The organism is Runella limosa DSM 17973, assembly GCF_000482465.1.
In the GTDB taxonomy this organism is placed as follows: Bacteria; Bacteroidota; Bacteroidia; order Cytophagales; family Spirosomataceae; genus Runella; species Runella limosa.
The window spans coordinates 809,357-867,027 of record NZ_KI519420.1; the positions used below are offsets into that span (position 1 = coordinate 809,357).

The 57,671-nt window shown below is 45.9% G+C and carries 48 protein-coding genes (2 of these 48 running past the window's edge); 17 read left to right on the plus strand and 31 right to left on the minus strand.

Annotation, left to right across the window (positions count from 1 at the left end; genetic code table 11):
- The 5 genes from K339_RS0113360 to K339_RS33610 form a co-directional block, all read right to left on the minus strand.
- Positions 1-653, minus strand: partial view of a ribulokinase gene (locus tag K339_RS0113360; protein ID WP_028524039.1) — the 5' end (the start) only. It extends 994 nt beyond the left edge of the window; the window shows 653 of its 1,647 coding nt (coding positions 1-653); the start codon lies at positions 651-653; its stop codon lies beyond the left edge, outside the window.
- Positions 654-689: 36 nt separating this feature from the next.
- Positions 690-1,388: an NUDIX hydrolase gene (locus K339_RS0113365; RefSeq protein ID WP_028524040.1), complete on the minus strand. Its 699-nt coding sequence runs from the start codon at positions 1,386-1,388 to the stop codon at positions 690-692.
- 155 nt (positions 1,389-1,543) lie between these two features.
- Positions 1,544-2,449, minus strand: a complete 906-nt coding sequence (locus tag K339_RS0113370; RefSeq protein WP_028524041.1) for a patatin-like phospholipase family protein — start codon at positions 2,447-2,449, stop codon at positions 1,544-1,546.
- A 17-nt stretch (positions 2,450-2,466) separates the two neighbouring features.
- Positions 2,467-3,234: a hypothetical protein gene (locus tag K339_RS0113375; protein ID WP_028524042.1), complete on the minus strand. Its 768-nt coding sequence runs from the start codon at positions 3,232-3,234 to the stop codon at positions 2,467-2,469.
- 128 nt (positions 3,235-3,362) lie between these two features.
- Positions 3,363-4,058 (minus strand): hypothetical protein, encoded by a 696-nt coding sequence (locus tag K339_RS33610; RefSeq protein ID WP_037300316.1) that lies wholly within the window; start codon positions 4,056-4,058, stop codon positions 3,363-3,365.
- 167 nt (positions 4,059-4,225) lie between these two features.
- Between K339_RS33610 and gcvT the strand changes: the two genes are divergently transcribed.
- Positions 4,226-5,326, plus strand: coding sequence for a glycine cleavage system aminomethyltransferase GcvT (gene gcvT / locus K339_RS0113385; protein ID WP_028524043.1), 1,101 nt, complete (start codon positions 4,226-4,228; stop codon positions 5,324-5,326).
- 10 nt (positions 5,327-5,336) lie between these two features.
- A complete protein-coding gene (locus K339_RS0113390; RefSeq protein WP_028524044.1) occupies positions 5,337-6,044 on the plus strand; it encodes a 2-phosphosulfolactate phosphatase in 708 nt (235 codons plus the stop codon).
- A gap of 79 nt (positions 6,045-6,123) precedes the next feature.
- On the opposite strand, the gene thiL is transcribed toward K339_RS0113390, so the two are convergent.
- Positions 6,124-7,155 carry a thiamine-phosphate kinase gene (thiL, locus tag K339_RS0113395; protein WP_028524045.1) on the minus strand — a complete coding sequence of 344 codons (1,032 nt, stop codon included), beginning with the start codon at positions 7,153-7,155 and terminating at the stop codon, positions 6,124-6,126.
- Positions 7,156-7,320: 165 nt separating this feature from the next.
- Here thiL and msrA point away from each other — a divergent pair, with 165 nt between their 5' ends.
- A complete protein-coding gene (gene msrA, locus K339_RS0113400) occupies positions 7,321-7,974 on the plus strand; it encodes a peptide-methionine (S)-S-oxide reductase MsrA (protein ID WP_211243799.1) in 654 nt (217 codons plus the stop codon).
- 88 nt (positions 7,975-8,062) lie between these two features.
- Here the strand turns inward: msrA and K339_RS0113405 are convergent, their stop codons facing one another.
- Positions 8,063-10,462, minus strand: coding sequence for an ABC transporter permease (locus K339_RS0113405; RefSeq protein ID WP_028524047.1), 2,400 nt, complete (start codon positions 10,460-10,462; stop codon positions 8,063-8,065).
- A 222-nt stretch (positions 10,463-10,684) separates the two neighbouring features.
- Here K339_RS0113405 and K339_RS0113410 point away from each other — a divergent pair, with 222 nt between their 5' ends.
- Complete coding sequence (locus K339_RS0113410) at positions 10,685-12,295, plus strand: hypothetical protein (protein ID WP_028524048.1); 1,611 nt, start codon at positions 10,685-10,687, stop codon at positions 12,293-12,295.
- A gap of 12 nt (positions 12,296-12,307) precedes the next feature.
- Complete coding sequence (locus K339_RS0113415) at positions 12,308-14,050, plus strand: lipid A-modifier LpxR family protein (protein ID WP_028524049.1); 1,743 nt, start codon at positions 12,308-12,310, stop codon at positions 14,048-14,050.
- Positions 14,051-14,069: 19 nt separating this feature from the next.
- Here K339_RS0113415 and K339_RS0113420 read toward each other — a convergent pair whose 3' ends face one another.
- From K339_RS0113420 to K339_RS0113430, 3 genes are all read right to left on the minus strand, one after another.
- Positions 14,070-14,804 (minus strand): transglutaminase-like domain-containing protein, encoded by a 735-nt coding sequence (locus K339_RS0113420; protein WP_229598738.1) that lies wholly within the window; start codon positions 14,802-14,804, stop codon positions 14,070-14,072.
- 210 nt (positions 14,805-15,014) lie between these two features.
- A complete protein-coding gene (locus K339_RS0113425) occupies positions 15,015-15,776 on the minus strand; it encodes a ThuA domain-containing protein (RefSeq protein WP_037300318.1) in 762 nt (253 codons plus the stop codon).
- A gap of 79 nt (positions 15,777-15,855) precedes the next feature.
- Positions 15,856-16,314: a sterol desaturase family protein gene (locus tag K339_RS0113430; protein WP_028524052.1), complete on the minus strand. Its 459-nt coding sequence runs from the start codon at positions 16,312-16,314 to the stop codon at positions 15,856-15,858.
- An 88-nt stretch (positions 16,315-16,402) separates the two neighbouring features.
- On the opposite strand from K339_RS0113430, the gene K339_RS0113435 reads away from it, so the two are divergent.
- Both K339_RS0113435 and K339_RS0113440 read left to right on the plus strand, forming a co-directional pair.
- Positions 16,403-18,124, plus strand: coding sequence for a M3 family oligoendopeptidase (locus K339_RS0113435; protein ID WP_028524053.1), 1,722 nt, complete (start codon positions 16,403-16,405; stop codon positions 18,122-18,124).
- Between the two features lie 202 nt (positions 18,125-18,326).
- Positions 18,327-20,747, plus strand: coding sequence for an ABC transporter permease (locus K339_RS0113440; RefSeq protein ID WP_028524054.1), 2,421 nt, complete (start codon positions 18,327-18,329; stop codon positions 20,745-20,747).
- A 96-nt stretch (positions 20,748-20,843) separates the two neighbouring features.
- On the opposite strand, the gene K339_RS0113445 is transcribed toward K339_RS0113440, so the two are convergent.
- Positions 20,844-21,836, minus strand: a complete 993-nt coding sequence (locus K339_RS0113445; protein WP_157607588.1) for a hypothetical protein — start codon at positions 21,834-21,836, stop codon at positions 20,844-20,846.
- A gap of 33 nt (positions 21,837-21,869) precedes the next feature.
- Positions 21,870-24,809, minus strand: coding sequence for an FAD-binding and (Fe-S)-binding domain-containing protein (locus K339_RS0113450; protein ID WP_028524056.1), 2,940 nt, complete (start codon positions 24,807-24,809; stop codon positions 21,870-21,872).
- An 80-nt stretch (positions 24,810-24,889) separates the two neighbouring features.
- Here K339_RS0113450 and prmA point away from each other — a divergent pair, with 80 nt between their 5' ends.
- The 3 genes from prmA (at position 24,890) to K339_RS0113470 (ending at position 27,449) form a co-directional block, all read left to right on the plus strand.
- The gene (gene prmA / locus K339_RS0113455; protein WP_028524057.1) at positions 24,890-25,723 is read left to right on the plus strand and encodes a 50S ribosomal protein L11 methyltransferase; all 834 of its coding nucleotides are present in this window, start codon (positions 24,890-24,892) and stop codon (positions 25,721-25,723) included.
- Positions 25,720-26,541 (plus strand): NAD(P)H-binding protein, encoded by an 822-nt coding sequence (locus K339_RS0113460; protein ID WP_037300321.1) that lies wholly within the window; start codon positions 25,720-25,722, stop codon positions 26,539-26,541. Before prmA ends, K339_RS0113460 begins: the two co-directional genes overlap by 4 nt.
- A 395-nt stretch (positions 26,542-26,936) precedes the next feature.
- Positions 26,937-27,449, plus strand: coding sequence for an RNA polymerase sigma factor (locus tag K339_RS0113470; protein ID WP_028524059.1), 513 nt, complete (start codon positions 26,937-26,939; stop codon positions 27,447-27,449).
- Positions 27,450-27,731: 282 nt separating this feature from the next.
- Here K339_RS0113470 and murB read toward each other — a convergent pair whose 3' ends face one another.
- The 6 genes from murB to K339_RS0113500 all read right to left on the minus strand — a co-directional run bounded on the left by murB (position 27,732) and on the right by K339_RS0113500 (position 34,149).
- A complete protein-coding gene (gene murB / locus K339_RS0113475) occupies positions 27,732-28,751 on the minus strand; it encodes a UDP-N-acetylmuramate dehydrogenase (protein ID WP_028524060.1) in 1,020 nt (339 codons plus the stop codon).
- 46 nt (positions 28,752-28,797) lie between these two features.
- Positions 28,798-29,991 carry an RsmB/NOP family class I SAM-dependent RNA methyltransferase gene (locus tag K339_RS0113480; RefSeq protein ID WP_028524061.1) on the minus strand — a complete coding sequence of 398 codons (1,194 nt, stop codon included), beginning with the start codon at positions 29,989-29,991 and terminating at the stop codon, positions 28,798-28,800.
- Positions 29,992-30,170: 179 nt separating this feature from the next.
- Positions 30,171-31,508 (minus strand): GntP family permease, encoded by a 1,338-nt coding sequence (locus tag K339_RS0113485; RefSeq protein WP_028524062.1) that lies wholly within the window; start codon positions 31,506-31,508, stop codon positions 30,171-30,173.
- 46 nt (positions 31,509-31,554) lie between these two features.
- Positions 31,555-31,950 (minus strand): hypothetical protein, encoded by a 396-nt coding sequence (locus tag K339_RS0113490; protein ID WP_037300324.1) that lies wholly within the window; start codon positions 31,948-31,950, stop codon positions 31,555-31,557.
- Positions 31,951-31,962: 12 nt separating this feature from the next.
- Positions 31,963-33,195 carry a sulfite oxidase gene (locus K339_RS0113495; RefSeq protein WP_028524064.1) on the minus strand — a complete coding sequence of 411 codons (1,233 nt, stop codon included), beginning with the start codon at positions 33,193-33,195 and terminating at the stop codon, positions 31,963-31,965.
- Positions 33,196-33,228: 33 nt separating this feature from the next.
- Positions 33,229-34,149, minus strand: a complete 921-nt coding sequence (locus tag K339_RS0113500; protein ID WP_310586625.1) for a LysR substrate-binding domain-containing protein — start codon at positions 34,147-34,149, stop codon at positions 33,229-33,231.
- Between the two features lie 83 nt (positions 34,150-34,232).
- On the opposite strand from K339_RS0113500, the gene K339_RS0113505 reads away from it, so the two are divergent.
- Complete coding sequence (locus tag K339_RS0113505; protein ID WP_028524066.1) at positions 34,233-35,189, plus strand: AAA family ATPase; 957 nt, start codon at positions 34,233-34,235, stop codon at positions 35,187-35,189.
- Here K339_RS0113505 and K339_RS33615 read toward each other — a convergent pair.
- From K339_RS33615 to K339_RS0113525, 4 genes are all read right to left on the minus strand, one after another.
- Entirely contained in the window at positions 35,158-36,057 is a 900-nt protein-coding gene (locus tag K339_RS33615; RefSeq protein ID WP_037300329.1) for a lysophospholipid acyltransferase family protein, read from the minus strand. The two genes, K339_RS0113505 and K339_RS33615, sit on opposite strands and share 32 nt — an antisense overlap.
- A 70-nt stretch (positions 36,058-36,127) precedes the next feature.
- Positions 36,128-38,989 carry an alpha/beta hydrolase family protein gene (locus tag K339_RS33620; protein WP_051397997.1) on the minus strand — a complete coding sequence of 954 codons (2,862 nt, stop codon included), beginning with the start codon at positions 38,987-38,989 and terminating at the stop codon, positions 36,128-36,130.
- Between the two features lie 111 nt (positions 38,990-39,100).
- Positions 39,101-39,853: an HNH endonuclease family protein gene (locus tag K339_RS0113520; protein ID WP_028524067.1), complete on the minus strand. Its 753-nt coding sequence runs from the start codon at positions 39,851-39,853 to the stop codon at positions 39,101-39,103.
- Complete coding sequence (locus K339_RS0113525; protein WP_028524068.1) at positions 39,850-41,148, minus strand: AAA family ATPase; 1,299 nt, start codon at positions 41,146-41,148, stop codon at positions 39,850-39,852. The genes K339_RS0113520 and K339_RS0113525 overlap by 4 nt, the downstream gene beginning before the upstream one ends.
- Positions 41,149-41,246: 98 nt before the next feature.
- Between K339_RS0113525 and proC the strand changes: the two genes are divergently transcribed.
- Complete coding sequence (gene proC / locus K339_RS0113530; RefSeq protein ID WP_028524069.1) at positions 41,247-42,050, plus strand: pyrroline-5-carboxylate reductase; 804 nt, start codon at positions 41,247-41,249, stop codon at positions 42,048-42,050.
- 122 nt (positions 42,051-42,172) lie between these two features.
- Complete coding sequence (locus K339_RS0113535) at positions 42,173-45,841, plus strand: DUF7948 domain-containing protein (RefSeq protein ID WP_028524070.1); 3,669 nt, start codon at positions 42,173-42,175, stop codon at positions 45,839-45,841.
- 133 nt (positions 45,842-45,974) lie between these two features.
- On the opposite strand, the gene K339_RS0113545 is transcribed toward K339_RS0113535, so the two are convergent.
- The 7 genes from K339_RS0113545 to K339_RS0113575 form a co-directional block, all read right to left on the minus strand.
- On the minus strand, positions 45,975-46,685 hold the full coding sequence (locus tag K339_RS0113545; RefSeq protein WP_028524071.1) for a zinc metallopeptidase: 711 nt from the start codon (positions 46,683-46,685) through the stop codon (positions 45,975-45,977).
- A gap of 21 nt (positions 46,686-46,706) precedes the next feature.
- A complete protein-coding gene (gene rfaE2, locus K339_RS0113550; protein WP_028524072.1) occupies positions 46,707-47,192 on the minus strand; it encodes a D-glycero-beta-D-manno-heptose 1-phosphate adenylyltransferase in 486 nt (161 codons plus the stop codon).
- Positions 47,193-47,257: 65 nt separating this feature from the next.
- Positions 47,258-48,277 (minus strand): lysylphosphatidylglycerol synthase transmembrane domain-containing protein, encoded by a 1,020-nt coding sequence (locus tag K339_RS0113555; protein WP_028524073.1) that lies wholly within the window; start codon positions 48,275-48,277, stop codon positions 47,258-47,260.
- Positions 48,277-48,627 carry an aspartate 1-decarboxylase gene (gene panD / locus K339_RS0113560; RefSeq protein WP_028524074.1) on the minus strand — a complete coding sequence of 117 codons (351 nt, stop codon included), beginning with the start codon at positions 48,625-48,627 and terminating at the stop codon, positions 48,277-48,279. The genes K339_RS0113555 and panD overlap by 1 nt, the downstream gene beginning before the upstream one ends.
- A gap of 34 nt (positions 48,628-48,661) precedes the next feature.
- Positions 48,662-49,504, minus strand: a complete 843-nt coding sequence (gene panC, locus K339_RS0113565) for a pantoate--beta-alanine ligase (RefSeq protein WP_028524075.1) — start codon at positions 49,502-49,504, stop codon at positions 48,662-48,664.
- Between the two features lie 9 nt (positions 49,505-49,513).
- Complete coding sequence (locus tag K339_RS0113570) at positions 49,514-49,873, minus strand: DoxX family protein (RefSeq protein WP_028524076.1); 360 nt, start codon at positions 49,871-49,873, stop codon at positions 49,514-49,516.
- Positions 49,874-50,086: 213 nt separating this feature from the next.
- The gene (locus tag K339_RS0113575) at positions 50,087-51,442 is read right to left on the minus strand and encodes a M14 family zinc carboxypeptidase (RefSeq protein WP_310586626.1); all 1,356 of its coding nucleotides are present in this window, start codon (positions 51,440-51,442) and stop codon (positions 50,087-50,089) included.
- A gap of 12 nt (positions 51,443-51,454) precedes the next feature.
- Here K339_RS0113575 and K339_RS0113580 point away from each other — a divergent pair, with 12 nt between their 5' ends.
- From K339_RS0113580 to K339_RS0113595, 4 genes are all read left to right on the plus strand, one after another.
- A complete protein-coding gene (locus K339_RS0113580; protein ID WP_157607589.1) occupies positions 51,455-52,843 on the plus strand; it encodes a hypothetical protein in 1,389 nt (462 codons plus the stop codon).
- Positions 52,844-52,863: 20 nt separating this feature from the next.
- Positions 52,864-53,295, plus strand: a complete 432-nt coding sequence (locus tag K339_RS0113585; RefSeq protein WP_028524079.1) for a hypothetical protein — start codon at positions 52,864-52,866, stop codon at positions 53,293-53,295.
- Positions 53,296-53,391: 96 nt separating this feature from the next.
- The gene (locus K339_RS0113590; RefSeq protein ID WP_028524080.1) at positions 53,392-53,631 is read left to right on the plus strand and encodes a hypothetical protein; all 240 of its coding nucleotides are present in this window, start codon (positions 53,392-53,394) and stop codon (positions 53,629-53,631) included.
- Positions 53,609-54,034, plus strand: a complete 426-nt coding sequence (locus tag K339_RS0113595) for a hypothetical protein (RefSeq protein ID WP_157607590.1) — start codon at positions 53,609-53,611, stop codon at positions 54,032-54,034. The genes K339_RS0113590 and K339_RS0113595 overlap by 23 nt, the downstream gene beginning before the upstream one ends.
- 46 nt (positions 54,035-54,080) lie before the next feature.
- Here the strand turns inward: K339_RS0113595 and K339_RS0113600 are convergent, their stop codons facing one another.
- Complete coding sequence (locus K339_RS0113600; protein ID WP_028524082.1) at positions 54,081-55,334, minus strand: glutamate-5-semialdehyde dehydrogenase; 1,254 nt, start codon at positions 55,332-55,334, stop codon at positions 54,081-54,083.
- Positions 55,335-55,374: 40 nt separating this feature from the next.
- Positions 55,375-57,671, minus strand: the 3' portion of a protein-coding gene (locus K339_RS0113605; RefSeq protein ID WP_028524083.1) for a DUF5686 family protein. It continues 139 nt past the right edge of the window; the window shows 2,297 of its 2,436 coding nt (coding positions 140-2,436); the start codon falls outside the window, past its right edge; the stop codon is at positions 55,375-55,377.

The window sequence follows — 57,671 nt, forward strand, 5'->3', positions numbered from 1 at the left end:
AAGCCATCAAACTCATTGTGCCACATCGCTTTATGTCCTGCTGCGCAGCGTGAGCGTTTCATTTCTAACGGATGGGTATTGCCCGTTAGTACGGCCGAAATCCAGTCGCAGTGTTCTACCCACGAAAAAGCACGAGCACGTACTTGCTCATCGACGCGGAGGGTACGTAAAATCTTTGCCCAAAACCATTCAGAAGAATAAATACCCCCGACGTATTTGGTGTAATCAATGGGCCAGCGATGCGCTACTTCGTTGATTTCCTCGGCTTCGGCGTTGGCCGTATGGTCTTTCCAAAGAATAAACATGCCGTGGGGATTTTCGGCAAATTCGGGAAGGAGTGAAAGCGGGGTGCCTTGTTCATCGACAGCCACGGGCGTAGAGCCTGTCGTGTCAATCGAAATTCCTACAATATTGGCCGCCACTTCGCTTGGAAGTCCTTGTAATGCCCCTTTGATAGACGCCTCAAGCCCTTCAACGTAGTCGAGCGGGTGTTGGCGGAATTGAGATAATTCAGGTTGGCAGTAGAGCCCTTTTTTCCAACGCTCGTAGTAATGTACGGCTGTACCCACCGCTTCACCCGTTTGGGTATCCACAACCAAGGCCCGAACCGAATCAGTACCGTAGTCGAGCCCAATAGTGTATTGATGTTGCATGATATGTTTTGTTCTATTTCGTTGAATATTACCTATTTAGGCGGAAGGTTCTGGCATAAAATACCAAAAAGAGTGAAACTTGTCTTCGTATTTTTCTTTGTCTAGGCGATACAAAATGGCTTTTTTCGTCGCCGAGTTTTCATTTTTTTCACCCGTATCTACCAGCAAGCCCGTGGACAAAATCTTACGACTGAAGTTGCGTCTGTCCAACTGCATACCGTAAATGGCTTCGTAAAGTTTATGTAATTGGGGAATGGTGAATGTTTCGGGCAGGAGCTCAAAACCAATGGGGTGGAGGGCGGCTTTATAGCGCAGGCGCTCAAGGGCATTTTGAACCATTTTTTCGTGGTCAAAAATGAGTTGAGGCATATTTTTTAAACTTACCCAATGGGCATTGTGTGCCCGAACAGACTCTTCGTCGTGGCTGTGGATGTTGATAAGCGCAAAGAAAACAACCGAAATGGTGCGCTCTACAGGATCACGATTTACCTTGCCAAACGTCAGTAATTGTTCGACATAAATATTATTTAGTCCTGTCAGTTCATGCAAAATTCGTTCAGCTCCTACTTCTAGGTCTTCTTCTTGGTTTACAAACCCGCCCATCAATGACCACTTGCCGCGTTCTGGTTCAAAATTACGTTTGATAACTAGCAGTTTTATCTCGTCTCCGTCAAATCCGAAGATGATACAGTCGATGGCAACCAGTAAGCGGGTTGAATGAGGGTATTGGTTCATTCTTCTTAATGTGTCGTTTGGACACAATATTACCCTCTTTTCTATTATTTTTCAAATTATTTTTTTGAATTTATTGATTTAAAAATGCCTAACCTTTTTGGGAATACTTTCCAAAAAGGTTAGGCCAAAAAAGAGGAGCTAAGTTAGGGGTAAAATCAGCCTAGAAAAGCTTGTAAAAATGTTTTGGTGGAGGTATATCCCGAATGGTACAAAGCTTGTACTTGCTGCGGTGTAATGCTAAAATCAGTAGCCGAAATTCCTAAATCGTCGATTTGGATGGTGCGTTCGCTTTCGTATAAATTCTTTTCAATCATCCAATTTTGAGAGTTTAGCAAGGCTTCAAACAGCGACTTGATGTAGGTCTCTAATTGGTCAACGCCGTAGGTTAATTGGTTAGGCGGGGCGGCTTTTTGTAAGTCGGCCAAGAAGAAGCCCAAAGTAGCATCAGCGGGGCTGTTTGTGTTATCAAACGTATCAATGGGATAGTTATACATCACGCCGCCATCCACATAAAGGTGGCTGCTGGGGTTAGCGTCAGGAAATTGCCATGCTTTGAAAAACATAGGAATTGACATGGAGGCCCTCACCGCCATCGCGATTTGAACATTGGGGGTTTTTGCCACTGAAAACTCCTGAATTTTTTGCGTGTTCAAGTCCGTTGAAAATACCTTTAACGTAGTTCCAAACTGGGCATATACTTCTTCAAAAGTAATGGCGGGATTAATGTTTTGTTGTTGGAGAAAAACTTTGAACCAACTGTTCAAAAAATAATCGCCTTCATAAGGGCCAAATTTGCTGGCAAGGTCTTCCACAAAATTGAAGATACCTCCTTTGTCTTTGAAGTTTTCGTAATTGGTGGAGGCCAAAAATGTATTGAGCGTGTCGGAAGAAATGCGGCAAGCGCCCAGCGCAGCTACAATGGAGCCTGCCGACGTACCAGCAAAGCCGTTGATTTGGGAACTGATGTTGGCTTCTTCGAGTGCTTTCATAGCACCTACGTAAGCGATGCCTTTGACGCCGCCGCCTTTGAAAACAAGGTGTTGGAATGGAAAAATAGACATAAGGTTGAGTTGTTGAGTTATTGATTCACAGTGTTTACAACGTAATTTTTGAAATCGAAGAGTTGGGGGTAAGGAACGAGCTTTTTGGTGTTTTTATCGTAGCTGAAAAACAATGCTTTAAAAAATACCCCCGTTTTTTTGCCTTCGACGTTGATTAAATCATTGCAGTTAGAAGTCAATTGAAACGTGATGCCTTCAATTTTGAGGGTTTGAATCCCGCTCTGGTTTGTGCTATTGTTTTTGGTTTCGAGCGATAGAGAATCGGAATAGACGACGCTCGTAATCACCATAAATAAAACGTTGTCTTGGTTCAACTTCGCAAACGTCTCGTTTTGTTCGGTTTCGATTTTCTGGAGAAAAAAATACGGTCGATTAAGCCGCACACGAGTGGCATTTTTGAGTTTGAGTTGGGTATTTCGCTCCAGACTTTCTTCAACTTTAGCCGAGAGTAGTTTGATTTTTGGCGTCTCCGAATCGAGCGAGGTCGATAAATTAATGTCGGCTGAAATCATCAAAGAATTGATGGAATTATCCACCAAAATATGGCTCGAATCGGGCTGTTCGTGGAATATATACCCCACAAACTTGTCTTTTTGATTGATGTAATACACGTCACCGACGGTCGCTTGAATGGAGTTTAACAGGCCGTAGGGGGATGTGTAAGTGGCGATGTCCTTGCAATTAATCGTTCCTGTTACAATGCGCCGACATGAATAGAAGGGTAGGGTAATAAAAATGCCTAAGGCATACCCTAAGAGTGTTTTGGGGGAAATAATACGATGCACGATTGAAAAGTGTTTGACTTACGTTGAGTAATAAAGAAAACGGCGCAAGAGCGTATCAATGAGGGAGATGACACGGGTAACTCGCGAAAACAAATCTACAAAAATCAGGGATAGATGTCAAGAGGAAATTACCCCCATTGTTCATCTGCATATTCACTTTCACTTGATTTGGAAACAAACAGGGGCCGTGCTTTGACGGGGCGTTCTGGCTTGACGGTTCGGAAGTTACGGTATTGCTCGTCCGAAATGATTTCGAGTAAAAGAGCACGTTTTAAAATAACCGTAAAAGGCATTTGGAAAAAATCAGCAATGTCCATCGCCAATGACGGTGAAAGCTTGGAGATACCTCGGTGAAAAAAGCTGCGCACGTCTGTTTCGGGAAGGAAGGTTTCAAACACCAACTGTTCGGCGCGGGTGCTAAGTTCAGCCGCAGGGTAGTTCATGTATAACCCCAAAGAAGTGACCAAAAAACAGGTGTAGTAGTGGCGTTCGTAATCAGACGCTTTGGCATTGATAAAAACCCATCCTTTGTTTTGATACAAGGCTGAAAAGCCTACAAAATCGTTTTCGACGTGGTGAAGTTGGGCCACTTTTACGTCTTCGGGGTAAGCAAGTCGGCGCCCAATTTGCCGAATAATCTCCTGCCCCGACGACACATCGGCGGCTTCGCCAGCGGGTTCGAGCAGCCACTCTTCCGTCAAGAGCGTTTGGAAAAGATGCTCTCCTTCCCGTTGAGCCGCGATTTGCCCCAAATGCAGCACCGTGCGGTTGGGCAAATGAAAATCGATGGCTACTTGGTTGATAGGTGGCTTTTTCTTTCCCATGGCTTTCTTAAAAGCTTGATTCCTAGACAAAAGTACGCGGAATTTATAAATGCCGCTAGAGCGTCTTGTTCATTTTTTTGAAATAACTCGTTTTTCAAAACCTGCACTTTTCTGATTGTCAATTTAGAAAGGTAGCTTTGCACCCAAAATTTCAACAAGCCAAGAACATGACTGAGCAACTAAAAACAGTTCCTCTTAACGACCTACACCAACAGTTGGGGGCAAAAATGGTACCATTTGCGGGCTACGTAATGCCTGTTCGCTATTCGTCTGACCTCGAAGAACACCACTGCGTTCGCAACGGCGTGGGCGTGTTTGATGTGTCGCACATGGGTGAGTTTATTGTCAAAGGCCCAAAAGCTTTGGACTTGATTCAGCGTGTGTCGGCCAACGACGCTTCGGTGCTTTTTGACGGAAAAATTCAATACAGCTACTTGCCCAACGGAAAAGGCGGGGTAGTGGATGATTTGTTGGTGTATCGAGTGAGTGCGGATGAATACTTTTTGGTCGTCAATGCTTCTAACATCGAAAAAGATTGGAATTGGATTCAGGGCCAAAATACCGAAGGTGTCGAAATGCAAAACATCTCGGACGACCTTTGTTTGTTTGCCGTTCAAGGCCCCAAAGCTGCCGAAGCGCTGCAATCACTCACTGAGGTTAATTTGTCAGAAATGGACTATTACACCTTTGTGAAAGGTACGTTTGCGGGCTTGCCTGACATCATCATCTCTGCCACTGGATATACGGGTGCGGGTGGTTTTGAGTTATACATACCAAAAGAATACGCTGTAGCAGTATGGAATGCTATTTTTGAGGCAGGCAAAGAGCTGGTTATCAAACCAATTGGCCTTGGCGCACGCGATACGCTTCGTTTAGAAATGGGCTATTGCCTTTATGGAAACGATATTGATGATACCACTTCGCCGTTGGAGGCGGGACTGGGTTGGGTGACTAAGTTTACCAAAAACTTTATTGATTCTGACGTTCTTTTTGCCCAAAAACAAGCGGGTCTTGCCAATAAATTGGTAGGTTTTGAAATGATTGACCGTGGTATTCCGCGCGGGCATTATGAACTATGCGATGCAGAAGGTGCGGTGATTGGACACGTCACTTCGGGAACGCAGTCGCCAACTTTGTCAAAAGGAATTGGACTTGGTTATGTTCCATTGGCAAGCAGCAAAGTAGGAAGTGAAATTTTTGTAAAAGTACGCGAGCGTTTGCTCAAAGCCCAAGTAGTGAAATTGCCTTTTGTAAAACCAACGGTCTAATATTTTTTGTATGAAATCAATTGATGTTTGTTTAACCCCCGATTTGCTTCACCTGCACAATATTGATAATACGATTGTTGTAGTGACGGACATCTTTCGGGCTACCTCGTGCATGGTGACAGGCCTGGCTTATGGCGTAGGAAGTATCACGCCTGTAGCCACGGTGGAAGAATGTTTTGAACTTCAACAAAAAGGCTACATCGCCGCTGCCGAACGGAATGCCATGAAAGTCGAAGGGTTTGACCTCGATAATTCGCCGTTTAGCTACATGGATGAAGACCTAGTGGGGGCAAACATTGCGATGACGACCACCAACGGTACTTTATCCATCACTAAAGCCAAAACCTCGGCGGTGAAAGTATTGGTGGGCGCATTTTTGAATTTAGGAGCGATTGTTAACCACCTTAAATCGCAGCCTTACGACGTACTCGTGTTGTGTGCGGGCTGGAAAGGTCGGGTCAATTTGGAAGATACCTTGTTTGCAGGTGCGTTGGTCGATGCCCTCAAAGACGAATACATGATCGGAGAAGATAGTGCCTTGATGGCCATGCGGGCGTACCAACAAGCCCAAAATGACTTGTTAGGATATGTCGCCAACTCGTCGCACGTGCGTCGTTTGCAGCGCTTAGGGATTCATAAAGACATTGCGTACTGCTTGCAGCGCGACTTATACGACGTTGTGCCCGTACTTCGCGGAAGTACCCTCGTGAATATGTAGTGGTGTGGGTTGCTCACAACCCATACACCATAATACGGGTTGTGAGCAACCCGAACACGCCGCTCACAACCCACACTTATTAGCGCGTCAAATGCTGCCAACCCTGCGCCTGCACGGGGAAGCGGCCGCCTCCTTTGGTCACAATTTCTACGGCAGATGGGTCATTGGTCATAAAACCAATGAAACTAATGTGCGGTGAGTTTTTGATTTTTTCGTAGTCGGTTTGTTTAATCGTAAACAACAACTCGTAATCTTCGCCACCGTTCAACGCCGCTGTTAAAGGACTTAATTTAAACTCATCAGCGGTGAGAAATGTCTCATCGGCGACAGGGATATGTTCTTCAAAAATCTGGGCACCCGTTCCTGATTGTTTGCACAAATGTAAGATTTCGGACGCCAATCCGTCGGATACGTCAATCATTGAAGTAGGTACCAAATCGGCATCATTCAACTCATAAATGATGTTGGTACGTGCTTCGGGCTTGAGCTGACGGCCTACCAAGTAAGCCTTATCTTCAAGCTGTGGTTGCATGTTGGGGTTTTCCAAAAACTCCCTTTTTTCGCGTTCGAGCAATTGAAGTCCTAAGTACGCCGCACCTAAGTCGCCCGTCACACAAATGACGTCGTTGGGTTGGGCACCGCTTCGGTACGCGATTTTGTCTTTTTTGACCGTTCCGATGGCCGTTACTGATAGCACTAGCCCCGACCGCGACGCACTTGTGTCGCCTCCTACCAAGTCAACTTTGTAGGCTTCACACGCTGTTTGAATACCCGCATATAGCTCATCAATGGCTTCTACCGAAAAACGGTTGCTTAGTCCAATGCTTACCGTAATTTGGCGGGGAGTACCGTTCATGGCAGCAATGTCAGAGACGTTGACGGCCACGGCCTTAAAGCCTAAATGTTTTAGAGGGGCGTAGCTCAAATCGAAATGAACACCCTCGATGAGCATATCGGTCGAAACTAAAGTATATTCATCACTGCCCGTGTCGATGACGGCAGCGTCGTCACCAATTCCTTTGATGGTTTGGGGCAAAACAGGAGTAAATTGCTGATTGATGCGCTCAATTAGCCCAAATTCGCCTAAAGTGGAAAGCTCGGTTCTCGTCATTTTGGAAAAAGTGTCAGATGGCTGACATTCGCTTTGAATTAAAAGTCAGATAATTGTATCACAAAACTTTTCGCTGCAAAGTTCGTTAAAATTACGTCTTTTCTCGTATGTATTTGCGGGAAACACGTCAAGGCACTTTCACAACCCCTTTTTTGTTGATTAATTATGAAAACATTCCTCAAAAAACTTATTCTCGGAACGCTGACGTTGACGGCTCTTTCGTCGTGTGGACAGTCGGCAAAAAAAATCGAACAAATGGAAGACAAAGCAAAAGCGCTGACAGGATTGGCCACCGCAACTTTTGGTACGGGCTGTTTTTGGTGTACCGAAGCCGTCTATCACGAGATGGAAGGTGTGGAGTCGGTGGTGTCGGGGTATTCGGGTGGGTTTATCGAAAATCCCACTTACGAACAAGTATGCAGCAAAGTAACGGGCCATGCCGAATGCGTAGAAATTAAGTATGACCCTAAAAAGGTGAGTTACGTAGAATTGTTGGAAGTATTTTTCCGCGTTCATGACCCAACAACCAAAGACCGTCAAGGAAACGACGTGGGGCCGCAGTACCGTTCGGTCATTTTTTACCACAATGATGAGCAAAAACAGTTGGCCGAAAAAGCCATCAAAGAACTCAATGCTTCTGGCGCTTACAGTAAGCCCATCGTGACGGAAGTGGCGAAAGCAGAAAAGTTTTACGTGGCCGAAGCATACCACCAAAATTATTTTGCCAACAACCCAAATCAAGGCTACTGTGCCTTCGTGGTAGCACCCAAAGTGGATAAATTCCGCAAGGTGTTTAAAGAGAAATTGAAGAAGAATTAGTGAGGTATCAAGGTAAAAGCACCACGTTCATCTTGAGCGTGGTGCTTTGTTTTGAGCATTACTTTATTGGTTTCAAACTCGTGTTATTTTACTCTGCTCGCAAGTGCTTCACTGGATTGGTCACGACGGCTTTCATTGCATGGCCTATGATGGTGGCAGCGGTAATGGCAACCATAAGCCCAAGTGTAGCCACCAAAAACCAGCCGCTCATTTGGATGCGATAAGCGTATTGCTGCAACCAACCCGACGTAAGCCACCAACCTAGGGGGGCGGCAATGGCAAACCCTACCAACAATAAGCGACTAAATTCTCGCCCAAAAACCCACAGCAATTGCTCGGTTCGCGCGCCAAGCACTCGCCGAACACCAATTTCTTTCGCCCGTTTTTCGGCCATAAACGTCACCAAGCCGTACAGCCCAAGGCAGTTCATGGCGATGGCAATAAAGGCGAAAATCTGCACAAAACCAGCCAAAAGTTGCTCCATTTTTGTGAAAGAATCGAGCAGTTCATTCAAGAAACTCCTTCTGTAAATATCTTCTGGAAAAGTGTTGTTCCAAATTGCTTCAACTGCTTTACTGGCCGAGGACACTGCCGAGGGCGCAAAGGTGAGAACGGCCATCGAGCTGTGAGATAAGTCATATACCAGCGCGATTGGGCGGATGGGCTCGTGCAAATTTCCCGTACGAAAATCTTTAACAACACCCGCAATAACGTGCTCCGTACCTTTGATACGAATGGGTTTTCCGATGACTTCATTGGAGGAAGCGATGCCGAGCTGTTTTACAAAAGTTTCATTCACCAGTGCTTCGTGGCGAGAGGTATCCTTTTTGCTAAAATTCTGCCCTTTGACCAGAGAAAGTCCAAAAGCCGACAGGTAGTGCTCATCGGCGGTGCGGACGAGGATTTCAAACGATTCGGGTTCTGTAGAGGTATGATAACTGAACGGACTGGGACGGTTGTAGGGAGAAACGGGCGGTTCGTTGGCAAAGGTGACGGATTGTACCCCAGGCGTATCTAACCAACTTTTGCGCAACCGTTCGTAAGGAATAGGGCCTTGTTTGGGCAACCAAACCACCAATTTGTCGTTGGTTCTAAAGCCCCAATCGGCTTTTTGCATGTACCGAAGTTGGCTGGTAATGACCAATACTACAATCAAAAAGAGCTGAGTGAGTAAAAATTGTCCCGTTATCAGCGTTCTCCGAATGGTGAGTCCGCCTTTGGCTCGGGTCAATCGCCCCGCGAGGGCTTTGATAGGATTAAAACCTGATAACACCCAAGAAGGGTAAAAACCCGCAAAAAAAACCACACCCAATACCAGCGGTACAAACCAAAGTAGGGCATTGGGGGTAAACAAATCCAAGACCGAAATGTTGGGATGTAGCGTTTGGTCTTGCTGCGTGAGGGTGTCATTGACCACGGGTAAGGCCAACTGGGTCAAAATTAAGGCAAGAAGTACGGCGGCGAAAGTCAGCAGGGCGGTTTCGGTCATAAACTGCTTTATCAACTGCCAGCGATTGCTACCCACCACTTTGCGAACGCCCGTTTCGTGGGCGCGTTGTAAGGCTTGGGCGGTGGCCAAGTTGACGTAATTGATACAAGCCGCTGCCACAAGCAACAACCCAACGGCCATTAGAGCAAACAAAATAGGGCGAGGTGCCATGCCGCTCCGAGCGTGATTGAGCTCCGTCAGTGGAAGTACGTGATAGGAAAAGTTGCGAAGTTCGGCGGCAGGCAAATGCTTCTTCTGAACGGCTGCCAAGGCAGTCGTTAGTTGATTGGGAGAAATGCCCTTGCGCAGTCGAACAAAACACATGCTTTGAAGTCCTAACCAATCGTTGAGAGCAGTGGGTGGTTCTAAGTTTGTGAGGGTTGCGTAGGAGACGAGCCCGTCGTAACGAAGTTGGGTGTTTGAGGGTGGATTTTTAATGATACCCGTAACGGTCAGATTGACCCGATTGTCTAGGCGTACAGTTTTTCCGAGGGCGAGTGTGGTTTGAAAATACTTCTCGGCGTATCGCTCACTGATGACGATGGCATTGGGCGTTGCCAAGGCTTTTTGAGGGTCGCCACTGAGCCATTCTACTCCAAACAAATCAAAATACTGAGATTCAGTGAAGCACATGTTTCGCGATTCATTGAACTTCTTTTCCCAACCTCCTTGGCCATTAGGAATGCTGATGGTACGTCCAAAAAAGGTTTCTAATTTAACAGCGCTTTCTACAAACGAATAATCGCGGCGGAGCACTTCGGCCAGAGGGCGAGGAGCAGCATCGGTTTGAAGCGTTGTTTCGCGTTTTAGGTCGGTTACAACCCAATAAGACCGCTCTACCTCAGGGTGATAACGGTCAAATGTCAACATGTAGTTGACGACAAGAAAAATGACCAAGCCACTCGCCAGTCCGATACTTAAATTAGCGATGCGGATTAGGTTGATTTTCTTCTCACGCCGAATGCGGCGCCAAGCAAAAGTGAGGTAGTGCCAGAGCATAGAAGGAGGTTTTAGGATATAAAGTTAAATATTAAAGTAAACTATATATAAAAATATACTTCATTATTTTGGCTTAATTTCTTTCACTGGCGTAGCGACGATGACCGTTCGATAAGTTTTTACTACGATTCCATCGGTATGTTGTTGGAGATGAAGTTTTAATCTGTTGATTTACAGAGTCTTCTTTTGTTTGAATTTCCAATGTTTTAAAATCCTACGCCCATGAAACCTTTTTTCGATTTTCATACCCATACGTTTCTTAAAACCCATTTAAACAAAGAAAATATAGAGAATGCTTCCACGCCTTTTTTGGAGATGGATGTGGAGATTCCTTTGAATATCGACGAATGGGGTTTTAACGATATAGTCGATTCTCAAGCCAGTTTTTCCCAAATTGCTCAGGGGGGAGGGCATTTAATCATTGTTGCATTGTATCCACTTGAACATGCTTACACCAAGTCAACGTTTATCAAGCTTATTAAAAAACTAACTCAAGATTTGAATAAGAATCTTCTTGAAAGTATTGAGAGACAAAGTATTAGTTATTGGGAGCTACTTCTAAGAGAATTGAGTCACGCGCTAAAATTTGAATCTCAACCCCAAACAGTCAGAGACGAAAACGGTAATGATGTGGATGTGCATTACAAGATTATCAATTCGATGGTTGAATATGATCCGCGCGCTCAAAATACCATTCATGTGGTGTTGTCTATCGAAGGAGGTCATGCTTTTTATGAAAATCCCGATATTCTAAATCAAGACATTGCGGACATTAAAGAGCGTATTACCGAATTTAAAACCCCTACCCCGCAGCGCTCAACGATCTTTCATATCAACTTAGCACACCACGCCCAAAACCGCTTTACAAACCATGCCCACGCCATTCCGACGGATTGTGCAGGAAAGGGGGGGACTGACCGTTTTGGGGGATACAATCCGATTGAACATGGCCTTACAGAAGAGGGGAAAGAATTTATTCGAAGATGCCTTCAACAGGAAAATGGTGAAAAACGGATTCTCATAGATTTGAAACATCTTAGTTTGAAAGCAAGACAAGATTATTATCAATTGGTTGAAGACGAGTTTCCTGACACACCTTTGATTGCGACGCACATGGGCGTAACGGGTTTTGCTTCTCAAAGCTTTCATTACGTGAAAGAGGGGCAGTTGACGCCTATTGTGAGAGGAATTACCGAATATACCGACCGAAGATGTTATAAGGTACATTATGAGCAATTGTTTGCGTTTGAGCTAAATCGCGACCGAATTTGCTTCAACCCTTGGAGTATCAATCTGTATGATGATGACATTGTAAAAATTGTAGAAACGGGGCCTACGGGTGGATTGATTGGGTTGGTTTTGGACGAACGAATTCTAGGTAAAACCAAATCCATCACCAATTATCACGCTCCCGAGCTTTTCAGTAAAACCAAAAGAGGGGCGTCTCCGTGGCTAGATGCTCCTGCTTGTGTCAATGGACATCTTCAACGTACGGGGTTAGACGACGATATTTTAGAGATAAATACTGACCCGCGAAATGCGCACCCGAATGGATTGTATTATTTTCTCAACAATTGGTTGCACATCGTCAAAATCGGGGGAGACAATGCTTGGAAGAATGTATGTTTAGGAAGTGATTATGATAGGCTCATCAATGCGTTGGATGTAGCTCCCAAAGCGAATTTTATGGCTTCCTTTCGAGCTCGACTAACGCAGGAGCTTCTGCTAATTGCCGACATCAAAGAGGTGCAGTTGCCTGCCTCGGCAGACGAATTGGTTGGGGCGCTGCTATATGATAATGCGTTTAATTTTCTAAAAAACAACTGGCACTAAAAGTCAACTCTTATGAAACGGTACCTGATTTGTATTGCCCTTTTTTATTTAGTCACGCATTCTTTTGGGCAAACGACCAAGAGAGCGACTTTAAAAAGAGACACGACGATTGTCCAAATTTCAGATTCGTTGCTGAAAGTAATCAATAAGAAAGGGCCTGATAAGCAGCTACGAATGCGGAATGTGGCACCACTTGCTGACACCGCCTATTTGTCTGAAAAAGAAAAACGTGCCTTAAAAAAAGAACTCAGCAAGGAGGCTCCCAATTTTAATGTTTTGACAAGTTCTCAACAGAAAAAGCTACTGTCAGAACTGATTCAGAAAATAAGCCACCTTGTTTTAACCGATAGCCTCATTGCCACCTTACAGCTTAACAATACTGATTTACCAGCGTCTGACATCGAATACCGAGTCGAAAAAATTCCCCATTATAAAGTGGTATATGAAGTCTATGAACGATTTCAATCGCAAATAGATTTTTTGCTATCTACCCAAATTCCACCCCAAACCTACCTCAATGGGTTGCTTGCTAATTTGGAAATAGTAAGAAAGCACATGAATTTGTTGCTACAACAGCAATTCGTTTTTTACCGATACACTAGCCTTTCAAAACAGTTTATCAAGAATGTTAATTTATACCATGATAACGATTTTTTACTCTTTTCAAAGATAAACCAAGACAGGGATTACACGGGGGGATTTCGTTTTGAGTTTACGACCGATTACTTTAAAATGAGGCTTTTTCGGCCTTGGAACACCAACAACATCTTGAGCTATCAAAGTATTATGCTGGGAGGCGAAGGTTATACACCCTACATTAGGTTTCAGAAAGATGAAGTAGAAGCCGCCACTCGCCAACAGTTAGTTGTTGATGCCAATACGGGCTATTTTACCCCGCAATCAATGAGTGTCGTGAGCAGATACATGGATTCTATTCAAACCCGTACTGACAGGCCCTTTGCGTCGTTTCAGTACATCGCGCGCGGGAAATACCGACTCAATCAGCACGGACATTGGCGTTCAAGAAGCTTTTTTAAACTCGGAATCATTGGGGGTAATATTGGTAAAAATCTACAAGCCATCATTCACCAAGACCTTACGGTAGGTTCGATTAGGGTGATGAACTGGGAAAAACAAATAGCTAATGGCGGGCGGTTGGGCTTTAATATTGACCACCACGTAGATTTGATGTTGTTGTCGCCCGAGAGTACCGTTTTCAAAAAAGAAAAATACTTAGACTCTACCTACAAAAAGAAGCCATATAGCCTCAATGTGTATTTACCCGTTGAAATTCATACGGGTTCAGAACTCGATGCTTGGGGAGTAGGAGTGGGGGTTTCTAACCGAAATTTTAAAGATAGAAGTGGAACAAACGACCTTAAATTGGATAATAACCGTAGCCAACCTTGGTATCAGCGGTGGTATAATAACTGTACGATTTCTACTGAATTGCGTTACAGAAATGTCATCCATAATTCGATGCTCGAAGGGGTGGGGTGGTTTAAAACTTGGGAGGATGATGTGTTTGACAACGAGGCACCAACTGTGTATAAATTACGCGCAAGCGAAGTAAATCGTCATTTATTGACGTGGGATTGTTTCATCGGCATTAGGTTCTATAAGGTATCGGTTTATTACATGCAGACGCGTACATTGAATGCAGAATTCAATAAAATGATTTTGAATCAAAAGTCTCCCGAAAGCAAAGGAAAACCCTACGGATGGGCAAGGATAGGGTTTAATTTCTTGATTTAAGTTTCGGGAAAAAGGTTTTTCATTCCTCCAACAGCTCCGTCTCTACTTCCAGCGAATTGAGGGTTGCATTGCCAAATTGCGTCACCATCGCTACGTCGGCGGCGTCGCGGCCGTAGCCAAGGACAACGCGGTAGCCGTGGGTTTCTGATTGAACGGCGTCGAAAGTGTACCATTTGTTGCCTACGTATGCCTCAAACCAGGCGTGTAAATCCATAAAATTGAGCTTGTCGAGGTAGCCAACTGTCATGCGGGCGGGGATGGACAGCGTGCGGCACAAAGCAATGCCCAAATGCGTAAAATCGCGGCAAACACCTACCCGTTGGTAAAAAAGATCCAAGGCGGTGGTGGCAGAGTTGGTGGTGTTGTATTGGTACTTGATATGTTGATAAATCCAGCGTCTGATGGCTTCTACCTGCTCATAGCCCCAAGAAGCATCGCCTACGATTTGACTTGCTAAGTTTTGAAGCTCGGGTAAGTCCGACTGACAATAACGGCTGGGAGAAAGATATACCAACGTTTCGGTAGGTAAGTTTTCTACCAAAATATAGGGAGGAAAAGGAGCGCTCGGCGCCTCTTCTTCATTGACCAGCACTTCTATTTCGGTGGTAATTGTTAGCTGCCCGACGGGGAGAACGGCGCGCACGCAATGGTTTTCATAAGAGTCGTTGTAGTTGCTAAAAGGCACCAAAGGGTCGGTGCTAAATTCTTCTTTGAGGACAGATTGTCCTTCTTGACGTCGGGGACTAAGAAGCATTTGAACGGTTGTAGGGGTGTGTATTTGGTACTTAAATACACTTTTACCTCTTATCTTCATGGGTAAGGAAAGTCGAAATAGAATTTTGTGTAAAGTACCAAAAAAAACGCAGTTTTAGCATCATTTTCGCTGATTTTTGGTGTATAAAAAAGGCAGGTTCCTTGCGGGCCTGCCTTCTTCGTGATTGTACTCAGGTGCCAACGTAACCCCTTACATTGGTTTCTTTACGGACTTGCGTCCCATGGCGTATTCGATGCCGCCTAAAAGGTGTTGGACAAACAATGGTTCTACAAACGATTCGTCGGTGTGGCCGCCACCTGTGTAAAACGAGCGCCCTCCGTCAAATTCACGATACCATATAAACGGGTGATTGACCCCGTTTGCGCCCCCTTTGTAGGTGCTTTCATCGAGCGTGGCGAGGACTTTAATCCCCAACACAATTTTTTTATAGTTGTATAATTCGTCAAAACGTTTCCAACGGTCAGGAAGCATCGACGTCGAAGGGTGATTTTGGCTGTGTACCACCACGTCCACGCTTTGCTGTTTGGGGTGGCTTAAAAAGTACGCGCCTACCAACTGATTGTACCAAGGCCAATCGTATTCGGTATCTGCCGCCGCGTGAATCCCTACGTAACCGCCTCCTCCGCGAATGTATTGCTCAAAAGCAGTTTGTTGAGCATCGTTGAGGACGTCGCCTGTGGTACTCAAAAACACCACTGCTTTGTATTTTTTTAAGTTTTCGGACGTAAATACGCTGGCATCTTCGGTCGTATCGACGGCGAATTTGTTTTGTTCACCAAGCAACATCAACGCCGCCTTTCCTTTAGGAATAGAAGCGTGACGGAATCCCTTGGTTTTGGCAAAAACTAAGATCGCATCTTTGGTCGTTGATGCGACTTTTTTCTTTTTCTGGGCAAACGAACTTACCGTGAGCGCCAACAAGAAAGCGCAGCAGTAAAACAATCTTGTCATAATCTTAATCTGGTATTTTGGGAAAAAAGACGCGCCCAAATGAAAACTACTATAAAAACTGAGAAGTAGTTGAGAGTTATTATTCGCCCTTCACGGAAGCTTTCTCGTATTTTTTGGGGGCATACAAAAAACCAAACGCCTCGGCACCGTCGCGCTCGTGGACTTTGTGGTGAATATAATGCGCCCGAATGATGCGGTTGAGGTAGCGATTGCTGGTTTTAAATTTGATTTTTACCCGACGGTGAACAATCACGTCGTGAAAAAGAAAATACCCAATGCCGTACAGGGTAATGCCAAAACCAACGTACATCAACCAACGAAGTGATTCCACTTCTGAGCCTACTACGATGAGGGCGGTAGCCGACCCGCCAAAAATAATGCCAAAGAGGTCATTGGTTTCCCACCAGCCTTTGTGGTGTACGTGGTGCGATTCGTGCCAGTTCCACATGATGCCGTGCATGATGTATTTGTGCGTGAACCAGGCAAAGCCTTCCATAAAAACAAACGTGCCGAGCACAAGGAGAAAATTGAGTAGCATGGGAAATAAATGTCCGATGTTTTCAGAAAAACCAATTTTTAGGTTCTTTTGTTAGACAACAAAATCAAAACATTGCAAATTTAGCTTTATGTCAGCACTTACCATACCGCAGCGCCCGCCCCGTCCGTTTTTGGGCGAGGAATTTTCTTTAACGACTTGGGAGCAGCTTCAGCCTTTTTACGAAAACCTAAAAAACCGCGTCATTGAATCGACGGACGAACTTCGTCAGTGGTTTTTGGACAAAAGCGAATTAGAATCGTATTTGTCAGAAAACTTCGCGTGGCGATACATCCGCATGACCTGCGATACCAGCAGCGAACAATATCAACAGGAATTTAATGATTTTGTGGAAAACTTTCAGCCGCAGCTCAGTACCTACGGAAATGAGTTGGATAAGAAAGCCTTGGCCAGCCCCTTTTTGAGCGAACTCAAAGACCAAGGTTTTGAGGTGGCGCTGCGCGGAATGAAAAAAGCGATTGAGATTTTTAGGGAAGAAAATATTCCGTTACAAACCCAAATCCAGACCGAACAAGCCAAATACGGCGCGATTATCGGGGCGATGACGGTGACGATAAATGGGGAGGAAATGACGCTCCAAAAAGCGTCGGATATATTACAATCAACCGACCGTGCCCTACGTGAAGAAGCGTGGCAACAAATTCAAACGCGCCGCTTGACGGATAAAGATACGCTAGACCAATTACTCAATTCCCTTCGTGATTTGCGTCACGAAGTAGCCACCAACGCAGGTTTTGCCAACTTCCGCGATTTCATGTTTGCGGCGCTTGGTCGTTTTGATTATACCCCTCAGGACTGTTTCAACTTCCACGAGTCGGTGGCGGAAGCAGTCGTGCCGATGCTCAACGACATGGCCCAGGAGCGTAAGGAAGCGTTGGCATTAGAAGCGCTTCGTCCGTGGGATTTTAAAGTTGATCCCCAAAACCGCCCACCGCTAAAACCGTTCAGCACGGGTGATGAGTTACTCGAAAAAACGATCACCTGTTTCACAAACCTTGATCCACAACTCGGTGATTACTTACGGATTATGAAGGCCATGGGGCACCTCGACCTTGAATCAAGAAAGGGGAAAGCGCCAGGTGGGTACAATTATCCGTTGGAGGAGATTGGGGTGCCGTTTATTTTTATGAATGCTACCTCCAACCTGCGCGATTTGGTGACGTTGCTGCACGAAGGTGGGCACGCCGTACACAATTTTGTGACGCGCGATTTGATGCTCAATTCGTTTAAAAACCCTCCTGCCGAAGTGGCGGAATTGGCCTCGATGAGCATGGAGTTGCTGACGATGGACTATTGGGATGTGTTCTTCGACAATGAAGATGACCTACGCCGCGCTAAAATTCAGCACTTGGAATCTATTATCGAAACCTTACCTTGGGTAGCTACGATTGATAAATTCCAACATTGGTTGTATGAGAATCCAACCCATACCGTTGAGCAGCGGCAAGCAGCGTGGTTGGCGGTTTATGAACAATTTAGCGACTCCATAACCGACTGGAACGGACTCGAAGACGCAAAGAAATACATTTGGCAAAAACAGCTCCACATTTATGAAGTGCCGTTTTACTACATCGAATACGGCATGGCGCAGCTAGGAGCCGTAGGGGTGTGGCGAAACTACAAACAAAACCCACAAAAGGGTCTCGAAGGCTACTTAAACGCCTTGAAATTGGGTTACACCGTTCCGATTAGCCAGATTTACGCCGCAGCTAACGTTCCTTTCGATTTCTCAAAAGGCTACATTACCGAATTGATGAATTTTGTAAAAGAAGAACTGACGAAGTTGAAATAAAACTGATTTTGGAGTGTCGAGTGCAGAGGGCAGAATGTCGAACAAGTGGATTTAATTCGACATTCTGCACTCTGCATTCGACATTTTATGACGGATATTCATCCCATTTTTAGCCCAATTTACCCCATTTTTGTATTTAACTTCCAATAGTTCAGTACACTTGCGATAAGAAATTAGTATAGAACTAACTAAACCTTGGGCTATGATTGGAAGCTACATTAAAACATCACGCCGCAATTTATTGCGCAATAAGCTATTCTCTTTCATCAACATTGTTGGTCTTGCCATCAGTATGTCGGTGGGGTTGCTTTTAATCGCTTTTGTGCTGGATCTTTATTCGTACGATAAGTTTCACGATAAGGGCGACAGAATCTACCGTCTCACCAACATTGGGACGGTCAATGGGGAACAAAGCGGTAAATACGCTGCCACCTCGATAAAGGTGGGAAAACTCATTCAGGAAAAAGTGGCAGGGGCTGAAGAGGTGGCGATTGTTGGGAATGACTTTTCACAAGACGCCAAAGTGGGAGCTCATGTGCTTCCTATCAAGGGTTTTTGGGCAACCCCGTCGTTTTTCAACGTATTTAGCTTCTCGATGCGAGCAGGAAGTGTAGCAACTGCTCTGAAAGAACCGTATTCGATTGTGCTAACAGAAACCGCTGCCCGAAAGCTTTTTGGCCGCGAAGATGTGCTTGGGGAGGCAGTTAGGTTTGATACCCTCAATTACCAAGTGACAGGAGTCATGCAGGATGTCCCGTTTTTTTCGCATATTCATTTTGAGGCGTTAGTTTCTCTATCAACGGCCGAACAGCTCAACAAAGGCAAGAGTTTGGATCAATGGCTTGGCAAATGGTCTAATTACGTGTATCTTTTACTGCCTGAAAACGGCGATGTTGCGACGGTTCAGTCGCAGCTAGAAACGGTGGCGAAAGAAGAAAACCTCACTAATGACAATACAAAGATAAAACTTGAACTTCTTCCCTTGTACAATATTGTGGTGGGCGAAACGCTCCGCCGAACCGAGGGCGGGCCTGGTGCGGTGGGGCCTCACATGCCGCCCATGGTTTTGTGGATACTTGTGGGGCTTGCTTTGGTGGTGATTTTATCGGCCTGTTTCAACTATACCAACCTTTCGATTGCTCGTGCCATGCGCCGTTTCAAAGAAGTGGGGCTCCGCAAAGCGATTGGGGCAGGGAAAAGTGAGGTACGGCAACAGTTTTTGGTAGAAGCCATTATGATTTCGCTGGCAGCGCTGGTGTTGTCTTTTGTCCTATTCATTATTCTGCGGCCGATACTGATTAGCCTAGCCCCCGAAATGCAACAAACGGTACAACTTGAACTCACGCCGTGGATGGTACTAGCTTTTGTCCTTTTTTCGGTAACGGTGGGTCTTATGGCAGGTTTTATGCCTGCGTTGTTCTTTTCAAAAGTCAGTGCGATGAGTGCTCTTCGAAACGTGTCGAACGTGAAGGTATTCAAACACCTTACCCTAAGGCGAGCCCTTGTGGTGGTTCAGTACACCCTCACTTTGATATTTATTACAACTACGGCCGTTGGGTATGTGCAGTACAAAAACATCCTTTCTTTTGACTTGGGGTTCAGTACCGAAAACATTCTCAACATTGACATGCAGGGTAACCGACCCGATGCCTTTGTCAAACAACTGAGCGAAATGCCCGAAGTGACTGCTTTGTCGCGGTCGGTCATTGTGACAAGCGTGGGGAATGCTTGGGGAGGTTTTGTCAAGTACCAAAATTCCCTCGACTCGGCGCTGGTGATGACCAATAACGTGGACGAAAACTACCTAACCTTGCATGCGTACCAACTTATTGCGGGGGGAAGTTTTAAGACGCACCCCACTACCTCAATGGCGGCCACCGAAATGATTGTGAACCAGCAGTTTTTAAAACGATTTAACATTGGCCAAAACAACCCCGAAAAAGCAATTGGCCAAGTGGTAACATTTACCAATTTTCAGGGGACTCGCAAAGTAGAAATCGTGGGCGTAATGAAAGATTTTCACTATGGCAAAGTCGATAATCTGATTGAACCCGTTGCTTTTATGCACTGGACGCCCGAGGATAGAGCCGTCGTCAATGTAAAAATCAAAAGCACCGATTTGCTGGCAACAAAGGCCAAAATAGAGGCAGCGTGGAAGGGGCTAGACCGAGTACATCCTTTGGCGGCAAAATTTTATGACGAAGAAATTGAAGAAGCCTACAGTGAGTTTTCTACACTGCTCAAAATCATTGGTTTCCTTGCATTTTTAGCGATATCTATTGCTTCCATGGGTTTGTTTGGAATGGTGGCTTACACTACCGAAACACGGTTGAAAGAGATAAGTGTTCGCAAAGTAATGGGGGCTACGTCGAGCCATCTTATTTATGTGCTTAGTCGTGGGTTTCTCTTTCAGTTGCTGCTTTCGGCGGGTATAGCTTTGCCTGTTACGTATGTTTTCTTTGAACGCTTTGTACTCACCAATTTTCCCTACCATACACCTGTGCAGGTGGTTGAGTTGCTGGCGGGATTATTGGTAGTATTGTTGATTGCTTTTCTGATGATTGGCTCGCAAACGCTCAAAGCAGCAAGAAGCAACCCCGCTGAAGTGTTGAAAAATGAATAAAACGAAGGTGAATAATGTCGAGGGCAGAGTGCAAAATGTCGAATAGGCGGATTTAATTCGACATTCTGCACTCTGCATTCGACACTCTAAATTGGCTTAATTTTTGGGCTTTGCAATGGGTTTGAAGCGCACTTCAGTTGTATAGACTGCGTCATTGATAGCGTCTAAATAGGGAGAAGAGGGAAACTCTTTCTGAAAGCGTTCCAAAAGTGGCTTAAAGTTGGTCGGTTTGCGGTTCATTCCTACGGTCATACGGGCAAAAAGCGAGCGGTGGGTCAGCTGGGCTAGGGTCAACTCGCGCGTATGAGGGAGGTGTTGTAGCCCTTCCGAAAGCGTATCGTAAGACTTTTCCCATTGGCTGCTGTCGGCAATCACAAATACCCCTCGCACCATACCCATGTCTAAACTCGTTCCCAAAAAATGCTGGTTAACAGACGAGATATACAAATCCGCGATGCGGGCATCGTCTGAAAGGAGTTTAAACGGCGGTTTTTCGTTGATGTACAGTTCACCCTGCGACCGAATGTGCGCTTGTTTACGAATATATTTTTGCCCTTCAATGGACGCCATGACGTAGGTGTTCACAAACGAATGGGTAGTATCACACGTTCGTTGGAAGCGCTCCCAATACTGATCCGCGAGGTCATTGACGATGGTGCTATAATTATCCAACGACATGTGCCTCACCAGCGGTTTATCGGCCAAAGAATCTCGTCCAAGAAGCATACTTTCGTATAAAAAATGATGCAAAGCTCCTGTACGCCCCTGAACCTGAGGTGACTGGGTACGACTTGGGTTGCAAAAAACGAGGGTGTCGTTGGGCGACAAAATAAAATCAACCCGATAACCAAGGCAATCAATGGAAACTTTCTGGGGTGTTTCTAAACGAATATCGGTTTCAAAGTTGCCGTGATTATCCGTATGCCCTTTCGCAATTGAACTCGACGAATAGAAGGAGTTTGAGAGTCTGATTGAAATTTGGTATTGGGAAGATGGAAAGCCCTCAAAATGCCCCCGAATGTGGACATTGGGTTGCGCAAGGCACTGCATCGCTCCCAATAACAACGTACACAAAAATCGCATCTTCATTTGGTGTAAATAAATAGTGATTAAGGGTCAATTTTAACGCAAGGCATTCCACAAAATCTCAATCGGATGGAGGGCTTTTTTGCCCGTACCGTCTTTGATTTGGTGACGGCAACTGGTGCCTGGTGCGGCGATAAGCACATCGTCGGGCTGTTGTCGAACCGTAGGAAAAAGCACCAATTCTCCTACTTGCATCGAAAGTTCGTAATGTTCTTGCTCATATCCAAATGACCCCGCCATTCCACAACACCCCGACGGAATTAGCTGTACCTGATAGTTTTGTGGCAATGACAACATTTTCTTCGTAGGGGTCAGTGATCCAAGGGCTTTTTGGTGGCAGTGACCGTGTAGTTTTATGAGCTGGCGGTCGTTGGTAAACTGCGCGCTTCCTATTTTCTTCGCGTCGATTTCACGGGCAATAAATTCGTCAAACAGCAACGCATTTTGGGCTAATTTTTGGGCGTCTTGACGGAGATTTTCGGGGACTAAATCAAGGTATTCGTCGCGGAAAGTCAATAGAGCGGAAGGTTCGATACCCACCAACGGCGTCTCACCCGAAATCAAGTCTTTCAGCAACGCTACGTTTTGAATAGCAATCTTTTTGGCCTCTTTAACCAGCCCTTTCGAAAGGTACGTGCGGCCGCTTTCGAGGTGATTAGGAATGATAACTTCGTAGCCCAGTTTTTCGAGCAATTGAATCGCTTTTTGCCCAATTTCTACGTCGTTAAAATTAGTAAACTCATCGCAGAAGAGATAGACCTTCCCCTCCCCCTTTGTCTTTTGTCCTCTGCCCTTTGCCCAATGCTTCAACGTCGTGCTACTCAGCATCGGCATGGTACGGTCGGGGTGAAAACCGACGATGCGGTTGGCGATTTTGCGTAAACTTTCAGTGCCAAAAACGGCATTATACGCCCAAGGAACGAGGCTTGCGAGCTTCATCTGTTGCGTAAAGTTGGCAATCAAACGCGCGCGAAATGGTACGCCATTTTTGTCATAATAGCTTTGCAAAAACTCCGCCTTCATTTTGGCAATGTCCACGCTCGACGGGCATTCCGACTTACAGCCTTTGCACGACAAACACAAGTCAAGAATCTCCTTGGTTTCTTCGGCGCTGGTAGCAGTAGGCGTAGCCTCGGTATAAAAGTGACGCAGCATATTGGCACGAGCGCGGGTAGTGTCGCGCTCCCGACGGCTGGCCATGTAGCTAGGGCACATCGTCCCGCCCGTGATTTGGGTTTTGCGACAATCGCCCGAACCGCTGCATTTCTCCGCCAACCGAAGAATACTTTCTTGGTGGCTAAAATCAAAAACGGTTTCGGTTTTGGGCGCAATTTGGTCGGGTTGGTAGCGCAGAAATTCGTTCATGGGCGGCGTATCCACGATTTTGCCACGGTTAAATACGCCGTTAGGGTCAAAAATAGCTTTGACTTTTCTAAATAGCTCATACACCTGCTCACCCATCATAAACGGAATAAACTCGCCGCGCAGACGTCCGTCGCCGTGCTCGCCCGAGAGCGAGCCGTTGTATTTTTTGAGTAACACGGCTGTGTCGGCCAAAATCGCCCGAAAAGTAGCTTTTCCTTCCGATGTTTTCAGGTTGACCATTGGCTCTACGTGCAGCTCACCCGCGCCCGCGTGGGCATAATAAGAAGCGTGAACTCCGTGTTTTTGAAGCACTTCGCCCAAGTCTTGAATGTAATCGGGAAGGTCTTCTACGGCCACGGCACAGTCTTCAATGAGGTTGACGGGCTGGGTGTCACCTGGAAGGTTGCGGATAAGTCCCAAACCTGCTTTGCGTACATCCCACGCTTTTTTAGATTCTTCGCCAAACAGAAGCGGGTAAGCATAGCCCAAATTGGCCGCTTTTAGCTCAATCACTAAGCGACTGGCCATGGCTTCTACTTCGGGGCGGGTCGAAGCGCCAAACTCGACCATCAGCATGGCAGCGGGGTCGCCTTCGATAAAAAAGCGATTGTGGCGGTATTCGTTGTGGCCTTTGGTAAAATCCATGATGTATTTGTCCACCAATTCCGACGCCAACGGTTGATGTCGCATGGCAAGGCCATTGGCCAACAGCGACTCGTGCAACGATGTGCAGTGAATGCACAACAAGCCCAACTCGGCAGGAGGCAGCGGCAATAAATTCAGTTTGGCTTCGGTCACAAAACACAGCGTTCCTTCCGAACCTGCAATGAGTCGGCACAGGTTAAACGCTTCCGTTCCGCCAAAAGGAACCGTCTCAAGCAGGGCGTCGAGGGCGTAGCCTGTGTTGCGCCGAGTGACGGTTTTTTTGGGGAAGTTTTTATGAATTTCTTCTTGGTAAGAAGGCGTTGAAAGCAGGGCGAAAATCTCGTTGTCGATTTTTTGTCTCAAATCGCCTTCGGTATTTTTTGGAGAATTAGTCTTTGAAGCTTCGGGACCAAAATGAACTTCGCTACCGTCGGAAAGCAGGGCTTTTACTTCCAACAAATGGTCGCGGGTGGTGCCCCAACTGATAGAATGAAGCCCGCAGGAATTGTTGCCAATCATTCCGCCCACCATCGCGCGGCTTGCGGTAGAGGTTTCGGGGCCAAACATCAAGCCGTACGGTTTCAAAAAGGCGTTGAGGTCGTCACGAATAACGCCAGGCTGAACCCGAACCCAGCGTTCTTGCGGGTTGACTTCCAGAATTTTATCAAAATATTTAGAAATATCGACGACAATGCCGTTGCCCACCACTTGCCCCGCAAGCGATGTACCTGCGGCCCTTGGAATAAGCGTAAGTTGGTGGCGGGTAGCAAACGCAATCAATTGTTGAATGTCCTTACTACTGCGTGGCAACGCCACCGCCAAGGGCATTTCTTGATAAACCGAAGCGTCGGTAGAATACAATTTACGAATGGCTTGGTGAGGTGTGGTGGTGTCGAAATACAATTCGCCTTCAAAGTCCGTGGCGAGTTGTTCAAAAGGTAGTGGGGTAGTGGAAACGTAAAACATCAGACATGAATGGTTTGTGCAAATGTAATTTAAAATCAGATTGGACGTACCTTTGCAGCGAAACGGTAATTTATTCAACTATGCCTGCTACTTATTATGAAGCGCGTTTGACGCTCAATCCTGATTTTAACGAAATCGTCATGGCTGAATTAGGCCAAATTGGCTACGAGTCGTTTGTCGAAACCGACGAAGGACTTTTGGCCTATATTATAGATGAACAATTTGACGCTGCTCAACTTCAGCAATTGGTTGACGACTACCAGTCAATGACGCCGATTGCGGTGGAATACCAACAGCTAGAACCCAAAAATTGGAACGAAGAGTGGGAGAAAAACTACCAGCCGATTGAAGTGGCGGGAAAAATCCGCGTACGTGCGTCGTACCACGAACCGAACCCTGCGTTTCAGTACGAAATTGTGATTGACCCCAAAATGTCGTTTGGAACGGGTCATCACGAAACCACTACCTTGGTGATGGAACAACAACTTTCGCTGGATCATCAGGGAAAATCGTTGCTCGACGTGGGAAGTGGCACGGGTATTTTGGCGATTTTGGGAGAAATGTTGGGAGCCACCAAACTCACCGCTTTCGACATCGAGGAATGGGCGTACCTCAATGCCGTCGAAAATGCCGAGATGAATGGTTGTAAACACATGACCGTTTTTCAAGGAACCATCGAAGACTGTCCGCACGATACCTACGATATTGTGTTGGCCAACATCAACCGCAACATCCTCCTTCGTGAAATCCCTATCTATGAAACGTTTTTGAAAGCAGGTGGTACGATGATGGTAAGCGGTTTTTACGAGTTTGATATAGCGGATATTACGCAAAAAGCAGAAGAAGTTGGGCTAAAGTTAGTAGCTCAAAAAACGCTGAACCAATGGGCAACCTTACGTTTTGAAAAACCATGAAAGTAAGCATTTTAGGGTGTGGCTGGCTGGGCTTGCCTTTGGCCAAAAAACTCATCGAACAAGGGCACGTAGTAAGGGGCTCAACAACCCGTGCCGAAAAACTGAGCGAACTGCGTCAGGCGGGGATTGAGCCGCTTTGGCTGCAATTGTCGCCCGAACCGAAAGGAATAGGCTGGGACTATTTATTGGATACGGAAGTGTTGGTCGTAAATATCCCGCCAAGATTGGCTCAAACGGGTGCGACGTTTCATCCTGCCCAAATCGGGTACTTGGCCACTTTGCTAAAAAATAGTTCGGTGCAGCGTGTGATTTACGTAAGTTCAACGTCGGTATATGCCGATGACAATCGGACGGCGGTAGAAGACGACGTAACAACGCCCGAGCAGTCGGCGGCACCTGCCTTGGTGGAAGCCGAGCGTATCATTCAGGAGGTAGGAAAAACGTGGCTAGTGCTTCGTTGCGGTGGCTTGATGGGCTACGAGCGCATTCCTGCGAAATACGTATCGGGCAAAAAAAATCTGACGACGGGGCATTTACCCGTCAATTACCTGCACCGCGACGACGCCATCGGAATCATTGAAACGTTTTTATCTTTACCCAACGAAGCCTGGAATCAAACCTATAATGTGGTTTCGCCCCAACATCCTACTCGCCGCGAGGTTTATTTGGGGAGCTGCGAACCGTTTGGGTATATTCCTCCAACGTTTGAGGATGATGCTTCAGCGCCTTACAAATTGATTTCGTCGGAGCGCCTGCAAACGCACCTTCCCTATTCGTTTTTGTACCCAAACCCTTTAGATTTTTATTACGCACTTTAAAAGGTCTCTCATTTTGAGATAAGTAGATACCCAAAAAAGCGCCATCGAAAGTGGCGCTTTTTTGTTGTGCTCTTTGGTAAATGGTGGCTATTTTGTTTAATGTATTGTTTTTTAATATTAAACAGGTATTAGAGTTTCTTATTTTGTTTAACTTATTTTGATATAAATTAAACAAAATAAGAAATTGTACTTTTTTGTGCTAAAGGCCGCTTTTGCGCCGATTTTTGACATATTTTTTTGGAAAAAAGGCGCTATAAAAGACATTAAAACTAGTCGCTTAGAATAAAATTAGTATGATTTTGTTCTATAATTTCCAAAATAGGTTTGGTATTGTAAAATGTTATTGTTTAACTTTGCTTCATAAAGATTAAACAAAAATCAACAATCCCAAAACCATGACCGCCATAGAATTCACTTACAATATTTCAAAAGTTTCAAAGTCATTGAAACCATTTGCAATGCGCCTCACCAAAGACAGTGATGATGCCAATGATTTGCTTCAAGATACCTTGTTGAAGGCGTTTACTAACCGTGAAAAATATGCTGATGGAACGAACCTGAAAGCGTGGCTCTACACGATTATGAAGAATACCTTTATCACCAACTATCAGCGCATGGTGAGAAAGAATACCTTCATCGACGAATCTGAAAATTTGCATTACATCAATTCGCTTGAGAATAGCACTGATAACGAAGCCCCTTCGAACTTTGTAATGAATGACATCAATCGGGCCGTAGATTCGTTAGAAGAATCGTTCCGTACGCCGTTTATGATGCACTACCGAGGGTTCAAATACCATGAAATTGCGGAGCGTTTGCGTATTCCGATTGGGACAGTGAAAAACAGGATTCACATTGCCCGAAAAGAATTGAAAGACAAATTGTACGTGTACGAACACGCATTTTAGGGGAGAATAGACAAATTCGGGCAGTTGGCCGTTTAAAGGGAACTTTTCAGTTGTCCTTAGAACGATTTGGCGAAGATTTTATGTTATAAAAAGCGCAGTGAGTGAATTAGGCTGCTACAGATAAGTTTTAACAACTCTCCAATAAATATAAACCAAAAAGACGAAAAAAGGAGAGTAAAAAGATATAGAGGTTTGTTTTTTAAGGAAACATCAAAAATTTTAATTTTTGGTTAAAAAAGAGGAAGGTTCCGAAAAGTTGGCTAGTTTCTGGCCAACTTTTTTTTATATGAAGTTCACCTCTGTATGTAACCGGATGCCAAATTGCTCTTCGACGGAGTTTTGAATTTTATAAGCAAGCTGTTGTATATCAGCGCCTTTTCCCCCGCCGTAGTTTACCAGTACCAGCGCTTGTCGGGTATGAACTCCAATGCTGCCAAAACGCTTTCCTTTCCAACCGTTTTGCTCAATCAACCAACCTGCGGGCACTTTTACGGTCGTGTCGTTGATAACATAGCCTGGAATGGATGGGTATTGGATTTTAAGTGCTTCGTACTGCGAAGCAGGAATTTCGGGGTTTTTGAAAAAACTGCCCGCGTTTCCGATTTCGGCGGGGTCGGGGAGTTTACTACGTCTAATTTTGATGACGGCCTCACTTACTGCTCGAATGCTTAATTCCTTCACGCCCATTTGCGTAAGGGTCGTTTGAATGTCGCCGTACGATACCTGAAAAGTAGGCTGTTTGGCCAGCTTAAACTGAACACTGCTGATGATATATTGGCCTTTCACTTCGTTTTTAAACACACTATCGCGGTAGCCAAAGCGACAATCAGCATTGGTAAAAATGTGTTTCTCGCCCGTAGATAACTGTACTGCTTCGAGGCGGTCGAAGGTGTCTTTGATTTCGACACCGTACGCACCAATATTTTGCATAGGTGCGGCTCCGACGGTACCAGGGATCAAAGACAAATTTTCGATGCCAGCCCAGCCTTTTTCGACGCAGTGCATCACAAAACCGTGCCAACTTTCACCAGCTCCAGCCCGTACCCACACGTGTTCTTGGTCTTCTTTCACAACTTGAATGCCTTTGAGATTGATTTTGACCGCCAACCCATTGAAGTCTTGCGTGAGGAGAAGGTTGCTGCCCCCGCCCAAAATAAGCATAGGGGACGTGTGTGCATTCGGAAGCTGAAGGAGTGTCTGAATATCTTCTTCGTTTTCTACTTCTACCAAGTAGCGTGCGGTGGCATCGATACCGAAGGTATTATACGGCTTGAGTGAAACGTTGCTTTGAATGGTAAGCATTATGGGTGAGTGGTTCCTTGGACAAATAACGTAAAAAAGGTGGTTTTTAACAAGGTTTTACCAACGATGCCATATAAAACCCGTCGAATCCGTTGCGGGCGGGAGAGGTGCGCGTTTCGGTTTCAAGCGTCCATTGTTGGCCTTGCTCTTTTAGAAAGCGCTGCACCTGATTTTCGCTTTCCGAGGGTAGAATACTACAAGTGGCATAGACTAATTTGCCGCCAGGTTTGACCATTTGTGAGTAATGGCTTAAAATATCGTACTGCGTTTGGCGAATTTGTTCCAAAAATTCGGGCATAATTTTCCATTTAGAATCAGGATTTCGCCGAAGTACTCCCAAACCCGAGCAAGGCACATCTAACAAAACGCGATCGGCAGTTTCGCGGAGACGCTTGATGGTTTTGGCTTCGATGAGGCGCGTTTCTACGTTACTTACCCCATTGCGGCGAGCGCGGCGGCGAAGTTCGTCTAGTTTCCAGTTTTCTACGTCCATGGCAATCAATCGCCCTTGGTTTTGCATCAATGCTGCTAGATGCAGGGTTTTTCCACCCGCGCCTGCACAAGCATCAATGACCCGCATTCCAGGCTGAACGTCGAGCGTGGGAGCAATCACCTGCGAACCCGCGTCTTGAACCTCAAAAAAGCCATTTTTGAACGCTTCCGTTTGAAATACATTTTTCTTTTCTGTCAACGCCAACGCAGACGGCAACGAAGGAAGTGGGTTCGTCTGAATGCCATCTTCCGCCAGCTGCTTTTGAAGTGCTTCGCGGTTGGTTTTGAGGGTATTGACGCGTAAAACAACGGGGGCGGTTTGGTTGAGCGCGTGCAGCTCATCGTCCCATTTCTCTCCTAATTCCGAAGCGCCCACTTCGTCGAGCCAATCGGGGATAGATTCGCGGACTTTTCGGATTTTCTTGGCTTCTTCGTAAGCGTGACGAATACGCTGCGGCTGAATGTGGGCAAATTCGGTCCAGGCAGGAAGTTCGTTGCCTTTGAGGGTCTGCCAAATGGCAAAAATATCGCTGTAAGCGGGTCGTTCTTCTTGGCTTACAAACAATAACAACCGCCACCAGCGGACGATTTCGTAGGTATTTTCGGCAATAAAACCGCGGTCGCGAGCGCCCCATTTACGGTTTGATTTGAGGACTTGCTCAATCACTTTATCGGCTTGACGGCCTTTTTCAAAAATTTCGCCGAGCGAAAAAACAATCGCTTCGACCAACACACGGTGGTATCTCATTCGGGGAAGATGGACAAATATTCCTCAAAAGTACAAGAAATTCTGCGAATGTCGAAGGTGGACGAGGGCGCCCGAGCGATGTAGCGTGTCGAATAATTGTGCCGAAGGGGGCTCATAATGGCGTGCTGAGGGTTGCTCACAACCCGAATACGTCGATTTGTGAGCAACCCTCAACACGTTTACAGAAGAAAAAACTTCAAAAGATAAACCATGCCCAATGCGACCAGGCCCATCAGGGTAGAGGCTGGTGAAAAGAGACGCAAGGTCTGAGATACGCTCAGATTGCCAAAGCGGGAAATGACCCAGAAGTAAGAATCGTTGGCGTGTGAAGTCACCATCGAACCTGCGCCCGTAGCAAGTAGGGCCAGCATCGTGCCAGTTTCGGAAGCAAAACCTAATGAATCTAACAAAGGCGCAATTAACGAAGCAGTAGAGACAACAGCAACCGTCGAAGACCCTTGGGCGGTTTTGAAAATAGCGGCTAACCCAAACGGGATAAGTAGTCCCCAGCCACCCGAAGCAATGGCCGAACCATAGACTTTTCCGAGTTCAAGTCCTTTGATGATTTCTCCAAAAGCTCCCCCCGCCGCCGTTACAATCAAAATCGGTCCTGCTTTGGAGATGGCATCGTCGAAAAGGGCATTGAGTTGCTCCTTTTGCAGTGGACGAAACAATGGTAAGGTCAGCAGTAAGCCAACAATAAGGGCAGGAATAGGCTCACCCAAAAACTTGACCATTGTAAGTAAAACAGGAGGTAATGTTTCGGGGCTGAGTAATACGACCGATTTGAGCGAAATAAGGGCAATAGGAATGATAATCGGTAGAAATGAGGGCAAAGGAGAAGGAAGATTTTCGGTCGGAATTGTCGGGGTAGGTAAGGGATTTTTATCGGGCGTTTCTATTTTGGGAGTTGGTTGGGCAAGACTGTACAGATACCCTACAATGGCAGCGGGTAATGCGACCACTACGCCTAATAACATGGCTTTTCCTAAATCGACACTCAGAACGCCAGCGGCGGCGGTGATTCCAGGGTGCGGAGGAACCAAGCAATGCACCGCATAAAGCGAAGTAGCCAAACAGCCTACAAGAGATATTCGCTTTTGGGGTAATTGAAGCCCCAAAGAAACGACAAGCCCGCTCAATACGACAAAGCCTGAGTCGCAAAAAATCGGTAGTCCAATCAAAAAACCAATGATACTGACGGCCAAGGGAGCGTAGCGTTCGCCCGTTTTAGTTAAAACAAAATGGGCAAGACTGAGGGTGGCGTTGGTTTTATCTAAAATAACACCCAGCGTAGCTCCCAATATAATCAGTAAACCAATTTTTTCGAGTGTACCTCCAAAACCTACTTTGAGGGCTTTGAGTACATTTTCTCCGTCCATCCCTGCGGCAAATCCTACGCCCATCGCTACGAGTACCAGCACAAAAAAGGTGTTGAACTTGTATCGTGAGCTTAAAATGATGATGGCTAAAATGCTGATAAACAGTAGAGCACTGACGAAGAAAGGCGAGAGCATTGTAAGGAGAGGTTTAGTCTATTATCATTGAAACTCATTAAGTTCATTATTTCTCTAATTTATACCATTTTACATTACGCAATGCCTCGCGCCGCGAGTAGGCACTTTGGCTAGGAGCGTAGTGTTTGGCTAGGTAATCGAGAACCGTTTTTTCTGATTCTCCCAAATCCCACAATTTATGATTGCGCTGCATCCAGCGAATTTTACTCAACCATTCGTCGCGGGTAAAGCGATGCTGAAGAATGAGTTTTGGGGAATGGCAACTCGTACATTGAGCCTTCACAATCATGAAGTTAGGGTCGAGGGCCAATCCTGTTTCTTTATCGATACTGTCGGCAACGGCGGTCAGTGTCGCTGACGGATGGGCGGACGGCTCGCGGCGAATGGCCGCGAAACAAAACGCCACCACGGCCGCACAAAAGAATACGATGTTCGTTTTCATAGTGAAATGGGGTTAAACGACTTTAACGGCAATACGGTGACAAGCATTGTTGAGATAACCGCCTGGGTTCCACGCAGGAATCACCATCGGTTGCGACACCCCGTTTGTGTCGATGGCACGAGCCCAAACTTCATAATAGCCTTTTTGAGGAAAGGATAATTGGGCCGACCACTGTTGCCACGCCAAACGGTTTTTAGCCGCGTTGAGCGTCGCTTTTTGCCAGGTTGATCCGTAGTCAATCGAGGTCATTACTTCTTTGACTGCTACGTCGCCTGCCCACGCGTGGCCGCGTAGTGCAAGCGATTTTCCTGCATCAAGCATTGCCCCCGTTTTAGGGAACGTAATAAGCGATTTTACGGGCATCGACTCAATGATGCGGAAGTTTTCGGGCGTTTCTGCTAGTTTTTCCCCTGGCATCACAGTTTGGCGCGGTACTCGGTAGCTGTGGCCGTCCATTTTGGCACCGTCGTGTTCTTTGTTGCGTACTGCAATGGTGTGAAGCCATTTGCCCGATACCGATGCAGGCCAGCCACCTACCACAAGGCGCAGCGGAAAACCGTGCATGAGCGGGAGGTCTTTGCCGTTGAGCGCCCACGCAATGAGGGTTTCTTCTTCCAAGGCTTTTTTGATGGGAACGCCGCGCGAAATCACCACTTTACTCGGGTCGCGGCTCGGATGCAGGTCTTTGCCATAATACCCAATATAAACGGCATCGTCTTTTAGACCCACGTCGTTCAAAATATCTTTGAGGCGCACGCCCGTCCATTCGGCACAGCTCACCGCCCCTTGGTCCCACTGATTTCCAGAGGTTTGAGGGACATAACCCGAACGGCCATTGCCGCCGCATTCCAATACCAATTGGTAAGTGTAAGTTTTGAACTTGGCCTTTAAGTCGCTGATTTTGTAGGTTTTGGTTTGCTTGACCGATTCACCTTTGATGGTGAGTGTCCAAGCCGAAGGGTCGATTTTTTCCTCGGGGATGAGTCCGTTGTTACGAATAAACATCCGTTCGACGGGTGTAATGGCATCGTCTAACAAATGGGGTGGCGTTTCTACATTCCACGGTTTGTCACTCAGTACAACCATGTCGGGATGTTTTCCTGCCAACCCTTCGTCGAATGCCAGAGGAACGTGGTGGGGAGGCATGTTTTTGGCAAAAACAATCTCCGTTCCCACCATGCCTGCAAGGGTAGTGAGGGCACTTTTCTTGAGAAAACCTCGGCGATTGTGAATGTGTGAGTTCATAGAAAAATTGAAATAGGTTAGATGGATACGTTGTTATTTTTTAGGATATTCACGAAAGGCAAACCGCATAAATGCCTCGGCCATAGGTTCGGGCTGACCTTGCAGGTGAATGAGCCAAAACTTTCGCAAAAGCGGAAGTCCGTTGATTTTGATTGTTTTCAATTGGCCCGTTGTTAGTTCTTTTTGGATAGAACGAATGGACAAAAAGGCCATGCAATTTGAATGTTCTAGAAACGACTTGATGCTTTCGGTACCTCCTAAGTGCATCACGATTTGAAGCGACGATAGTTTGAGGTTGTGTTCTTTAAGGGCACTTTCAATCACTTCCAACGTTCCTGAGCCTCGTTCGCGCAGTACCAGCGGAATTTTTACTAATTCTTGTACCGAAATCTCGTTGAGGGTGGCTAGCTTACTTTTCACGTGTACGACCGCTACGAGTTCATCGTCCATAAAATCAACGTATTTGATGCCCGATTGGTGTTTTTTCCCTTCCACCACTCCCAAGTCTATTTGGTGGGTAAGAATGGCATTTTCTATCATTTCGGTGTTGCCGTTGAGCAGAGAAAGCTCTACCTGCGGAAACTTTTCGTAATACTTGGCCAAAAGGGGAGCAATCAAATACTGCCCGATGGTCGTACTCGCACCCAGCCGAAGGACACCGTTGTGTTTGTCTTGCAGTGTTCCCAATTCAAACGCGGCTTCTTGGTATAAATGCAAAATCTGCGACGAATAGCGTTTCAAAATTTCGCCCGCTTCGGTCAATACGACTGAATTGCCTTTGCGCTCAAAAAGGCGCGTGCCGTACTGTTGTTCGAGTTCTCGAATGTGCTTGGTAACGGCGGGTTGGCTAACAAACAACTCACTCGCTGCCTTGGTAAAGCTAAGGTGTTGGGCTACACTACAAAAAACTCTTAATCGAAAATCGGACACAGTGCTTATAAATTGGGTTGACATACAAAGTAAATAGAATTGTGAAAATAATGCCCTAAATGCCTAACTTTACGCTTTGAGATTTTGAAAAAAAGCGACAAACCAAGATGTCACAAAAAAAAATAAAAGCTGTTTTTGAAGAAATGGGTAAGGTAGTGGTAGGGCAAGAAACCCTCATCAACCGCCTTTTAGTAGGGCTTTTTACGGGAGGCCATATTTTGTTGGAAGGGGTGCCTGGGTTGGCCAAAACACTGACAGTAAACACCCTAGCCCGTGTGCTAAGTCTCGATTTTCAACGTATCCAATTTACGCCCGACTTGTTGCCTGCTGATATTGTCGGGACGATGATTTATAGACCCAAATTGGGCGATTACGAAGTAAAAAAAGGGCCGATTTTTGCCAATTTGATTTTGGCCGATGAGGTCAACCGTTCGCCTGCTAAAGTGCAGTCAGCGTTGCTTGAAGCCATGCAAGAAAAACAAGTGACCATTGGAGAAGAAACGTTCCAATTGGATCAACCGTTTTTTGTGTTGGCGACTCAAAACCCCGTAGAACAAGAAGGTACGTATCCGCTTCCTGAGGCGCAATTAGACCGTTTTATGATGAAAGTGTTTGTGGATTATCCCACCAAACCGCAAGAATTGGAGGTCATGCGTCGGATGTCGAATCTGGATTATAATTATGAGCCTAAGCCTATTTTGTCCAAAAAAGACATTGCCCAAATCCGCCAGGAAATCAACCAAATCACGTTGTCCGAAACCCTCGAAAACTACATCGTAGAGTTGGTGTTTGCCACGCGTCGCCCGTTGGATTATGCCCTTCGCGAAGAAGCCCGCTATATTCAGTTTGGGGTGTCGCCGCGCGGAACCATCAAACTCAACCTTGCCGCCAAAGCTTTGGCGTACATGGATGGGCGTGACTACGTGCTTCCCGAAGACATCAAAGAAGTAGCTCCCGACGTGTTCAACCACCGTATTATGCTCAACTACGAAGCCGAGGCCGATGGCATCACCACCCGTTTTGTGATTGATTCTATCCTTCGGAAAGTGGCGATTGGGCGGTAGTGCGTTTGTGCTTCCAGCGTTTATGGCTCCATAGCCAAGTCGCAGGTTCTTGACGAATATCAGCTTCGAGCCACTTCATCATTTTTTCGGTGATTTCCCCGTACGCAGTTTCGCGCGGGGTTTCGGTAAGGAGTTCAAAATTAGCGTAGTAGTAGCCGCGTTTTTTTGAATGAATATGTCCAAAAACTACGGGAAGGTCGTATTCTTTGGCGTATTTTTCGGTACCAAACAGAATGGGTGTGTCTTGGTTTAAAAACTGCATCCAATAAGCACTTTCTGGATTGGACGGCGATTGATCCATGGCAAAGGCCGCCGCCACGGGTTGCTCGACCACTTGCTCCCCAAACTGCGATTTTATTTCGTAAATCGATGCTAAGTTTAAGCCTAATTTGCTACGGCTCTGCTTGATTTTTTCGTCAAAAAAACGATTGTTCAAAGGACGATATAAGGCCATTACTTTGTGCTTTACCAGCGGGTCGATGCCCGTCACAAGCCACTCGTAATTGTGGCAGTGCCCCGCCGCAAGAATGACGCTTTTCCCTTGTTTTGCATAATGGTCGAGCAGGTCTAATCCCGTAAAAGATACTCGTTGCATAAATTCGGCACGGGTCATGCTAAATGCTTTGACCGTCTCGATGATAAGCGTACACAAATGCGTGTAAAAGTCGCGGGCAATTTGCTGTACTTCAGCTTCTGATTTTTCGGGGAAAGAGTTACGGATATTTTCTACAACTACTTGTTTGCGGTATCCCACTACGTTGAAAAAAAGCCAACTTAGGCCGTCGGCAATCGCATATAAAAACCCAAACGGAAGGCGTGAGATAGGGATGAGAAGAAAGTAGTAGAAGAAAGCGGATAAATAATACATTCAATTGGCATCGTTTAAAAACAGACCAGACCTATAAGGTTTTTAAAACCTTATAGGTCTAGATAGAGGACTACTTTTGCGAGCCACTACCAAGCTGCGAAGCCTTTTGAGAAGAAACGGGGCTAAGTCCTTGACGGATTCCCTTTTCGACCATCGGAAGGCCCTCCGACATCCACTCGGGAGCAGGCGCATCTTTGAGGTAGTGGTCAAAATATTGGTACAAACGTACGGCAAAATCTTTCATATTCTGTCGTTTTGTTAACCCATGTTTTTCTCCGTTGTAATTAAGCATCCAAACGGGCTTGTTGAGGCGCTTGAGCGCCATGTAAAACTCGATGCCTTGGTACCAAGGCACAGCACCATCGTCGTCGTTGTGCATCATCAACACGGGTGTTTCAATTTTAGGAGCGTGGAAAAGCGGCGAGTTTTCGAGGTATTGCATGGGCTTTTCCCAAAGCGTCCCACCAATACGACTTTGCGTACGCTCATACTGTGCTTGACGCGACATCCCTGAATCCCAGCGAATTCCGCCGTAGGCACTTGTCATGTTAGAGACGGGAGCGCCTGCTTCGGCTGCACGAAACAAATTGGTTTGGGTCACAAGGTAAGCTGTTTGGTAGCCGCCCCAGCTGTGGCCTGAGATACCGATTTTATCCTTATCCACAAACCCTTTATCAATCATACTCAACACCCCTGGCACAATGCAATTGTACGCGCTTTGGCCTGGGTAGCCGTCTTTATAGACAATATCAGGTACAAAAACCAGGTATCCGTTGCTGGTAAAATACGAGAAGTTGATGTACGAACGAATTGGGCGCGGGGCGTAGTGGGTATGGATATTTTCTGAGTTTTTTTCGTAGAAATACGTCATCATGGGGTATTTCTTGGTCGGATCGAAGTTCTCAGGCTTGTAGAGCAAACCTTGCAATGGTGTACCATCACCCGCGCGCCAGTTGACGATTTCGACGCTTCCCCACCAGTAATTGGCTTGTTGGGCATTGGCTTCGGTAACGCGTTTTACGTTTTTGAAACTTAAATCCGTCGCGTACCAATCGGGGTACTCTTTGAACGTTTCTTTGGTGAAAAGAACACGGTCAGCGTCTTTGGCCTTCAAAATGGCCATTCCAACTTTAAAATCCCCCTCGTACAAGCGCTGGATTGCGCTGCCCGTTAGCTGACTGAAACCTTCTTGGCGGGTAGTTTCGTTGACCGTACGCAGCAAAAGAGACTTACTGAGGTCGATATTACGCTCTTCGGCATCCAACCGTACGTAGCGGTACTGATTTTTGGCTGCGCGTCCATCGGTTAATTTTACGAACGATGCTGGCTTTTTAGGGTCAATTTGCCAAATATCAAAACGGTCATATACCAACAAGTACTGGTCGTTTTTAGTCCAACCTGCTATTCCGTACGGATTGGGAAAATCGGGATGGTCATCTTCTTCGTCGGCGTATTTAACAGTTTTGTTGTTGGTCAACTGAATGGTTTGATTGGCGGCAATATCGTGCGCAAACCAAGCCGTATCAGGGTTAGAAAACCAGTACAAATACTTGCCTTCTGGTGAGGTGCGAGCACTGCCTTCTATTTTTTCTTTGGCCATTTTTTTAGAACCATCGCGCAGGCTAATGAGGTAGGCATCCTCCACGGGGTTCCAGTCCCAGTGCTGGTGCGAATAGCGGCGGTCAGATTTACCAATGACAAAATCAGCATTGCCTTCGTTGACAAGTGTAACATCAGGAACCTCTAAACTTCCCAACTGCGTCAATTTTAAGTCATTGAGGTGAGCAACGGCCAAGTACGACTGCTTTTTGTCGCGTTCAAGGCTCACTTTTTGTTGCGTTTGAAGGCGTTCGTCTTGCCAATGCCATACTTCTACGTTGACAATCTCTTCGGTAAGCAAGGTGGTATCTTGTACAATCGGTTTGGGGTTGGTGCCAAAAAATAATTTGGAACCATCCTTGGCAAAACGGGGTGTATATTCGCCACTCACTAGCCAGCCTTGCGCCGCTGGTTGGTTCGTCTCATCGGCTAGGCGAGCGGCAGTCGCTTGGCCTGCCTTCCAGTAGAATAATTTGGGCAAACGAATTTGCGCTTTGCTGTTGGTGTCCAAATCAGCGATGAAGGCCAATTGGTCGCCATTTTCGTCAAAAGAAAGCTTTTTGAATTTGTGTTTTGAATGCCCTTCATAGACCTGTTGAAGTTGGTTTGACGCAGGTTCAAAGACATAAACTCCCGCTTTGGTAGAATCGCTTCCTGAGGTTGCAAATGCCAACCGTTTGCCATTTTTGCTTACTTCATAATCGGTCACAAAACCGAATGCGCGTTCGGTATTGGTCTTGAGGATGCGCGTTACCAAGCGATAACCGTTTTCGTCCGATTCGCGTTTGGCGCGTCTCGTGGGGGCTTTTTTGGTGGTATCAGGCTTTACTTTGGGGCTTTCGCCTAAGTAGGCGACCCATTCGCTGCCTTTTTCGGGTAATTTGAATGACTGAATGGCAGGAAATTTGCTGAGTTTTTTGGTCGAAAGCGCATAAATACCCAGCGAGTCCTTCGGCATTTCGTCCTTTTTCTTTTTGGCCCGTTTGGCAGTTTTGGTAGTGCTTAATTGGGGCTTGATTTTGAAAACGGCAAATTCCGAATCGTTGGAAAAACGCAATTCGCCACCGCGAGCTACCGAATCGGTTTGGTTTGTGACAAAATGTTGAAAAACGACTTTGCCGTCGCCTTCTTGTGGGTTGAGGGCATAGCCAAACCACTGCCCGTTGTTGCTGACAACGCGCTCAGGGATGTCTTTCCAAAAGTCATACACATCGTGCGTGAGGGCTTTTTTTGCAATCGGCGCGGGGGGCGGCGTTGTTTTTTTTGGTTTCTTTTGGGCAATCAATGATGAACTGATTACTCCACAAAATAGAAGAAGTACATACTTTCTCATACGTAAAAAAGCTGTTTTTTAGTTTGTTACTTCAAATTTGGTAAGATTGATTGAGGTCAAACGAACTTAGAAGCAACTTTGCGACGAACGGCGAAAGTGTGACTATGACTTTTACTCTTTTACGTCCAAAGCGCAAAAACGCATTTGCATTTCTAAGGATTCGAATTCGTCGTCCCAAAGCTCATTTTTTTGCATAAGGTTTTTAATAACGATAAAATCATCATCGTGCAGAAGGTATGAGGCTACTACCGAGCTGTATTCGGCACTTGGCGTACCTGCATAGAAAAGATTCCGCAACCGCCTTACGATATTATTGCGTTTTGGGATTGTTTTGGAGAGGCTTGAATCGTAGTCCTTGAGCCTATCTCTGATTTCTTCTAGTCTTTCCACCGCCTCTATTCCAATGGTGTACCTCTTATCGACCCATTGTTTGCGGTCGTTCAAATTAAAGACATCAATGGTAAGTTGTCCTTGTTCACTTTTGGCTTTAAATCGGTAGCCTTGAAAATACAGATGTTCTTGCGGGTTGTCGTAGCGAGGGTTGATAATGGGGGCGTTTTTGGTATCGTGGCTGCCTTTAGATTTATTACAGGCTCCGTTAATAGGGATTAGGTTCTTCCAATCAAGAACTTCGTCGGGGTATAATGATTTTGGGTGAAAATGCTCTACTTCGGCGTATTTTCCCTCTTGGTTCAATAAACATTCAGAAAAAGCGCATTTTTGATGCGTCATTTCTAGCAACTTATCAGTAATGAATGGCTTTTTCCAGACAGGTTTGCCTGTACTTTTGAACTCATGGGTTAATTGAACAACCAACTCGTCGGTTAATTCCTCGGGAGGAGGTACGTCTTGCAATCGAATCATACTGTGGCGGGGGCGATGGCTCCTAATTGCAACTTGAGGAGTTTTCGTTGGCTACTGGTTGGGTGTAAAAGAGGGATGAGTTCATCGTATGCGGCTTGGGCTCTAGGATAATCTTCCGAATCTAGTCCCGCATCAAACTCGCCCAATAGATATAAATATCGGTCGGATAAAGTTTTTTCTCCTAACCCCATTAAATCCTGTAAAATTTCCTCGATTGTCCATCCTTGGTAGGTGCCAAATTCTTGGCGAATATGGGTTTGACCGTTTTCGCCTTTTTCTAAAATGATAAGATTAATGTCTTCCGCTGATTGCACCACCAACGGACTATGCGCGGTGACGATAAATTGGGTATTGGGGAAAATAGTGCTTAAATGCTTAATGATTTTGCGCTGCCAATCGGGATGTAGGTGCAAATCTATTTCATCTACAAGAACGACGGCAGGCCCCGTGAGGGGATTATCGAGCTGCGGATAGCGTTCAAATAATTTTTTTGCCAAGTCCACGACCCAGGCCATGGTCGATTGGTAGCCGTAACCCAACTCCTTTAACCGAACTTTACCATAGTCGGTGTCAAAGAGGGCGTAGTTTTTGACGCTATTGGTTTTGGGGTCAAGCTCAGATTTTAATTCTATGGATTTGACATCGGGCAAAAGCCCACTAGAGAGGACTATTTTTAACTTTTCTAAAACGGTATTTGCGTTTTCAATACCACTTTTAGCGGCATAGTCTAACTGTAAAAGCCATTCTTCTGCATTAGTAAGTTCGTAATTATCATAGAAAAGCCCTGTTAGCTCATCTTCATAGTTGTTGTCTATAATATTTGTTTCGGACATTTTACGAGATGTTCCGTAACCATAAAATTTGAAAGTTTGAAAATCTTCATAATTGGGTGAGGTGGATAAGAACGCTGATGTAACTATATCATTTGTCTCTTTATCAAGGTAATATGACCAGGTTTTGTTTAAATTTCTGACTTGATTTAGATTACTTTTTTGTATTGCAGATGTAATTTTGAAAAGAAGATTATTAGTTTCAAAATTCCACATATAGCGTGAATGCTTAAAAATGCAAGGAGTAACAACTATAGCACTAAGGTCCTTAATTGTAGTAGCACTCAACCCACTCAATAACCTCAAAATAGTCGTCTTTCCTGTATTGTTATTACCCAAAATTACATTCCACTGCTGATAACGTCCATCAGGGCGAGTGAAGTTAATTTCATTCTCCCCTTTGAAGCAATAAAAGTCTGAAATAGTAACTTTACTTAAATAAACGCCTGCGATTTCTTGATTCATCTTACTTACTTGTTTTTGTAAACTTACTCAAAAACAAGATTTATTACCAAAATATCATCAATTTTGCATTTTAACCACCAACTTCTTAGTCGAAACTGATGAAAATTGCCATTGTAGGTTGCGGAAACATGGGAATGGCCTTTGCCAAGTCGTTTTTGCAATATGATTTAGTAAAAAAAGAAAACCTTCTTTTGATTGAAAAAAGCGCCAATCGCGCTGAAAACCTGCGAACCGAAAATACGGGCGTGGTGATCGAAACCATCAGCGCGCACGTGGGCGAGTACGACGTGGTGATTTTGTCGGTGAAGCCGCAAGATTTCGGTATGGTTCAGGACGCCTTACGAGAAGTCCTTCAACCGCAACAAGTGGTTTTGTCAATCATGGCGGGGATTCCGATTTCTACCATTCAAGAAACCCTAAATCATCGTTTGGTCATCAGGGCCATGCCTAATACCCCCGCGATGTTGGGAATGGGTATCACAGGCTTTTCGGCCGCGAAAGAGTTGAGTTTTGCTCAATTGTTAAAAGTCGATAACCTCATCAATGCCACGGGGCGTTCGGTGTTTTTGGAAGACGAATCCATGCTCGATGCCGTAACGGCCTTGAGCGGTAGTGGCCCTGCATATTTCTATTATTTGGTCAAAGCCATGGTGGAAGCAGGCAAGCAAATGGGCTTTGAGGAGTCGATGGCAACGTTGTTGGTGAAGCAAACCATGTTGGGGTCTTTCCATCTCATCAACAATGCCGATAAGAGCCTTGATGATTTGATTAAAGCGGTGGCTTCCAAAGGAGGAACGACCGAAGCCGCCCTTCGCGAGTTTGAAGGAGGTGGTTTAGCCCAAACGCTCCAAACGGGGATTTTGGCCGCCGAACGCCGCGCCAAAGAACTCTCAAAAGGGTAATAGGAGAGGCTGAACGCTGATTTTTAAAGAAAATAACGAGACTTTCCAACGTTCCAGCGTTTTGGAAAGTCTTGCCTTTATAGGTTGCATAATTTCAACGAATTCTTTTCGTTTGTTTTAGTATGAAGCATTTTGTACGCATTTTAGTTGTATTGTTTTTGGTGTGGGGAGAGGGGCGTGCGCAAACCCCCTCGGCGGTGCGTTTTGTGCGTAACCAAGGCCAATGGGACACCGACGTACGTTATCGCGCTGATATTCCAGGAGGTTACTTGCTCCTGAAAGAAAAATCGTTGATGTACGTTTTTTTTGAGGGAAATCCCCTTCGGAGTGCCCATGCCACGGGTGAGCGTTTGTCTAACGCCCGTACAAGTCCGCTGGTAAACGGGCACGCTGTGGAAGTGATGTTTGACGGGGCGTCGTCGGCCATAAAAGTAAAAGAAGACCATTCAAACGCCGCCAAGTTTAACTACTTTTTGGGCAATGATCCCAGTAAATGGGCGAAAGATGTGCCTTCGTTTGGCGAGATTGTCTATGAAGATGTCTATCCTGGCATCGACTTTAAAATGTATGCCTTTCGCCAAACCCTCAAGTATGAGTTTTTGGTAGATCCTCAGGCCGATGCTTCTAAAATCAAACTTCGTTATGAGGGAAGTAAGTCGTTGAAATTGGAAGATAACCAATTGGCGGTCGAAACTTCCATCAACACGTTTCGGGAATTAAAACCTTATACGTACCAAGAAATCAACAACCGTACCCGCGAAGTAGCGGCTCATTATCAGTTAGATGGAAATCAGTTGTCGTTTAACTTTCCCAAAGGATACGACCGCAGCCAAGCCTTAACGATTGACCCTGAGCTGGTGTTTTCGACTTTTTCGGGTTCGTTTGCCAATAACTTTGGACACGCTGCTACGTACGACGAACAAGGGAATCTGTATTCGATTGGTACATTGCATTCAACAGGGCCTTTCCCAGCGACTGCGGGAGCATTTCAGCGTCAAGCAACTCAGAGTGTGGATATGGGCTTGTTAAAGTTTAGCCCTGACGGTACTCGTCTTCTTTACGGAACCTACATCGGAGGCTCCGACGTTGACGTGCCGCACAGTATGATTGTGAACAACAAAGGTGAGTTAGTCGTGTTTGGAACAACTTCGTCTCAAAATTTTCCGCTGTCATCTGGGGCCTATCAAACGCGTTTTGGCGGAGGAACGGCCGTCGAACCTGTAGGGGGGTTTGGATATAACAATGGTAGCGACATTTTTGTGTTAAAACTAAGTGCCGATGGGTCAACGTTAGCGGCGAGTACACTGGTAGGAGGCAACGGTAATGATGGACTTTGTCGCACTTTTGATTTTAACTTAATCAATTATAGTGACGAATTTAGGGGAGAAGTGGTGGTTGATGACAAAGACAATGTGTATGTCGCTACTTCAACTAACTCAACTAACTTTCCGACAGTCAATCCTACCACGGCGCAGTACGGAGGTGGTCGTCAAGATGCGGTGGTGTTTAAGTTGAGTTCGGACCTCAGAACAATGCTTATGAGTACGTACTTGGGAGGAACAGCTGCTGACGGAGCATACGGTGTGAAATGGGCACCGTCTGGGGCTTTGTACGTCGCGGGTTTGACCCGAAGCTCAAATATGCCCGCCAAAACGACTGCATTTAAGAGTACCAAAAGTGGGGAAGAAGACGGTTTTGTGGCCAAATTTGTCAACGATAAACTTGAACAATTGACCTATCTCGGAACGGACAGTTCGGACGTAGCGTATTTGTTGGATGTGGACTCGGAGGAAAATGTCCACGTTTTTGGACTAACGCGTGGCCGTTATCCCACCACTACTGGCGTGTATAGTAATACCAATGCGGGGCAGTTTATTCATGCTTTAGATAAAACACTTTCGCGAACGATATTTTCAACCACCATTGGCTCATCCAGAGCGAGGCCAGATATTGCACCGACTGCTTTTTTGGTCAACGAATGTGGGAATATTTATTTGTCGGGTTGGGGAGGAGTAGTCAATTCACGAAATGGCTATAACCCCACCAGTAGCACGATTGGCCTTCCAACGACGCCAGACGCGTTTCGGACGACTACCACAGGAAGTAACTTTTACATTGCTATTTTGGAAAAAGGAGCAAAATCGCTGCTCTATGGTACGTTTATTGGCAGTACCACTTCGAGTACGGACGGCGACCACGTGGACGGTGGAACGAGCCGTTTTGCCAAAAATGGCGTAATTTATCAGGCTACATGCGTGTGTCGTCAAGCCAATTTCCCTTCTACGCCTAACGTGTGGGCGGTAAATCGTAACAGTGGGGATTGTAATAATGCGGCTTTCAAGTTTGACATCGACCGCCTCAAAGCCGATTTTGATGTCTATCAAGGTACAACCAAAAATGTGTTGTCGGGCTGCGCGCCTATGACGTTGGATTTTTTGAACACCAGTGAAGGAGGAAAGACTTATACCTGGGATGTGCAAGGAAACAATATCTCGCGTGATCCGCTGAAAGCAACTTACACCTTTAATCAGCCAGGGGAATACCGTGTGACGCTGCGGGCATCTAACCCTTTGGTTTGCCGTGGGCAAGATGTCGTGACAAAAATTATCAAAGTAGGCGTAAGCAAAGCGGCGGCCAGTGGAGATACCACGGTTTGTAGCAATGTAGGTGTGCCACTTAAAGCGACAGGCGGATTGAAATATTCGTGGACGCCTGCGGCGGGTTTGAGCAATCCGAATATTGCCAATCCCATCGCCAAAGTAAATGCCACTACCAATTTTATCTGCACCATAACGGATTCGGCTTGCGTCGTGACGCGTACCGTAACGGTTAAAATTAACAACGATAAGCCTGATTTTGCGGCTTTTAAAGATACCACGATTTGCGTAGGGCAAAGTGCCGTGTTGAGCGCGCAAGGTAGCGCCACTCGTTATCGTTGGACGCCTTCGTTGACCTTGAGTGATTCGGTCGGAACGCGGGTAACGGCCAAACCATTGGTGACAACCGTCTATACCGTGACGGGGCAATATGCCGATGGTTGTTTGCCACAAAAAAACATTACTGTTCGCATTGATAACAATAAACCTGATTTTAAGGTAACGCCCGACACGACGGTTTGTGCGGGACAAACGGCCATGTTGTTTGCGCAAGGTGCAGGGACAATTCGCTGGAAAGCTTCACCGACTTTGTCGGATACGACAATCAAAAATCCCGTTGCCAATCCTTTGCAAACTACTACTTACACCGTGACGGCTGTTTATCCTGATGGCTGTAAACCAAGTAAAACGGTAACGGTGAACGTGGAAAGTGGCCCACAAAACACCAGTTTTGATGTAGCACCGACCTATGCTTGTGGAAAACCGACAATGGTGCAATACGTGAATAAAACAACGGGAGCATCGCGTTATGAGTGGGATTTTGGTAATGGAACAAAGTCGAGCGTAGCGGCACCTGGGGCGTTGGATTATACCCAAAACGGAACGTATCAAGTAACACTCAAAGCGTATTCGCCGCGCGGGTGTGCAAGTACCGTGACGCAGTCGGTGTCGGTGTTGAACTTAGACAAAATTCCGAACGTCATTACGCCTAACGGCGATGGGAAAAACGACACTTTTGTAGTGGGAGCGCCTAATACCCGCATTGAGATTTTTAACCGTTGGGGCAAACGTGTATTTGTCAGTGAAAGTTACACCGACGATTGGGGTAAAGATGTACTAAACGGCACGTATTATTACCAACTTACGCTGCCAGGAAATTCGATTTGCAAAGGCTGGATTCAAGTAATTGAATAGAGACGAATTTTGAATAACGATATTGCAACAAAAAAGCGGCTTTCGGCCGCTTTTTTGTTGTGGTTGTTTATGTGGTTGAGGTTGTGAGCAACCTCAACGGTACTCTGGAAGTTGTGAGCAACCTCAACCACGTTTAGTCATCACTACGACGACCTAGCAATAAGCTTGCGTAATATAGTAAGTTAGCTAACGCTCCCAACGCAGCTACTACGTAGGTGAGGGCAGCCCATTGGAGTGCATCTTTGGCCATTCCGTATTCGTTACGATTGACAACGCCACGTTGTTCAACCCACGCCAAGGCGCGGCGGCTTGCGTCAAATTCGACAGGAAGGGTAATCATGGCAAACAAGGTTACCCCTAAGTTGGCAGCTACCAAAACGGTTAGGATGGTGGTGCTAACAAGACCTTGGTTGTAGAAAATAAACCCACCAATAAACATCATTGCCATGTTGAAAAAGTTCAGGATGTTGCTACACACCTGCACCACAGGCACCAATGCTGAACGCATCTTCAGGGGCGCATAAGCTACTTTATGTTGTACGGCGTGCCCGCATTCGTGCGCCGCCACCGCCGCCGCCGACACACTGCGTCCGTGATAAACATCGGCGCTTAGGTTGACGGTTTTATCCGCGGGATTATAGTGGTCAGTAAGCATTCCTTCTACTTGCGTGATACGCACATCGTAGATGCCATTATCGCGTAGCATTTGTGAAGCAATTTCTGCACCACTCATGCCATTCATTAATCCTACCTGTGAATATTCGGTAAATTTGCTTTTTAAGCGCCATTGGACAATCATACCAATGACCATAAAGACAATTCCAATGATAATTAAACCACCCATGTTTGTTTAAATTTTGCGCTGTCAATAACTATTTTTAATCTTCTCGATAAGCGAAGTCGTGGAATAACCTTTTACTAACGGAATGGTTTTCACGGCTCCTCCTCTATTAACGACAAAATCCGCACCAACGATGTTATCTACTGAATAATCGTCGCCTTTGACCAAAATATCAGGACAAATTGTCTGAATTAGCTCCAAAGGCGTAGGCTCTCCGAACAAAATGACAGCATCCACAAATCCTAATGAGGCCATCAAGCGGGCGCGGGCGTATTCGTTGACTACTGGGCGAAGCGGCCCTTTGATGCTACTTACTGAGGCGTCGGTATTGAGACCAAGCACCATTCTATCGCCTAAGTTACGGGCTTTTTCGAGATAATCGATGTGCCCCAAGTGAACGATGTCGAAACATCCGTTGGTAAATACAATTTTCTGACCTTCAGCTTGCCACGCACGGGCAGCTTGAGCACCTTCTTCCCAAGATAAGATTTTAGCGGCGGAATTAAACATGAGATTGTTACGTAAAAATGACACAAAAATTGAGGGTGCGAAGAATGAAGGAGTTAATTTTTAATTTAATTAACTGCCGCTTCATCGCGACTTTTGGGGCTTTTTACGAGGGTAATGATAAACGAAATACCACCGAGAATCAACATCAGAATCATTTGAGTACCGTGGATGTACGTCGCAAGTGCAAGACCATCTTCTTTTGATAATCCGTAAAGTACCAATGCGCTACTTACCAAAATATGATAGGGACCAATGCCTCCTTGTACGGGAGCCGACATTCCCAAACCACTCATGATAAGGATGGTTAGTCCTGCCAAAAGGGTAAGATGCGATGACTCAGGCAGTACAAAAAAACATACGTACGAACTGAGCAAGTACATGGTCCAGATCAGAATGGTATGGAACAAAAACAGCCACGGATTCCGTAGTTTTCGGACGCTCAACAAACCATCAATTAGCCCCAATACAAATCCTTCGATTTTGGCAAAAAGCGAATTTTGACGCAAACGCTCGGCATTTTTTCGGTAAAACCACCACGCAGCTCCTAAAAAGCCTAATCCTAGTACCGCCAAACCTCCCAAAAGGGCTATTCGATTGCCGCCACTCCCTTGGCCAATACCCAATTTTTCGCCAAATAACTCCATGAAGAAATTGCTCAAACGCCCAAATTCAAGCACAAAAGCAAGTCCAATCAAAAATAAAAGCGTCACAACGTCAAAAACGCGCTCGGCTACGACGGTACCGAAGCCCACGTTGACGGGTACTTTATCGAGGCGATTGAGCGTGCCGCAGCGTGTCACTTCACCCGCGCGTGGGATAAGCTGATTGGCAAAATACCCCGTAAAAACGGCTACAGTGGAGTCGAAGGCAGAAGGACGATAGCCCAATGGTTCGAGGAGCATATTCCAACGGTAGGCACGACTCCAAGCGGCCACAATGGTAAAAATGGTCACCAAAATGAGCCAGCTATGGTTGGCGTGTTGGAATTTGGCCCACATGGAAACCAAGTCCATGTCTTTAAAAACGTACCACATCAACCCACCCGCAACGGCAAGCGACAGGCAGTATTTGAGAATATTTTTCATCAAGAAACGATTCTGTTATTTTCGTCGGGGAAAACGATTTTCGGTTTGAAGGTTTTGGCTTCTTCTTCGGTCATCATTCCGTACGAAATGATAATGACCACGTCGCCCACTTGGGCTTTGCGGGCGGCGGCACCATTGAGGCAAATAATGCCCGTATTGCGTTCTCCTTTAATGACATACGTGATGAGCCGTTCGCCGTTGTTGTTGTTGACTACGTGTACTTGTTCATTTTCCAAGATACCCGCCGCTTCCATGAGGGCTTCGTCGATGGTGATGCTTCCTACGTAGTTGAGCTCGGCTTGCGTTACTTTAACGCGGTGGATTTTTGATTTAAAAATGGTAACAAACATTGTTGTTAGAATTGTTTTCGCTGCAAAGGTGAACTTAAAAAACTATATTATCAATCAGACGGACCTTTCCAAGGTGGGCTGCAATACACAGCGCGGTTTGTCCTTCAGGTTGTAGCTCAGTAACATCTTGCAGACTGAAAGCATTCACAATTTCAAAATATTCTAAACGAAAAGCGGGTTGTTGTGCAAAGTGTGCATCCATCAACGCTTTTACTTCGGCGGGAGTTTGCCCAGACAATAGCTGTGATTTGGCGGCACTCAAGCCCGCAAAAATGTGCGGAGCAATGGCGCGCTCGTCGGGGGTAAGGTTACGATTGCGGGATGACATCGCCAGCCCGTCGCCTTCGCGGAGGGTAGGGCGGGGGTGAAGCTCAATTTGGAAGCCTAAATCAATCATCATTCGACGGACAACGGCCACTTGTTGCAGGTCTTTTTGTCCAAAATAGGTACGGTCGGGTTGAACGATGTTGAATAGTTTAGACACAACGACGCCCACGCCATTGAAGTGCCCAGGGCGAAATTTGCCCTCCATGACACGTTCCAAATCCCCAAAATCGAAAGTTAAGAGGGACTTTTCGGGATACATTTCTTGAACCGAGGGCGCAAAAACGGCGTCGCAACCAACGGTTTTGAGCAATTCACAGTCGGTTTCTAGCGTACGAGGATACCGAGCGAGGTCGTCGGGGTTGTTGAACTGAATCGGGTTGACAAAAATACTGCAAACCGTCAGGTCATTTTGGGCGTTGGATGCCTCAATGAGCGACAAATGTCCTTCGTGAAGCGCACCCATCGTGGGTACAAATCCAACAGATTTGCCTTGTGCGCGTTCAGCCCGTAAATAGGCCCGCAAATCGGCTATGGTGGGAAAAATGTGCATTTTATCGTTTTACTTTTTATAAATAAACCAAGCCCATGCAATCAAAACAAATTGAATAGGGAGTCGTACTACTGCTGCTTGGTGGCTACCAATGGCAGGGTTTTCTTTGAAAACATCAATAACGTGCAAAGGCAAAAATACCAGCATCATGACTAAGATGCCAAGTGCGGCAAGTGAACGAAAACGGGGAATAAATACGCCTACGCCTACAGCAATTTCTGCGATACCTGCCAGGTAATTAATCGCGGCTTGGGGAAGGTAATCAGGAATGAACGGAAAAAACATTGCTGGCTTTAAAAAGTGACTAACGCCTGCAAAAATCATTACAGCTCCGAAGAGAAATGTTAAAACCAGCTTTGCTTTTTTCATTGACTTTTAAATTCATTGTTAAGTAAATAGTCTCCTTTATTTCGCCCGCAGAAGCTCGCTGAATAATACAAACGCAGATTTTCGCTGAAAAAGGACTTTATGAAGCAACTAATCTGCGTCCATCTGCGGATTTAAATCTGCGCTAATCTGCGGGTAAAGCTTTAAACAAACTTAGCTAACACAGTACAGTTTGGCCGACTAGTACGTAGAAGGTTAATTTTTTAAAAATCCATTGTCAACTTTCCAGTTTTTCTTGTCCGAACGCAACTCGAAATTGGCGCGGTCACCTAGTTTTAGTACCACAGGTTTGCCACTTTTAGGGTCGAGCAGTTGCGCTCCTTGGGCGTCGATTTCTTCAATGCCATAAAATACCGACAAATCACCAAAATCTTCGACGCTACTGCGGTAGATAAAGCCCGTCGCGTCGGCATTATTGGCCTCGTTGCGGTTAATGGCCACATCTACCGTGTAGCTTACTCCGTTGAGTTCCGTGCGGGCGTTGCGGATGATAAGGTCGAAGTGATTTTTTTCGTTTTGCGGGATTTTTTCGTAGTCGTTCCGATTCTGACGCGTGTAGGTGCCGTCGGCGATGGCTTCCAGCGCAGTCAAAATCGCGATGAAGTTCATCTTACGTAAATACTGCTTTTCGGGGTCGTTTTTATACCCCCCCGACTCTATGAGTACCAAACTCGTTCCCCATTTGGCAATGTTATCGCCGAAGGCCCTGGGCTCAAACTCGTCCGAATATCGAGCGACCTGATTGGGAATATATTTCTGTAAATCGCGGTTCATGCCCACAATGAGCTGCATGGCTCGTTCGCGGACGGAGTTGATGGTACGTTCTTCGTTGTAAGCCGTTGCCAAAAACGAAATCGCGGCTACTTCTTTGGTATTTCCTACGCTGTACCGAGGGCTTTGGTCGTGAAGGTTGAAACCCACCAACGGCTTGAGGGTTTGTTGGAGGTTTTTCAACAACTTCGACTCAGGGCATTGAAGACGCACGGCATCGCGGTTCATGTCGATTTCTTGAGCCGTACGGCGCTGCCAACGCTCCACACCGTCGGGGTTAAGCATTGGCACAAAATACAAGGTACTTTTTTCCAATAGCTTTTTACGAAGGTCGTCGAAACCATCCCCGCTGGCATTCAAGAAGTTGAAAATGTCGAGTAGTGCCATCGTGGCGGTAGCTTCGTCGCCGTGCATCTGCGACCAAAGCAGGACTGGAGGGGCGCCTTTGCCGTACTTGATTTGGTAAATGCTACGTCCTTCAAACGATTTTCCTGCTTCGCTTACCGCAAAGTTGGGACTCGTTTTGAGGCGTTCGATGAGCGGCACCAAGTGGCGGTGCTTAAACTCGCGACGTACACTGACGCTTTTTTCTTTGAATAACTCATGAGCGTCGAAAAGGCGCTGGGAGAGATTACTTTGGGCAATAATGGTTTCAGACATACAAAAAAAAGAAACCACCAAAAACAGGTGTTTCATAGTCGTAGGAAAGATATTGTGAAAACTCCCCGAAAGTTCAGAACTTTCGGGGAGTTCCGCAAATACAAACGTTAAATCAGCCATCAGCCCATGAAAATGAAATGTTTAATCATCGTCTTACTCTTGACAGCTTTTGAGCTGCGTAGCCAGCCACTCGCGAGCGTGCTTGAGCTCAAATTTGAAGCGCCCAATCTCACTTATACTCCGTTGATAGATTGGGAAAACTACCAATTTACGGCCCGCGACGTCCCCATCGACAAGCAACATTTTTTGCGCGTAAACGTGCCCATCGAGCGCTCGCAAGTGGTGTATGTTCATTACATGGATACCACTAACCGTACGTACATCCACCGTTTTTTCTTGCCCAAAGGCGATACACTCAAAGGGCAGGAAGTCAATGGAAAGTTTGATTTTGAAGGCAAAAACAAAGCTGCGATCATCAACCGCTTTTTGTACCAGCAGGGGGTATTTGGTGGGGATTCTTTGATGAAGCGGCCGTTGATGCAAAAAGTTTCTACCGACATTTATACCAAATTGATGCAAGATTTGGCCGAAGAAAGCTGGGAACGCTACAAGGCGACCCAAGACACCTCCGACACAGGGCAAAATGTTTTTGTAAGAGCGGCCTTAGAAGCGCAGTATTACCAGCGTACCAAGTTTTTTGTCGCTACCAAAAATTGGACGGAGGCCATGTTTGAGGAGTACCGTAAAGGAAATGAACCCTCTTTCGTTTCGTCGGAGGTATATCATCCGCCGTTGCGTATTTTGCCCTTTGAAGACGCAGTGTTGTCTTTGGACTACCAAGGATGTCTTTCGGAGCATCTACAAAAAGATATTACTCCCAAAGGAGACTTGTTTGAGGTGATGAGCGAATTGTATAATCTACTTGATCATCAATTAGCCCATTTACCCATTACTCGAGAGACTCTTCTAGTGCCTTGGTTGCTGTGGAAAAGAGATTACCCCCGTAAATACGAGATTATCAGTCGCTTTGAACGGGATTTTCCGAATTCTAAACGTCTCAAAGAATTGAAGTACGAATTTTGGAAAAATCAGAAGCTTGTTTCTGGAATCTCCATGCCTTCGTTGCCACTTTTGGCGGTAGATAGCAACCAAGTCTTTTTACCGACCCTTGCCAAAACTACCCATTCGCTGCTGTTGATTTGGAATACGTGGGAAGACAGCTGCGAACTTGCGTTGACTACTTGGGCAACTTTGGCACAAAAATACACGTCCCCCAACCTCCATTTTGCCACCGTAGGGGTTCGGAACCATTTTGATAGTTGGAAAGAAGCGTTGAAAAAAAACTGGCCTGCGTCCAAAACAGGAACGCATCTGTACGCGCGTCACGGAGAAACGGAGGTACTAGAGGGAATGTTTGGAGCCAAGCGCCCGCTGGTGGTGGTCATGGATACGGCGGGAAATTACGTCGAACATTTTTCTCCGTTTGAAAAAGAGCGGCTGGATAAGTGGCTGAAACGGTAGTTTTACAAATTGACAGTAAAATGGAAAAACAACTATTGGCTTTTATTGGCTGCTTATTATTGGTTAGCTGTGACATGGGAATTGACACCTACGAAATACATGATGTATCAAAGAAACAGATTTTTAGACCAGAGGTCAGGGAGTTATTTTTAACTAGCAGAACTGACAGCTACTCCATTCATGTTGAGGGTACTTTAGACGGTGATGCCGAAATTTATGTGTTGTCGCCCAACGCCGATATTCACAAACTAAGAAGTTGTACGACCTTTGATAATTCAAAAATGAAAAAGGGTAAAGTAAACGTTGTTTTCAATCGTAGTGGTTCTTATAAACCTGGTGAAAAGCCTTATCTCTATTACTTACCTTGTACGGCAAAAAAAGGGTACTTAAAAATACGACTTTCATTTAGTAAGTACCTTGAAGGAAATGGGAAAAATACCCAGTTTTTGTAAATTTATACCTTCCCGAAAGTTTCAAACTTTCGGGAAGGTATAAACGCCTATTTTTCTGCACTTAATACATGGTCTTTTGGTGCTGATATAGCTAGAATGATGGGGCAAGTACACGAGATAGGGAGTGTTCCATTATATGCTCAAATGGACTTGTATAATAGCGAATTAGGTATTCAAATTGCATCAGAACTGCGCAGTTCTGCGGGAGATGAAGCCTTAAAAAATGCTATTCTTACTGCAATTATTAATGGCAATGGAAGGCGAATAGCTTTATCAAATGATGGTGCAACGCTAAATTTCATGTTTCCGACAGATGGTTCTAATAGGTGTTGGTAGAAAAAATATTTTTTTTGGGGGAGTTATTCTACTTGCTTCTTTCACAGTTAGTTGTATTTCTACTACGACTGATGTCTATCATATTGAAAATGCAAGCGAAAAACGAAACTTCACCCCTTTTGTAATGAGTCCTCATTCATCATTTTACTGCCTGCATGTAAAAGGGGAAATAAATGGTGAGGCCGAATTGCATTTTTTGTTACCAAATCATGATTTTAGTAAAGGGCCAACATGTGATGATTACCACGTAAAGTTAGATTCGGGCAAAGTGGATAAATATATACAAGGAGATTATTTTGGCGGATTTGAGCGACCCAATATTTTTTATCTACCTTGCAACGTCACAAAAGGCCATCTGACCATTGATGTTGCGTTTAATAAAGATTTGAGAAGCAACAAGTAAATTACCTTCCCGAAAGTTTCAAACTTTCGGGAAGGTAGTAGTTTTATCACCATCTTACCTGTCCATCACCCACAACAACCCATTTCTCCGTTACGAGTTTTTCGAGGGCAAAGGGGCCGCGGGCGTGGAGTTTTTGGGTAGAAATACCGATTTCTGCCCCAAGCCCAAACACCCCTCCGTCGGTAAAACGCGTGGAAGCATTGGCATAGACCGCCGCCGCATCGACCTCGGCTAGGAAGCGGTCAATAGCTGCTTGGTTTTGGGAAATAATGGCTTCGGAGTGGCGCGATGAGTAGTTTTGAATGTGCGAAAGAGCCTCGTCGAGGCCATCTACTACTTTTACGGCTAGTTTATAATCCAAAAACTCGCGTCCAAAATCTTGGGGTTGAGCGTGTTGAAGTTTTGGGTAAGACATGCCTTCAAAAATCGGATACGACGCCTCGTCGGCATAGACTTCTACGTTCCATTTGATAAAATCGTCGTTGAGCATAGGCAAAAACTCAGCGGCGATGGCGCTGTCAACAATCACGCAATCCATGGAGTTACAAACCGAAGGACGTGAAACCCGCGCATTGACCACAATATCGCGTGCTTTGGCAAGGTCAGCCGTGGACTCAATGTAGCCGTGACATACGCCTGCCCCTGTTTCAATGGTAGGAATCAGGGAGTTTTTCCGTACAAACTGAATCAACGACTCCGAACCGCGCGGAATGATAATATCGACATAGCGCGTGGCCGTAAGCAATTCGGTCACAAACTGACGGTCGGTAGGAAGCAACATCACGGCGCTGGTGTCCACTCCCGCTTCTTGCAGCGCTTGGTGAATCAAACCCACCAAACAACGATTGGAAAAATCGGCCTCTTTACCGCCTTTCAACACGCACGCATTGCCCGAACGCAAACACAACGAAGCCACGTCCACCGTCACGTTGGGGCGTGACTCGTAGATGGCGCCGACGACGCCAAGGGGCACCGCAATTTTTTTCAATTTAAGCCCTTGTTCAATTTCTCGTTCCAACAACACCTGCCCCGACGGGTCGGGCAACAGCGCTACATCGCGGAGGCTGTCGGCTAGTCCCTGAATCCGTTTTTCGTTCAAAAACAAACGGTCTTTTTTCGGGTCGCCATCGGGCATTCGCTCCATGTCTTTCTGGTTTTCGGCCATAATCAGCGCTTGGTGTTCTAGCAGCAAATCGGCGAGGCGATTGAGCAAGGCCGTTTTTTGCTCGCTAGTCAAGCGACGCACTTGCGCAGCGGCTTGTTGCGTGGCTTGAAGTTGGGGTACGATGGTAGTTGTCATAATAAATAAATTGAGCCGCAAAGATAGCAACTTTGAGGGGTTATCGGCTCAAATTTATGCCCAACCAGTACGCTTTTGCGTTGTTTTGCCAAAGACCTGCGGGCGCAGGGGCGTATTGATAAGCAACTCCCATACCCGTACCTAGAAAAATGCTTCGAATCGGAATTCGTAGGAGGTCACGCACTTCTAAGCCTGCTTCGGCGTGGAAAGGGTTGGACTGGTAGTTCCACGAAAACGAATGTTTTTCTGGCGTGCGCAGTCCCCCGACCAATACATTGTTATACACCAGTAATCGAGGTTGGCTGTATTTACTTTTGAGGCGAAGTAGCGTACGACTAAAATCGTGGCTGTAATACAAGGCCGCGTATCGGTCGGCGATAAACGCATAAGAAGGTAAGGTGCGGAAAGTGGCCAGCGGAAAACTCGACGCATTGAGCCCCGAAATGTTGATTAGTCCCGTACTCCCCAGCGACCCAAACAAGTAGGAGTAGGGCAAGTTACCACTCGTGTAGCCGCCCGCCAGTTTTACGTTGCTAAACCCAAGGCGTCGGGTTCTAAATTGAAAATAAAGCTGCATCGCCAACCGCCAATAATCAAACTGGCTTCCCAAGGAGGGGAGTCCTCGTGAAACCTGAACGTTGATGATCGGGAAATAGCGATTCACTACCGATTCCATGCGACCCGTGCGATAGACGGCCTCCCGAAAAGCAAAACGCCAGTCGAGGGTAAGTTCGGTAATTTCAAAGGTATTGTTGTCCTGATAAAAGTAGCGATAACTGGGTGTACGCTGTTCGTGGTGGAGCGCCAATCGAAACCAATTCCACGGAAAAGGCTTAAAATGAATCGATACACCGTACCGCTGGTAGTAGTCAGCCTGAAAAGGAATAGAGTCTCTTTGGGAGAAAAAAGGAAGCGATGGTTTGGGGTCGGTAAGGTAATTGGGCCCTAAAAATTCGGTTGTACCTGGTTGGACAAGGTCGCGTTGGTGATACAGGCTAATTCGGTTGTAGCGGTCGCGGGTGATGTGCCAACTCGCTAGTAGTTTGTATTTCCAGCGCTGATCTTTCAGGCCGTAGCCAGCATAGCCGTAGAGTCGAAATCGCGGACGATTACTTTGAATGTTTTGAAAACCCACCCCAAGTCGTATAAACTCGGTCGAATTACCCGTCAATAAATCACTAGGCTGAAACTCAATGGGGCCTATTTCGAATACATTGCCAAAAATACTCCCCAAAATATGCCCATACGTGGAATCGAGGCGGCTAACGATGCTGTTTGGTTTTTTGAAATTGAAATACATTTTACGCTCCCAATCGGCCAGTGTATCGGGGCGCAGGGCTTTAAACGTTTCGTACGTATGGCGCGTGGCGGAAGGACGCATGGCGCGCTGCACTTCGTCAAACAGTTGGTCGTCGAGCGGGGTGTTCAGTTCCACGTTGTGGAGCTGCGTGGTAAACTTTACCTGAAAAGCGCCCGTGTAACCGCTGGACGAATACCCCGCCAAAAGCCGCGTGGTAGCGGTTTGGGGAAACCATCGCCCCGCAATCCGCTGGTAGCGTTGTTGAATCCGAAAACCAAAATTTTGTAATGTATCAACGGGCGCTACGTTGATGTATTCGAGGGCGTAGCCGTCGGTATTGATGTGCATTACGCCTTGCAAGGCATCAAAATTGGTTTTGGGGTAGGGGCGAAAACTAATAATAAACGTGGAGTCACGCTCGTGAAAAAGCGTGTCTTCGAGTGTAAAGTCGTATTGGGAGAATGTTTTGGAATTGAGCGGATTGACATAAAACCGCTTGAGGAGGGTGAAGTTGTAGAGTTCTGAATAAAAATCAATTTTGTGCAAATCGAGCGGCAAGTAGTTGAGCATCTGGCTGTAGATTTGTGCGAGATTATTGACCGACGCCACGACCGTCTCCTTGTTTTTATTGGGTTTTTTGTGAATCAGCTCGCTGATGTTTTCTACGATGTAAATAGGTGCCGTTATTTTTTTAGAACCGATGACCTTTTTGGTAGAATCTCTTAGCACCCGATTGACACTATCAACGACCAGTAAGATTTTGGTGTACGCACTTGCTTTGTAGGTATCGAGTTGGTTAGGGTCGTTTTGGGGGCGGTTGGCCAATACTTTTCGAATAATCGCCCAGGCGGGATTTTCGCCAGGACGCACGCGTACTTCGGCCAACTCGTTGACTTTTTGACGGAGTTTGATGGTAATCGTCGTGTTTTTGGGGGGAACTATGACCGTTTCGTAGCCAATCATGCTCACCATTTGGGTATCGGAAGACGATTTGAGTCGCAGCGAAAACCGACCTTCCATGTCGGTGATGGTTCCTG

What these genes read in the sequence shown, in the direction of transcription:
- K339_RS0113570 (WP_028524076.1), bottom strand. Translation starts at nt 49,873, where the DNA reads ATGAAAAAAGCAAAGCTGGTTTTAACATTTCTCTTCGGAGCTGTAATG.
- K339_RS0113425 (WP_037300318.1), bottom strand. Translation starts at nt 15,776, where the DNA reads ATGACAAGATTGTTTTACTGCTGCGCTTTCTTGTTGGCGCTCACGGTA.
- K339_RS0113575 (WP_310586626.1), bottom strand. Translation starts at nt 51,442, where the DNA reads ATGGCTGATTTAACGTTTGTATTTGCGGAACTCCCCGAAAGTTCTGAA.
- K339_RS0113435 (WP_028524053.1), top strand. Translation starts at nt 16,403, where the DNA reads ATGTCAGCACTTACCATACCGCAGCGCCCGCCCCGTCCGTTTTTGGGC.
- K339_RS0113410 (WP_028524048.1), top strand. Translation starts at nt 10,685, where the DNA reads ATGAAACCTTTTTTCGATTTTCATACCCATACGTTTCTTAAAACCCAT.
- K339_RS0113495 (WP_028524064.1), bottom strand. Translation starts at nt 33,195, where the DNA reads ATGAACTCACACATTCACAATCGCCGAGGTTTTCTCAAGAAAAGTGCC.
- murB (WP_028524060.1), bottom strand. Translation starts at nt 28,751, where the DNA reads ATGCTTACCATTCAAAGCAACGTTTCACTCAAGCCGTATAATACCTTC.
- K339_RS0113420 (WP_229598738.1), bottom strand. Translation starts at nt 14,804, where the DNA reads ATGCTTCTTAGTCCCCGACGTCAAGAAGGACAATCTGTCCTCAAAGAA.
- gcvT (WP_028524043.1), top strand. Translation starts at nt 4,226, where the DNA reads ATGACTGAGCAACTAAAAACAGTTCCTCTTAACGACCTACACCAACAG.
- K339_RS0113520 (WP_028524067.1), bottom strand. Translation starts at nt 39,853, where the DNA reads ATGATTCGATTGCAAGACGTACCTCCTCCCGAGGAATTAACCGACGAG.
- K339_RS0113525 (WP_028524068.1), bottom strand. Translation starts at nt 41,148, where the DNA reads ATGAATCAAGAAATCGCAGGCGTTTATTTAAGTAAAGTTACTATTTCA.
- K339_RS0113545 (WP_028524071.1), bottom strand. Translation starts at nt 46,685, where the DNA reads ATGGGTGGTTTAATTATCATTGGAATTGTCTTTATGGTCATTGGTATG.
- K339_RS0113370 (WP_028524041.1), bottom strand. Translation starts at nt 2,449, where the DNA reads ATGTCTATTTTTCCATTCCAACACCTTGTTTTCAAAGGCGGCGGCGTC.
- K339_RS0113470 (WP_028524059.1), top strand. Translation starts at nt 26,937, where the DNA reads ATGACCGCCATAGAATTCACTTACAATATTTCAAAAGTTTCAAAGTCA.
- rfaE2 (WP_028524072.1), bottom strand. Translation starts at nt 47,192, where the DNA reads ATGTTTAATTCCGCCGCTAAAATCTTATCTTGGGAAGAAGGTGCTCAA.
- K339_RS0113485 (WP_028524062.1), bottom strand. Translation starts at nt 31,508, where the DNA reads ATGCTCTCGCCTTTCTTCGTCAGTGCTCTACTGTTTATCAGCATTTTA.
- K339_RS33620 (WP_051397997.1), bottom strand. Translation starts at nt 38,989, where the DNA reads ATGAGAAAGTATGTACTTCTTCTATTTTGTGGAGTAATCAGTTCATCA.
- K339_RS0113480 (WP_028524061.1), bottom strand. Translation starts at nt 29,991, where the DNA reads ATGAGATACCACCGTGTGTTGGTCGAAGCGATTGTTTTTTCGCTCGGC.
- K339_RS0113600 (WP_028524082.1), bottom strand. Translation starts at nt 55,334, where the DNA reads ATGACAACTACCATCGTACCCCAACTTCAAGCCACGCAACAAGCCGCT.
- K339_RS0113500 (WP_310586625.1), bottom strand. Translation starts at nt 34,149, where the DNA reads ATGTCAACCCAATTTATAAGCACTGTGTCCGATTTTCGATTAAGAGTT.
- K339_RS0113535 (WP_028524070.1), top strand. Translation starts at nt 42,173, where the DNA reads ATGAAGCATTTTGTACGCATTTTAGTTGTATTGTTTTTGGTGTGGGGA.
- proC (WP_028524069.1), top strand. Translation starts at nt 41,247, where the DNA reads ATGAAAATTGCCATTGTAGGTTGCGGAAACATGGGAATGGCCTTTGCC.
- K339_RS0113490 (WP_037300324.1), bottom strand. Translation starts at nt 31,950, where the DNA reads ATGAAAACGAACATCGTATTCTTTTGTGCGGCCGTGGTGGCGTTTTGT.
- K339_RS0113505 (WP_028524066.1), top strand. Translation starts at nt 34,233, where the DNA reads ATGTCACAAAAAAAAATAAAAGCTGTTTTTGAAGAAATGGGTAAGGTA.
- K339_RS0113390 (WP_028524044.1), top strand. Translation starts at nt 5,337, where the DNA reads ATGAAATCAATTGATGTTTGTTTAACCCCCGATTTGCTTCACCTGCAC.
- panC (WP_028524075.1), bottom strand. Translation starts at nt 49,504, where the DNA reads ATGCACATTTTTCCCACCATAGCCGATTTGCGGGCCTATTTACGGGCT.
- K339_RS0113590 (WP_028524080.1), top strand. Translation starts at nt 53,392, where the DNA reads ATGATGGGGCAAGTACACGAGATAGGGAGTGTTCCATTATATGCTCAA.
- K339_RS0113440 (WP_028524054.1), top strand. Translation starts at nt 18,327, where the DNA reads ATGATTGGAAGCTACATTAAAACATCACGCCGCAATTTATTGCGCAAT.
- panD (WP_028524074.1), bottom strand. Translation starts at nt 48,627, where the DNA reads ATGTTTGTTACCATTTTTAAATCAAAAATCCACCGCGTTAAAGTAACG.
- K339_RS0113365 (WP_028524040.1), bottom strand. Translation starts at nt 1,388, where the DNA reads ATGAACCAATACCCTCATTCAACCCGCTTACTGGTTGCCATCGACTGT.
- K339_RS33610 (WP_037300316.1), bottom strand. Translation starts at nt 4,058, where the DNA reads ATGGGAAAGAAAAAGCCACCTATCAACCAAGTAGCCATCGATTTTCAT.
- K339_RS0113415 (WP_028524049.1), top strand. Translation starts at nt 12,308, where the DNA reads ATGAAACGGTACCTGATTTGTATTGCCCTTTTTTATTTAGTCACGCAT.
- K339_RS0113595 (WP_157607590.1), top strand. Translation starts at nt 53,609, where the DNA reads ATGGTTCTAATAGGTGTTGGTAGAAAAAATATTTTTTTTGGGGGAGTT.
- thiL (WP_028524045.1), bottom strand. Translation starts at nt 7,155, where the DNA reads ATGACGAGAACCGAGCTTTCCACTTTAGGCGAATTTGGGCTAATTGAG.
- K339_RS33615 (WP_037300329.1), bottom strand. Translation starts at nt 36,057, where the DNA reads ATGTATTATTTATCCGCTTTCTTCTACTACTTTCTTCTCATCCCTATC.
- K339_RS0113555 (WP_028524073.1), bottom strand. Translation starts at nt 48,277, where the DNA reads ATGAAAAATATTCTCAAATACTGCCTGTCGCTTGCCGTTGCGGGTGGG.
- K339_RS0113585 (WP_028524079.1), top strand. Translation starts at nt 52,864, where the DNA reads ATGGAAAAACAACTATTGGCTTTTATTGGCTGCTTATTATTGGTTAGC.
- prmA (WP_028524057.1), top strand. Translation starts at nt 24,890, where the DNA reads ATGCCTGCTACTTATTATGAAGCGCGTTTGACGCTCAATCCTGATTTT.
- K339_RS0113450 (WP_028524056.1), bottom strand. Translation starts at nt 24,809, where the DNA reads ATGTTTTACGTTTCCACTACCCCACTACCTTTTGAACAACTCGCCACG.
- K339_RS0113445 (WP_157607588.1), bottom strand. Translation starts at nt 21,836, where the DNA reads ATGAAGATGCGATTTTTGTGTACGTTGTTATTGGGAGCGATGCAGTGC.
- K339_RS0113580 (WP_157607589.1), top strand. Translation starts at nt 51,455, where the DNA reads ATGAAATGTTTAATCATCGTCTTACTCTTGACAGCTTTTGAGCTGCGT.
- K339_RS0113405 (WP_028524047.1), bottom strand. Translation starts at nt 10,462, where the DNA reads ATGCTCTGGCACTACCTCACTTTTGCTTGGCGCCGCATTCGGCGTGAG.
- msrA (WP_211243799.1), top strand. Translation starts at nt 7,321, where the DNA reads ATGAAAACATTCCTCAAAAAACTTATTCTCGGAACGCTGACGTTGACG.
- K339_RS0113430 (WP_028524052.1), bottom strand. Translation starts at nt 16,314, where the DNA reads ATGCTACTCAATTTTCTCCTTGTGCTCGGCACGTTTGTTTTTATGGAA.
- K339_RS0113460 (WP_037300321.1), top strand. Translation starts at nt 25,720, where the DNA reads ATGAAAGTAAGCATTTTAGGGTGTGGCTGGCTGGGCTTGCCTTTGGCC.